This window comes from Indiicoccus explosivorum (assembly GCF_002167005.1).
Lineage (GTDB): Bacteria > Bacillota > Bacilli > Bacillales_A > Planococcaceae > Indiicoccus > Indiicoccus explosivorum.
This window is the reverse complement of record NZ_NHTN01000010.1, coordinates 1-56,467: the sequence shown is the minus strand read 5'-3', so window position 1 is coordinate 56,467 and position 56,467 is coordinate 1. Positions and strand designations below refer to the sequence as shown.

The following is a 56,467-nucleotide window of genomic DNA, read 5'->3' as shown; positions in this document are numbered from 1 at the left end:
TGATGCCGTTTTTCTGTGCCGCCGGAATGAAAGAGACCGGTGAAGCCCCCATGACGAGTATATCTGCATCGATCCCCGCACTCCGCAAGTGGAGCGCTTCATCCGGTGTCGCCACTGCGAGCATTTCCGCTCCGTTTTCAAGCGTCTTCTGTGCCACTTCCGCCGCTCCGTGTCCGTAACCGTTTGCCTTCACGACCGCAATGACCATCGGATCGCCTGCCGATCTCCTGATCATCCTAAGGTTCCGGGCGATGGCGTCGAGATCCACTTCTGCTTTTGTCGGTCTGTATATTTCTGCCATACTATTCCCAGCCTTCCGAAGACTGCAGCAGCACTTGTGCTGCCGCATAATCATGAGTATGCGTGATGGACAAAAGCGCTTCCCGCTGCTGTCTGAACAGAACATGCGGCCGCCCGTCCCTGTTTTTTTTGATTTCAATATCCTGAAATGAACATGCGCGGCCAATTCCGGTGCCAAGCGCTTTCGCGAATGCTTCTTTTGCCGCAAACCTTCCAGCGAGGAATTCCGCACGCCTGGCCGGCGGTTGAGTCTCATACTGCGCGAGTTCCGAAGGCGTCAGCACCCGCTGCCGCAGCCGGGCAGATCGCTTGTCCAGTTTCCGGATCCTTTCCAATTCCACAATGTCCAGCCCGATTCCTGTAATCAAAGCGTCTTCTCCTTTCAATTGCGGCTCATTCCAGTATAATACGAATTGGCAGCCTTTTAACGGATTTTTTTATCAGACCCGCCTTATCGTGAAGCGGACTTTCGACTATTCGAGGTGACAACATGTTCATTAGAAATGAAAGCTTCTCCCAGTATATCCGCATGTATCCGGTCATATCCGCGCTCATCGCGCTGAACGTCCTCATTTTCCTGCTCGGGTTCCTGCCGGTCATCGGCGACCGGATCATCCTGTTCGGCATCGGCTACAATGCGGCGATTGCCGACGGGGAGTATTGGCGGTTTATTACGCCGGTCTTTCTTCATGCGGGATTCATGCATCTGCTATTCAATATGTTTTCGCTGTTCCTGTTCGGTCCGGAATTGGAGCGGCTGACCGGCAAGGTCCGCTTTCTGACCATTTATCTGATCGCGGGCATCTTCGGATCATTCGCCACCTTTTTCCTGCACCCGCCGGCGTATACGCATGTCGGGGCAAGCGGCGCAATCTTCGGCATCTTCGGGGCTTTCGGAGCGCTTCTTTATTACGGCGGACGGGCACTTCCCCAGCTCAGGCAGATTCTTCTGCCGATCCTTGTCATCAGTGTCATCATGACCTTCCTCACACCAAATGTGAATGCCACTGCCCACATCGCGGGCCTGCTCGCCGGTTTCCTGCTGGGGCTCAGCTATTTCCATCCGAAGCGCATCGTCAGCTGGAAAAAGAAATCCGGAAACAGGAATATCAGACGGATCAAATAAGACCAGCCGGAAAGCCCGGCTGGTCTTATTTCTGTATCGGCGATTCTTCCTGCTCCTTGTCCGGCTGCGGCCGGAACCACTGCATGATCCGTTCCGTATCCTGTTTTTCCAAGTGCTCGACACGGACAGCCGCCCCAAGGATGCCGGATTTGACCGTCACTTGGATCGTCGCCACCTTTTTGCGGCTTTGGAACCAGCTTTGCCGGACCTCTGCCGACTGGATCCGTTTGCGCATCACATACATCGTCTGCTTGCTGATCGCTCTCGTCCGGAGCGTCAGCTGCCGTCTGCCGGCCGACCAGCCGGCCGTCCGGTGCTGCCAGATGCCGAGTGCCACACTGAGCGGAACAGCGAGGAACGCGAGCAGCCCGTACGGGAAAAAGAAGTAGCTGAGCGCCGCTGCGCCGGGCAGGATCCACAGAAAGTCCACTCGATAATAAAAGCGGACACTCCGCGGCGGTGCTTTGAAGAATTCGGGAGACCAGTCCGTCTCCGGGAACAGTCTTTCCAGCACAGGCAGCATATCCCGTCTTTTCACAAGCGGCAGCAGCCGGATTTTCTCTCCGCCCATTTCCGCCGCCGATCCTCCTGCACTTTCAACCGTGACAGCGGCGTAGCCGAACAGCTCCCTCAGCGGGTTCTCTGTCACGCGGATCGCCTGGATCCGCTTAAAAGGCAGCGTGATCCGTTTTTTCTCGAGCAGCCCGCGCGTGATGATGATGTTCTCATCGTTCGCCAAGATGGTGAACCGGTAATTCGAAAAAATGGTGAGTGCCAAAGATACCAGCCAGATGATCAACAGACTGATGAAAACGGTGAGCGCGACGATGAGTGCACCGAAACGCAGAAACACCATCACTTCGCTGTAGATCATCTCGTATGGAATCACTTCAGAGAACTGTGTGAGGAATACCGCTAGGCCCGACAGAACGACACCGATTCCGCCTGAGGTGGCAGCGAGGATCAGAAGTTCTTTTGAAGAGATGCGGTAAATTTCCCGTGCCGCTTCCCTCCGATTTTCCTCCGCAACCGCCGTTTCGCCGGCTGTTTCTTTGGAGACGCCATTACCAAGCACCCGGTTTTTCGCGTGTTCAATCACTTCTTCGATCCGCGCAGCATCGGCTCTCGGCACCGCCGTCAGTTCCGCTTCGGCCCCCTCCCCCTGACCGCCGGCAGTTTCCACTTTCACCCGCACAAGACCGAGCGGCCGATGGAATATCCCTTCGGTGTAATCCAGGCTCTGGATCCGTTCGAATGGAATGTAGCGCTTCTTTTTGACAAACAGTCCGTATTCGATCCTCAGTTCCCCTTCCTCGAACCAATAGACGAACCGCCGCCACTTGATGATGCCGGCTGCAAGGAGGAACAAGAGAACTGCAGCGCCGGCGCCATAGGTGATGAGCGATTCGAGGTCACGCCCCGGCAGCCCTTCTCCTTGCAGCAGATTGGCGCCGAACAAGATCAGGAATGGCAGCACCAGCTCCTTCAGCCCTTTGAGAAAATTGAGGAGCGCGGAAATAGGATGAAGCCGGTAACGCGTATCAGACATCATCTTCCGCCACCCTTGCCAGGACGGAAATCCGCTGCCGCAGCTCGTCCGCTTCACCGTTTACAAGCGCCGGCACGGTATGCACGGTGGCCGCTGTCGAAATGGATATCGCCGCAAGGCCATACTTCCTGAGAATCGGACCTTGCTGCGTATCGACATGCTGCACGCGCACCATCGGCACGAGCGTACGCTTGACGATGAACAGTCCATGCTGCAGCTCGATCTCCTGTTCCCGCACCTCGTACCGCCATCTTTCCCACCGGATCTTCGGAAATAAATAAATGGCAAAGAATCCATAAAGCAGCGGTACTGCTGCAAGGACAGCGTAAAGCCAAGATGGCCCATCCAAAAAGAAAACCGCTGTGCCTCCCCCCGCCGCCAGGAGCGTCAGTACGGCCGTCTGTATAACTCCGTACAGCCGCCATACGGTGAGGCCTTTACGGGAAATATGATTTTTCGGCTGATTTTCCATGTTATGTATCGCTCCATTTCATCATCCTGCCTTTTAATACGTCCAGACGGACAAAACGTTTCACCTCTTCTCCATTGTAACGGATTCCGACTTTCAAAGCTGATGCAATAAAGACAGGAACGCTTTTTATCATGATTCACTGCTTTTTAACACGGGTTTTACGGTTTTTTGTGATTGAACGTAAAAAAACCGCCCCCTGGAACAGGAGGCGGCATTAGGTGCCGATTAATATTCAGATCTGCGCGAGCGTCCTGGACGGCCGCTGCGGTCAGAAGAGCGTCCGCCTTTGTAATTGCCGCGTCCGCTGCTTTTACCGCCTTTGCCGCCTTTATAGCCGCCTTTGCTGCCGCCTTTGTACCCGCCGCGGCCTTTGCTGCCGCGTGAAGGAAGCGGACGCTCTTCGGTGATCGATACCGGCGTATCATCCGGCTCTCTCGTCATCGTTTTGAGCGCTGCTGCGATCAAGTCGACAGCATCGTTGTTTTCAAGCAGGTTTTCTGCGAATGCCCGGTAATCATCCAGGCTGTTTTTTGCGACCATCTCTTCCAGCTGCGTCACTGCAAGTTTCTGCTGGCCGAGAAGCGCTTCATCGGATGAAGGCGGACGAAGCGGCATCATGCGCTTTTTCGTCGTATCTTCCACAATGCGGAGATAGCCCATTTCACGCGGCGTCACGAAAGTGACTGCCACACCTTTTTTACCGGCACGGCCTGTTCGGCCGATCCGGTGGACATAACTTTCCGGGTCCTGCGGGATATCGAAGTTATAGACGTGTGTAACGCCCGAGATATCCAAGCCGCGAGCCGCGACGTCTGTCGCCACCAGGACATCGATTTTATTCGACTTGAATTGCTTCAGCACGGACAGGCGCTTCGCTTGGCTCAAGTCGCCGTGGATGCCTTCTGCAAGATAGCCGCGCAGGCTGAGCGCCTGGGACAGCTCATCGACACGGCGCTTCGTGCGTCCGAAGACGATCGCGAGTTCCGGCTGATGGATATTCAGGAGGCGTGACAGGACATCGAACTTTTCGCGTTCATGCGCCTTGACGAAGAACTGTTCGATGTTTTCGACTGTCATTTCCTTCGATTTGATCTTGACGACTTCCGGGTCTTTCATGAACTGTTCCGCAATGCGCCGGATTGCATCTGGCATTGTAGCGGAGAACAGGAGAGTCTGACGCTCGGACGGAACGCTTGTAAGGATCGCCTTGATATCATCGATGAAGCCCATGTTCAGCATTTCATCCGCTTCATCAAGCACGAGCGTATTGACGTTCTCGAGCTTCAGTGTCCGGCGGTTGATGTGATCCTGGATCCGTCCCGGTGTCCCGACAATGATATGCGGCCGGTTTTTCAGCGCACGGATCTGGCGCCCGATTTCCTGACCGCCATATACGGACAGGATGCGGACGTGGCGGTCACGCCCCAGCTTGTAAAGTTCTTCCGAAACTTGAATCGCGAGCTCCCGTGTCGGTGCGATGACCAGACCTTGGATATCGCCGTTCTTTGTATCGATTTTTTCAATCATCGGAATACCGAATGCAGCAGTTTTACCTGTCCCTGTCTGCGCCTGACCGATGATGTCGTTCCCTTCCAGCCCAAGACGGATGGTCCCTTCCTGGATCGGTGTCGCTTCTTCAAAGCCCATACGGCGGATGGATTTTAAAGTTGCCTCACTAATGTTTAACTCTGAAAATTTTACCAAATTTTTTCAATCTCCTTTGCCTTCATCTTTTTTCACAAATGGGTTACATTCTAGATGAAATAGCGGCAAGTTCGAGCCTTTAACGAGGAAATTTCACGTCGAAAATCATACTCCGCCCGAACGGCGGGCGGAGGGATGTGTGAATAGGAAAAGCCCGGTCATTGCCGAGCGGTTCAGCCTGCGAAGTCGACTGACCCGCCCGGCACAAACCGTTTTACTCAAAAAAAGACCCCTTCAATAAGGAAGAGTGGTCTCAAATGTATCCATTGCTCTAAACAGCTTAACACGCAGCCGGGGCCGGTGCAATGGTTTTGCTCAGTTGCCGCCGTCCGGGTTTATTCCCCCTCTTTGACAAAAGGCTCGATGACGCGTTCCAATTTCATACCGCGCGACCCCTTTACGAGGACAAGCGCATCTTCATTCAGCGATTTTCTGAGCGTTTCCGTAATCGGCTGGATGTCCTCCCCGCTCCAGATCAGCTGCCCGTCGAATGACCCATCGAGCCGCTCATACAGCCATTTCATTCTGGGGCCGTAGAGCAGCAGGCCGGTCAGGTTCTTCGGCAGCTGTTCCGCCACCGCTTCATGGTAAGTCCGTTCATCCTCTCCGAGTTCCAGCATATCGCCGAGAACCGCCCATTTTTCCGGTTTCATCCTGGCATCCTCCAAAAACTGAAGAGCCGCTTTCATGGATGTCGGCGCTGCATTGTACGCATCATTGATGAAGACGGCGCCCGCTTCGGCGCGCACCGGCTGCATCCGCATATCGGTCAGCTGCGCTTTTTTGAGGGCGCGCCGGATGTCTTCGGCTTCCAGACCCGCTTCAAGTGCCAGCAGGATTGCGGCAAGCGCATTTTTCGCCTGGTGCCGGCCGAGCACCGGAATGGTGAATGTTTCATCAATCAGCCCGTTGACCGTGAATTCACTTCCTTCTTCCGTAGCGCGGACGGACGTGACCGACAGTTCATTATCCGGGCCGAACCCGAACGAAACAGCCTGTGTCCAATTTTCGACGTATGGAACGAGGAGCGGCTCATCGCCATCGTAGAAAAGCTTCCCTTGTTTCGGCAGGCCGGCCGTGATTTCGAATTTCGCCCGGGCGATCCCTTCCCTTGAACCGAGATCCTGTATATGGGCTTCACCGATATTCGTAATGACGGCATAGTCGGGCCGGGCGAGTTTCGACAGAAATTCGATCTCGCCGAAATCGCTCATTCCCATTTCAAGAATGGCGTAATTCACGTTTTCTTCCAATGACAGAATCGTAATCGGAAGACCGAGCTGATTGTTCAGGTTGCCCTGTGTTTTCTGGACATTGAAGTAAGGGGAAAGAACGCTTGCAACGAGGTCTTTCGTCGATGTTTTACCGTTCGAACCGGTGATTCCGATGAACGTCGCTTTCAGTTCCGCCCGGTACGCGCGCGCCATCTGCTGAAGCGCTTCTTCGGCGTCGTCCACGATCAAGAGGGGGAGTCCCGGGGGGGGATCCGGCTCATCGCGCTGCCAAAGGGCCGCGCTCGCCCCCAGCTCGATCGCCTGGCGGACGAACCGGTGCCCATTGACATTCTCCCCCCGGAAGGGGATGAACAATTCGCCCGGTTTCAGCGTCCGTGTATTGATCGAGACACCTTTGATGCGGATGTCCCTCCATTCCGTGCTGATACCGAGCCAGTCCGCGACTTGCTGAATGGTTCTATCCATAACGTCCTCCTAAATCAGCCCCGTCTGGACTGGAGCTGCTGTTTTTCCCGGTGCCGTTCCAGCGCCAGGCTGATCAGCCGTTCGATGAGGTCAGGGTATGCCAGTCCCGACTCCTGCCACATCAGCGGGAACATGCTGTACGGTGTGAATCCCGGCATCGTGTTCACTTCGTTGATCATCACTTCATTCTCGGCGGTGACGAAGAAGTCGGCACGGACAAGTCCGGAACAGTCCAGGATCTTGAAAGCGCGCTTCGCATCCTCCGCCAGCCGGCTGTAAATTTCTTCATCCAATTCAGCCGGAACGATGAGCGCTGTATCCCCGTCTTTGTACTTCGCATCATAATCGTAAAATCCGCCCATCGGTTTGATTTCTCCGGCGACAGAAGTTTCCGGTTCATCGTTGCCGAGAACGGCGATTTCGATTTCCCGGCCGGCCACACCCTGTTCAACGATCACTTTCCGGTCGAACTTGAGTGCTTCCCGGACAGCGGCAGCCAGTTCAGTCCGATCCTCCGCCTTACTGATCCCGACACTCGATCCGAGATTCGCCGGTTTCACAAATACCGGCCACGCCAGTTCCCGTTCCACCCGGTCGAGCCATCCGTCCTGATCCGCCTGCCACTCGCTGCGGATAAAATAGACGTAAGGCGTCTGGTTAAGGCCTGCAACCGAAAATAATTGCTTCATGATGACTTTATCCATTCCGGCAGCTGAAGCCAGAACACCATTCCCCACATAAGGGATATTCAGGACTTCAAGCAGGCCCTGGACCGTCCCGTCTTCTCCGTTCGGTCCGTGGAGCAGCGGAATCACGACATCCAGCGCCTCCCCTGAGTCCGCTGGAAGGAACGCGGATATATCGTTCGGTTCACCGGTTCCGTCACCGTGCTGGAGCTGGGCGATATCGTCAGCCGGCCCTTCCAGCCGTGCGCCCCGCTGCCATTCCCCTTCTTCGGTTATGTAAATGGGATAAACTTCATAATCACTGAAATTCAGCGCTTTCGTGACAGCCAGCGCTGTCGCGAGCGAAACTTCATGTTCAGCGGACTTGCCGCCGTAGAGCAGTCCGATCCTTTTTTTCATCTGCCAACCCTCCAATTTGAGTACATCCAGTTTATCACGAACGGCAGACGCCGAAAAATCTTTTCCTGTCAGGCACCGAAAAAACGGAGACCCGCGACGCCGGCAATAACACAGCTCAAAAAGAACAGTTTCCGGACACTCCGGCTTTCATCGAACCAAAGCATGCCCGCCGCCACACTTCCGGCCGCTCCGATGCCGGTCCATACTGCATATCCGACACTGACGGGAATCGCCATGAGCGCCAATGAGAGCAGGTAGAAACTTGCAGCGCCTGCTGCCACCGTAAGGATAGTGTAGACCGTCGATGTAAACCCATCCGACAGTTTCATCGTCAGCACGAATGCCACTTCAAATAATCCCGCAACAATCAAGATCAGCCACGCCACAATTCCTCGTCCCCTTCCTCATCCGGCGGATCTTCCGATAATTTCAAACCGATGATCCCGACGACAAGCAATATAAAAAAACCGACCTTCGCCGGTCCGGCCTCTTCCCCGAACAAGACAATCCCCGCCACAGCGGTGCCGGCCGCCCCGATCCCCGTGAAGACAGCATAGGCGGTGCCGATCGGGAAGTGCCGGATGGCGCGCGCGAACAGGAAGAAGCTGATCGTGATGAAGAGGATGGTCACTGCGGACGCAGCCGGGTCAGTGAACCCATCCGCTTCCTTCAGGCCGATCGCCCATACAATTTCGGTCACGCCGGCCAGCAGCAAATAGACCCAAGCCACGTCATCCCTTCTTTCCTAAATAAGTAAAATGCTTCGAAATTCTACTTCCACTGTTTCGTCCGGCGGTCGAACACCGCCCGCTTAAGCGGCGGCTGGCTGATGATCTCACTGATTTCCGAATTGAACTCATCAAGGAATGAAATCTCTTCTGCCTGCCTCACCTGCAGCTCAATGATATTTTTCGTTTTCTCAGGATCAGTCAGCGATAAGAGCACCCCCTGCCGATATTCTTTCCCTGCTTCAGTCAGAAAATCGGCTGGAACTTCCGGGATAAGGTCTTTGGGTCTTCTTCTGAAGAAGCTCTGGCCATTTTCCGCTTTACGGATCTGCTGAGTGAACAATGCACCGATCAATTCGTTGATCCGGGACAAAGTCCGGAAGTAGATTTTCACGGTCTGTCCGTCTTCCGAACCCAAATAGACGAACTCGTTTTGCAGCACGGCGTAAAACGGCGGCCGGATGGCTTCTTTTTTATGGCCAAGATACAAAAGTTCCGCCTGCTCGCCAGGGGACAGCTGTCTGACCCCTCTTTCCGAAGCGAAATCAATCCAGCACAGTTCACTTTTTCCTGCTGCCGCTGATTTCTGAAGTCTTCCGACGTCCTCTTTCGGTACGTACTCGAGCCGTGTGTGCATATTGAAGGATGCATCATCGAACGTATGCTTCAGCAATAGCAAGTTCTCCGGCATCCGGACCGCCGAAGCGAATTGCTGGAACGTGAGGCCGCTGAACAGCGCAAATCGCTCGCTTTCATTCACGTATACATAAAGATGCTGTAGATAATCTTCCGCACGAAGCGGTCTTTTCGCCATTCCGGCCCCTCCCGTTTCTGAATTTATTGGTAAAAAGATCGGAACTGGTCCGCCTCTTTTTCGTCTATGACTTATGTCAGAAGCATGTCCTTCCATTATCCGTTATAATGGACGATGGTTCAAAAATCCAGATTAAAGATCAGGTGACATTATGCAATCCAATAAAAATTTCGCCGAGCGGGTGGATTGGCCCCTCGCTTTCCTGCTTTTCCTATTCATGGCCGTCAGCCTCATCGCGATCGCATCCGCCCAGACGACCGAGCAGTATGTCCGGAACTTTGTGCCGTACCAGGCCGCCTGGTATGTAATCGGTGCAGGCATCATCACAGGTGTCATGATGATCAATTCCTCTCTTTACAAGCGGGCCGCCTATCTTCTTTACGGCGCAGGCATCCTGCTGCTTGTCGCCCTTATGCTGGCACCGAACGGGCCCGGACAGATCGCCGAACCCGTCAATGGCGCCCAGGCCTGGTTCCGCACGCCCATAGCCAACCTTCAGCCGGCGGAACTGATGAAGACCGTATATATCCTGGGGCTGGCCCGGATGATCACCGGGCACCATGGGACTCACTTGATCCCTTCCATCCGCAGCGATGCGGCTCTGCTTGGAAAGATTCTGGCGATGATGGCTTTGCCGCTCTTCCTCATCCTGCAGCAGCCGGATCTCGGAACGGCGCTCGTGTTCATCGCCATCACAGCTGGAATCATCGTCGTTTCCGGAATATCCTGGCGGCTGATCCTCCCGATCTTCGGAGGGATTGCGGCTTTCGGCGCCCTGCTGCTATGGATGGCCATCCATATGCAGGATTTCCTGTCGGATCGCCTCGGCCTCAAACCGTACATGTTCGCTAGGGTCTACACTTGGCTGAATCCATACGCCTATGCTGAAAATGAAGGATATAACCTGGTGGCGGCGATGAAAGCGATCGGCTCAGGGGAACTGTTCGGCAAAGGGTTCATGGACCGGGAAGTTTATGTGCCCGAGAACCACACAGATTTCATTTTCACGGTCATCGCCGAAGAATTCGGATTCATAGGAGCCAGCCTTGTCATCATCCTGTTCTTCATGCTTATTTACCGGCTGACCCGGATTGCCATTGAAATGAAAGACTTATTCAGCATGTACGTCTGCACCGGTATCATTGCAATGATTACGTTCCACGTTTTCCAGAACATCGGGATGACCATCCAGCTTGTGCCGATTACGGGTATCCCGCTGCCATTCATCAGTTACGGCGGAAGTTCACTCATGGGCAACATGCTGGCGATCGGCATCGTATTCGGCTTACGTTTCCATCAGAAGAGGCGCACAGGTCTCACATCGGATTTTTCTTCCTGACGTATGTAAAGCCAGACACCCAAAAAGCTCCGGCCGGAATATCCGGTCCGGAGCTTTTCAGCTGCTGTCAGGAATGCGCAGAAGGAACCTGCACTGGCGGCACGAGAGCTTTCAATATTTCCACACGCGACTTCGTCAATTTGACCGGTATTCCCAGTTTCGCCAAATTGGCTGCGACATTGCGGACTTCCTTCTCTTTTGCCAAGTTCTCTTCACCTCATTTTCCAGCGGGGATGTAATTTGATCATCATTTTTTGCAAAAAATCTGACTCGTTTCCGTAAGAACATTATACCACTTTGAAAGGGCCGATAAACGTTTCATTTCTGTGACATTTCCGTAAATCCGTGACCTCTGAAGGATTGACTTTAATGCAGGAAGCGGCAAGCCAGGATTTCGGAGCAAAGATGGCGAAATTCCGACTAAAAACAGAAAGGCAGGAATGCGCATCCAGAATGCGTTTCCTGCCTTTCGTTGTTTCCGCTTTCCAGTTTTGCCGATTTTGTCATTCCTTGCTTCCCGACTGGAGGTTCATCCCTTGGATGAAGTACTTCTGGAAAACGAAGAACAGGACGATGACCGGCAGGAGAACGAGCAGAGAGCCCGCCATCAGGTAATTCCATTGAGTGCTGACCTGCCCTTTAAACACTTGAAGACCGATCTGCAAGGTATACAGATCCGAATCGTTCAAGTAAAGGAGCGGCCCGAGGAAATCGTTCCACGCCCCGTTAAATGAGAAAATCGCCACTGTAGCCAATGCCGGTTTCGTCAGCGGGATCCCGATTTTCCGCCAAATATAGAAATGGCTCGCGCCTTCCATTTTTGCCGCCTCGATCAATTCATTCGGAATGGTCATATAAAATTGCCGCAGCAGGAAAATGAAGAACGCACTCCCGAAAAAGGCCGGAATGATCAGCGGGTAGTAAGAATTGAGCCAGCCGAGCTTCGCATACAGGATGTACTGTGGAACAAGTGTAACAAACCCCGGAATCATCATGGTTGATAAAACGACCGCAAACAGGAACCCCTTCCCTTTAAACCGGATTTTCGCAAACCCGTAAGCGATGAATGAATTCGCCAGCACGTTGCCGGCGACCACGATGATGGTGATGACGATCGTATTCGCCGCATAGCGGGCGAATGGCGCCGCTTCGAGCGTCCTTGCATAGTTGCTCCATAACCAGTCTTGCGGGAACACCGTTGTCGGAGGGGTCATGATTTCGACCATGGATTTAAGGGATGTGGAGATCATCCACCAAAGCGGTGACAGAAACAACAAGCTTCCCGCGGCCAGCAGGATGAAATTGAACCATCTCAGCAGCTGTTTCCGGTTGTTCACGTTATCCATATAACGTTCCCTTGTCCGCTCTTTTGCGGCGACGCGCTGATCGATCATTTATCATCCCCTCCTTCATAATGCACCCAGCGGGGAGCGAGCTTCAAATTGAAAATGGTGATGACGAATACAATGACGAACAGCACCCACGACATCGCCATGGCATAACCCATGTCGAATGCTTCGAAAGCCTTGTTCCACAAGTACAGATTATAGAACAGCAGCGAGTTGGCAGGACCACCTTCACCGTTGGACGTCATGACATAAGCTTCCTGGAAAATCTGGAAGGCTCCGATGGTGCTTGTGACAAGATCGAAGAAAATGATCGGCGTCACCATCGGCACCGTGATGAATATGAATTTTTTCCATCCGCTTGCGCCGTCGATTTCCGCTGCTTCGTAAAGGGATTTCGAGATTCCTTGCATACTCGCCAAATACAGGAGCATGGAACCGCCGACACTCCACATCTTCATCAGGATGAGGGAAGGTTTTGTCCAGTCCGGATCGAACAGCCAGTTGGGACCGTCGATCCCGAACCACCCAAGGGCAATGTTTATAAGGCCCGTCGTCGGGTCGAGGAGCTGCATCCACAACAGATAGACACCGACCCCTGAAAGGACTGCCGGCAAGTAATAGATGGTACGGAACACCCGCATTCCCGGCACATCCTGATTCAGCAAGGCGGCAAGGAATAACGCGCCAAGCGTGGTCAGGGGTACAGAAAACAGAACGAAATACACAGTATTCCACAGTGCCGTCATAAAAATCTGATCCGCCGTGAACAGCTGCGCGTAGTTTTCTATGCCAATAAATTCCATATCACTCGCCACGTTATAATTCGTGAAGCTCGCAATGAACGAAAATACCAGCGGCCCTCCTGTCAAAGCGATAAATCCGACGATGAATGGCATGACAAAAATGTAGCCGGCTAAGCCTTCTTTTTGTTTGTGTGTGAGAAATCTTTTGTTCATAGGCTTACCTCCGCTCCCGCAATCGAAAGAAAAGGGGCCCGAAAGCCCCTCACTCCCTTTTCCTGTCCTTATTGATTTTGCTCGACCAGAGCTTCGACTGCTTCCTGTGCGTTTTGCAAGGCTTCTTCCGCTGTCTGCTCACCCAAGAGGAATTCATCCACTTCAGGATTTACAAGCGTGTAGAAATCAGGCGCTACCGTCGGAACCGGAGTCAGGATTGTGTGCTCCATGTTTTCCGTACCGGCTTCATAGACCATTCTTCCATCTTCAGAGAATTCTTCTGATTGAGCCGCAAGCTCTGCCGCTTCCCGATTCGCTACAATATCGAAGTTCTGGACAGCCCAATATGTCTGCGCTTCCACATCGGTCAGATATTTCATGAATTCGAGTGCCGCTTCCGGGCTGTCGGAACCTTTCGGGATTTCCGCGACAAAACCACCGCCCCAGCTCGTAAAGCCATTGCCCGGTTCGTATTCAGGAATCGGCGCCACACCGAAATTCAAATCCGGCGCATAGTCACGGATCTGCGTATAGAAGTTCATGTTTGCAATCATCATGCCGAGTTCTCCGGAGAGGAATGGATGGCCTTGGTTGCTTTCGAATTTCGCCTTGAACGAATCGACCGTGTCGGCTCCGAGGCGGTCCCGCCAGGATTTAAGCCAGTTCAGGACTTCGGCATTCTCTTCTGTCGCGAGACTCACGTTCCCTTCCTGGTCGATATAGTTCTCCCCGTTCAAGTTTGTCAGCCAAACATCATATCCGACGCCCCATAGCGGATAGAAACCGATCCGCTCGTACTCTTCGCCCGCTTTCTCATCGAGCATCAAAGCGAACTCCTCGAGTTCCGCCCATGTCGCAGGCGGCGCTTCCGGATCCAGTCCCACTTCTTCGAACGCGTCTTTGTTATAGAAAAGCATCCGGGTATCCGTGTTGAACGGAAGTCCGTAAGATTCCCCTTCGTACAGTGTCGCTTCCCAAAGCTCTGGATAGAACCGTTCAGAGATATCGTTGTTTCCCATGATGGCCGTCAGACTTTCCGCCTGGCCTTCCATTCCGCGCAATGCAGTGGCGTTGATGTCATTGATTACGACATCCGGCGGATCTCCAGCGCCGATGGCAGCCAATTCTTTCGTCCAAATATCGCCCCATGGATAGTAGGAGTGGACAACTTCGATTTCATCCTGCGACTCATTGAAATCGGCGACAATTTTGTCGATGATCGGCCGGCGTGTCTCAGATCCCCAGAATGTCCAGAAATCGACGATTTCAACGCCTTCTTCTTCAAGAGCCGTTTCTTCTTCCGTCTCGTCACCGGTCGTAAAGCCGGCACAGCCAGACAGCATCAGAAGCGCACCGCCTAATGCAACACCCGTCTTTTTCCAAGAAACCATAAAGCAACCCTCTCCCCTTTTGCTTTTTTTAATTTTCAGTATTGCGAAACCTACTTCTCCTTTATAACCCTTTTTTCCTTCCTTTTTAACCCATAACATCAAAAATGAGCACTTATACCCTTTTTCCTAGCTTCTTCTCCTCCCGCTTCTCGTTCCAAGGTCCTTGGCACTACCTTCTTTTCGGGATAAACTTGTTGGATCACTGACGGTCTCATTAAAAAGCCTGTCAGGGCAATGAGACAGGCGGCGCTGCCGATTACTACCCACTCCGCCGGCACCGCGTCGAACAGCAGGCCGAACACAAGCATCCCAAGGGGCATCATCGCCATGGCCATCGATTCCAGCAGGCCAAAGATCCGGCCGCGATACGCTTCCTCCACATCTTTCTGGAGCATCACGCCGATCGGTGTATTGATACAGACCGTCGCAGCACCGAAACAAAGCATCAGGACAAGGTAATAAACAATCGCTGCCGTACCGCCGAAGGATAAAACCAGCGGAATGCCGATTCCGGCAAGCAGGACGGACATGACGAGAATTCCGCGTTTGGAATAGATGAGCGGGAATTCGACTTCTTTTCTCACAGAGAAATAAACAGAAGCCAGCAGCATGCCGGCAAAGATCATCGCTTCGATGAGCCCGTAATTCGTCGAGGAAATCCCCAGTTCTTCGACCACGATGAAAGCCAATCCGACTTGCGTGGCAGAAAAGAAAAAGTTTATCCCAACCGCCGCTGTCACGATGACACTGATTGTCCGGTTCCGCCGCATATATGCCCAGCCCTTTTGAAGGGATTGCAGCATGCGTTCTTGCTCTTCAGCAATTTTCTCCTGCCGTGCTGTGTAGAGCCGGAAATCCATCGTCGATTCCAGCAGAACGGCCGTCAAATAAGCGCCGGCCTGAATCAGCAGAAAAATCTCCATCGATACGAACCCGAACAGAACACCGCCGATGACCGGACCGCCGATCGATGCCAGCGAGACGGCCGACTGGTTGAAGGCAGTTGCCCGCTGGATCCGGTCCGGATCGATCAAGTTGGCGATCGAGGAGGAGAAGGTCACACTGGCGAACATGGAGCCGATTGAAACGAAAACAGTGGTGATATAGACAGCCTGCAGGGACAATCCGTTCGTTAAGCTGTAAAGAAGGAGACCCGTGACCGCTGTCATACTGCCAGCCTGTCCGAGTATCACCAGCATTTTTTTCGAATAGCGGTCGGCCGCGAATCCCGCGACCGGTGCCAGAACTGTCCGCGGAAGAATGCTGCAGATCAAGTTGATGGCGAAGCTCGCTGCAGACCCTGTCAGCGACAGGATAAACAGGCTGAGACCGAAAGCGTAGACGCTGCTCCCGAAGCTGGAAATCAGTTTGCTGAGCGTGAACGTGCAGAGATGATAAGTGGCGCGCTTCCGTCTTGCCGATTCTGTCATAAAAAACCCTCCGTCCGTTTTGTTTAATTTAATTAAACAAAAGATATCACTTAAGAGGTAGAAATACAAGTAAAAGTTTAATATAATTTAACAAACAGGCACTTTTTTCTTTTTGGCCTGTTATTGGAACTCCTCCCCTAAAAAGGCGGACTCTTTTAGACGGAGGGCAGTTCAGCGAATGGAAAGAGCGGGTGAATGAATGAATACTTTAGGAGAACGGATACGGAACCTGAGAAAACAAAATGGACTGACGCTGCAGGCGCTCGCTGGCGAAGGACTGTCCAAAGGCATGTTGAGTCTGATCGAGAACGGAAAGGCCAAACCATCGATGGAGAGTCTGGCTTATATCGCCGGAAAATTGGGTGTCGAAATCAATGAGCTGCTCGAAGAAATCCCTTCCGCCCAGCTGCGCGATGTCCTCTCGGAAGCGGAAAAACTCCACAGCACCCGAATGGAGGACGCAGAGACGGTCAAAGAGCGGGCGGCTGAGACCATCAGGCTGATCACCCCCTATCTCGAGTCACTGCCGGTCCGCTACGAGTCGGCCCGGCTGCTGGAACTTTACAGCCGAGCCGCTTACTATTCTGGAAAGAGTGAATGGCCGGAAACGCTCCGCAAGGCCGAGTCGATGTACGGAACACTCCATCTAGAGAATCAGGTGGCCGATGTCCAGCTGTTCCGGGTGATGAGTGTATTCCACAAGCGCGAATACAAGGAAGCCCTCACCATGATCGAATCCGCCCGTTCTTCTCTGGAACAGCGGAACGCCGTATTGGACCCTTTGAAAAAGCTCGATTTCGCCTATTTCGAATCCATCCTCCAGTTTGCTGTGGGGGATTTCAGACACGCGGTAGAAAAAATGAATGAAGCGATCGCCTTCTCGAAAGAGCGCCGGATCTTCTACCGGATCGAAGACCTGTACCGGCTGGCGGCTATGGACGCCATTTTAAGAGGCAGCAAAGAAGAAAAGGACTTTTATCTGACCAAGCTCCGGCAGTATGCAATCTTTTCCGATCATCGGGAAACTGCGGAAATGACGGATATAATTGAAATCCACTACTTGAATTCATTCGCCCGCGACTATGCACACGCCGATCAGATGATCGACCGCTGCCTGGCAGATGCCGGCGAGCTTGACATCTCCTTCCTCGCACTTGAGAAAGGGAAAGCCCAATTCGGGCTCGGTCACTTGGATGAGGCGCTGAAATGGTTTCATCAGCATGAAATATATGAGCATCTGCACCATCCGTTCGATTTGGGTATCCACTATGAAAAAGATGCGTATCTCGCCTTGATCCACTTGCAGAAAAATGACCGGCACGCTGCTTTGGCGCATGCAGAAAAGGCGCGGCAACTGATGGCACCGCTGCCTGATTCGCCTTACAAGCAATTCGCGGAGGAAGTTTACGAAAAGGTCCGGCGTTCCGCCTGAACAGAAACTCCGGAACAGGTCTGTGCGGCCTGTTCTTTTTTTGTTTCCGCGGAACAGCTTCAGCTTAATCAAAGCGGTTAGAAATAATGGAATCGGGTATTTTATATATACAATCGCCAAAACACTGAACAGCGGAAGAGGAGGAGAATAAATTGAGTGAAGAACGAAAAAATAACGGTTTGGATAGAGAAGAAAACGCAAAAGTGGAGCGGGCATACATGCAGGAAGATGGAACGGTAAGACGCGAGACTGTCGAAGTCGAAGGAAACGAAAACCCGCGGTCTGAAAGCGGCCCGACCGGCACTTATGGAGAAGGAGACCGCACGGATCGGGACGGCTGGCTGTCGGCAGGAATGGCAGACGACGAACAGTCGCGGAATCCGGAAGGCTTTTTCAAGGACAAAGACCGCAGCGATCAGAAGGACCTGGCGCGCGACGACGACAAATAACAGCAAAATCGGCGGACTAGAAAAAAGGCGGCAGATTCAATCTGCCGCCTTTTTCATTTCCCGCCTCAATTCCGTTGTGCAGTCCGTCAGGAATCCCGTCTGATGAACCGGTCGAGCGCATAATCTGGAATCGCGATGTCGGTCTCTTCGCCAATCATCAGTTTCGCAAGCTGCATCCCCGCGTAAGGACCAGCGGTGAGGCCGGAAGAACCGAGACCATTCGCCGCGTACAGCCCTTTCACTCCCGGCACTTCCCCGATGGCCGTGACACTGTCCTGCAGGAGCGGCCGGAAACCGACCCGGGCCTCCACAAATTCCGCTGCCGCCAAACCGGGCGAAACAGCGAACGCTTTGTCGAGAATATCATGCATCCCGCCGGCCGTCTTTCTGAGATCATAGCCGGCGTCGTTTTCGTGGGTAGCGCCGACTGCGATCCTTCCATCGTCGAACGGCACCGTGTACTGGCCGTACAGCCCCATAACAACCGGCAGTTGCTTCGCGGCCGCCGCAGTTTTCAAGTGGATGATCTGGGCTTTCTGCGGTTTTACACTAAATTCCAGACCGATTGCCCGGAACAGTTCCGCTCCCCACGCCCCTGCCGCAGCGGCCACACAATCGGCGGAATGCTGTTCCCCGCCGACGGTCACGCCAGCTGCCCGTCCATTCTTCAGAATCAATTCAGCATTCCCTTTGATAAACCGTGCGCCATGCTTTGCCGCTGAACGGATCAGCGCATCCCGCAGTTCTCTGCCATCGACCCGGGCGGCACCCTCGACGTAAAGCGATTCGAACGCCTCACCGGCGAACGGATACATCGCCTGCGTCTCGTCTGCCGTCTGGCGGCGGATTTCTCCGATTTCCGGAGCCGTTTCCCGACGGAAAAGCGCGCGTTCTTCTACTTGCGCCAGTTTCCGGTCATCATTCATGACAAGAAGCCCGGTCTTTTTGTAGCCGGTTTCCGTTTCTCCATCCGACTCTAACCGGCGGATAAGCTGCGGGTAATAGGCGGCGCCGTTTTTCACCAATTCATACCAGGCTTTATTGCGCCGCTGGGAGAGCCACGGACAGACAATTCCGGCCGCTGCACCCGTTGCCTGTCCCGGTTCCCCGCGGTCTATGACCGTCACTTCCGCCCCTGATTTTGCTGCATGGTAAGCAGCGGAAGCACCAAGGATCCCGCTGCCGATAATGATCAGCGATTTCATGCAATACCACCCTTTTTCTGTCACAGTACCTTACTGATTGTACAAGAGGAACCTGTTCTGCTCAAATGGGGCCGATGGATACATACCCGCTGAAAGAAAACGGGTTCAATTCGGCTAGGCCGGGTAAACAGTATAATGTACAGCACATACAGGCAGACTGATACTACCGATCATCAGCTAAGGAGGAAACGAAATGGCTAAAGATTCGACAGAAAAACATCCGCCGGTGGCAGTCGGAGATGCCGGAACTTCTCCGGAACAACGTTCATCCATGAGGAGAAGTTCTTCAACCGATAGGTTCCAGCCGGTGACTTCCGTAAAAAGCGGAGATGGCATTGAGATCACACCGGACGTCTACGGCTTTACAAATCAGATTGTAAACGTCTACATGATCGGCAATCCGGCTAAGAGTAAGGATTGGGTGCTGGTCGATACCGGCATGCCGCTCAGGGCAGACGCCATCTTAGCGGAAGCTGACGAGCGCTTCGGTGAAGGTCATCGGCTGCGGGCGATTTTGCTCACCCATGCACATTTCGACCACATCGGCGGACTCGTCGATATTTTAGAAAAGTATCCGGTGCCCGTCTATGCGCACCCCGACGAACTTCCGTACATCACAGGAGAAAAAGATTATCCGGCGGCAGACCCGACAGTCCAAGGCGGCGCACTCGCAAAAATGTCCATTGAATTCCCAGTGGAGGGCATCGATGTTTCCCAGCATGCCAATCCGCTGCCGGCTGATGGCTCCATACCCGGGCTGCCAGGCTGGAAATGGTATCATACCCCCGGACATTCCGATGGCCACGTCTCCTATTTCAGGGAGCAGGACCGCTTTTTGATAGTCGGTGATGCATTCCTGACCGTGAAACAGGATTCTTTGCTCGCCGTCACGTTCCAGAAGAAAAAAATCTGTGGTCCTCCGGTCTACTTGACGACCGACTGGACAGCTGCGAAAAATTCGGTGCAGAAACTTACTGCACTCCAGCCCTCGATAGCCGCTCCCGGACATGGAAAGCCGGTCATCGGTTCAGAGCTGGCAGAAGGCCTGACTAAGCTTGCTGCTCGATTCGACGAAGTGGCAAAACCGGATCACGGCAGATACATCAAAGGAAAATGAAATGAACGGATACAAAAAACGGCTCCCCATAAAGGAGCCGTTTTTGTACTGTCTGGTTATTGCTGACTGATATTCAACTGCACTCCGCCTGTCATGCCGACCGCCCACTCAGAACGGATATTCGCGGGAAGTGTTCTGGACGGAGATCCACTGGAATGTCGTGAATTCGTCGAGCGACCAGTCTCCGCCGAATCGGCCGATGCCCGAGCTCTTTTCGCCGCCGAAAGCGACAAGCGGTTCATCATTGACGCTCTGGTCATTGATGTGCACCATGCCGGTCTCCATCTTCTTAGCGAATGCCATCGCTTTGCTGTCAGTGCCTGCATGGACGGCACCGCTCAACCCGTATTCCGTATCATTCGCCACACGCAATGCCTCTTCTTCGCTGTCGACAGGAATGATGGTCACCACGGGACCGAACATCTCATGCTTCGCCGTGGATACTTCGTTCGTCCCTTTCAAAACGAATGGCGTCATGACATTGCCATCGACTTTTCCTTCCAGCAGCACTTCCGCTCCTTCTTCTTTCGCTTTTTCCACTTCACCCAGAATCCGCTGGACAGAATCCTGATTGATGAGCGGCCCGATCAGCGTATCTTCTTTTTCGGGATCGCCTGACTTGAGACCTTTCGCCAGTTCAATGAACCCTTTCGTGAATTCGTCATAGACATCCTTATGGACAATGATCCGATTGACCGCCATACAGATTTGTCCGCTATGCATGAATTTGCCGAACGCTGCTCCTTGTATAGCCAGCGGGATATCAGCGTCATCCAGCACGACGAGCGGATTATTTCCGCCGAGTTCCAAAACTGTTTTTTTAATCATCCGTCCGGTGATTTCACCGATATGGCGGCCGACTCCCGTTGAGCCGGTAAACGAAATCATGCGCGGTACCGGGTGCTCCACGAAACCGTCGCCCACTTCGCTGATTTTCGGAACCACCACGTTCATGATACCTGCCGGCACACCTGCTTCTTCGAATATTTTACCAAGCAGTGTCCCGCCCGACAGAGGCGTCTGGGAATCCGGCTTAAGCACGACGGCATTTCCGGTTGCAATCGCCGGCGCGACTGACCGCATCGCCAAGTACATCGGGAAGTTGAACGGACCGATGACACCCACCACGCCGAGCGGTTTCCGGTATACGTGATTCTCTTTGCCCGGAATGATCGACGGCGGCATCGTCCCTTCCATCCGCATCGGGAATGAAGCGGAATGGCGGGTGATGGCCAGCGTGAAATCCACTTCCACATTCGCTTTGATCCGGGTGGATCCGGCGTCTTCGATAAGGACTTGGATCAGTTCCTCCCGCCGCTCTTCCATAATGCGCACCGCTTTTTCCATGATCCTTGATTTTTCGAATGCATTCACTTCCGCCCATTCTTTCTGTGCAGCCTTCGCCGTTTCATACGCTTCATCGATATCTTTTTGGCTGGCAGCCTGGATGGACGTCACCTTCTGCTGTGTGTACGGGTTCAGGACTTCAATCCCTGACTCTCCTGTCCCTGTCCGCCACTGACCGCCGACAAACTGCTTGTTCAAATCCGTATACTTATTTATCCGTGTTTCGCCTTTCAAGACCATGTTGCAGTCTCTCCTTTCGAAATGGCTTTCACTTTCTTTATTCCCGGCAGATGAGCGAAGAAAACAGCAGATGTCTGCATATTCGAGGTTTAAATTTTGGAAAATAGGGAAAAATAAAATCGCTGTCTACCTTCTTTGAGCTGGAATATTTATACAGAAAATGAGGAGATGAGAATATGAACCGCAACGTGCTGTTTATTTCAGATCATGGGGATCCACTGGCAGAGCTCGGCGGCAAGCAGGCGGGCGGGCAAAACAATTACGTAAAGCAACTGGCCCTGGCGCTTGACCGGATCGGCTGGCAAGTGGATGTCGCCACGCACTGGTGCAATGAAATGGCGCCGCGGAGCGAAGGATTTGGGGAAAACTGCCGTGTCATCCGAATAGCGGCGGGTCATAAAGGCTTTGTCTCAAAAGATGAAATGGCTGAAATCCTTCCTGAATTTTATAAAGAACTTAAAGAAACTCTGGATTTATCCTCTTACGATGTCATTCACACCCACTACTACTTATCCGGCTTGATCGGCATCCGCCTGAAAGAAGATTTCGGAATCCCGTTTGCCCATACTTCCCATTCCCTCGGATGGGCCAAGGCGGCAGCAACCGGAATCCATGATCAGAGGCGGGAAAAAGCGGAAACCGCGATCCTCCAAAAAGCGGACCGCATTCTGGCTACAACGAAAAGCGAAAAAATCCTGATCCAACAAAATGTCCCGGCAGCGGCTCCTGTGCGGGTCATACCGATCGGCGTCGACGGAACGTTCAAGCCGCCCCTGAACCGGCAGCAGTCGAGAAAAGCACTCGGCCATGCATCTCCGCTGTTCGTCTTTGCAGGCCGCCTAGAGGAGACGAAAGGCATCCATACATTGCTCCAGGCGTTCCGGATGCTTATTGATCGGAGTGCCGGCGATTCGAAGCCCACGCTTGTCGTTGCCGGCGGCGAACCGGACGCAATCGATCCCGGAACAGGGCTGCCGCGGGATGAAAAATTGCGAAGCGCATGCAGCAGCATTTCGAGCCATGTCACTTTCCTTGGCCCGCAGACGCAGGAAGAGCTGGCACGCCTGTTCGGAGCCGCCACTGCAACAATCGTGCCAAGTTATTACGAATCATTCGGCATGGTGGCCGCAGAAGCACAGGCATGCGGCAGTCCGGTGATCGCTTCAAGTGTCGGCGGTCTAAAAAATGTTGTCCGCGATGGGGTCACAGGGCTGCTCGCCGAACCGAAAAATGCCCATGATCTGGCTATCGCGATGGAAGTTCTGGCAGTCAACACCGTCCTGACAGAACGGATGAGCCGGCACGCGGCAAGGATCGCCGCTGAAGAGTTCCAGTGGGATTCCATCTCCAAACAAGTCAGTTCCATGTATGGGGTGATCGGACATGCACAGAGCGACGCATATTTTGGCGACCGACTTGGACGGCACACTGGTGGGTGACGCAGAAGCGCTCCAGGAGCTCTTGTCCTTTTACTCGGAGCAGGCGTACGACGTGGCACTCGTCTACGTGACGGGGCGCCATCTGCGGTCTGCTCTTTCTCTTGCAGAACGGGAAAATCTGCCGGTTCCCGACGTGCTCATTACGGATGTCGGCGCAGAAATCCATATCGGCAGCGATCTTGAGAAAGACCTGCGCTGGGATGAAATGATGACTGAGGGCTGGCAGCCGGAAGCCGTCAGCCGGCTGGCAGAAGCCGCTGAAGGGCTTACCCTTCAAGAAATACCGACCCGCTGCCGGCTTTCCTATCATGCGGACGGACCGGAAACTGCCGGCCGGTTTGAACAGTCGTTAAAGGATTCCGGGATTCCGCACACATTCGTATTCTCCAGCGGCCGCGATGTCGATGTTCTGCCGGCAGCGGCCGGCAAAGGGCGCGCACTTTCCTATGTATTCGATAAGTTCGGTGTCCGGGACGCCCGAATTCTGATCGCCGGCGATTCCGGAAATGACCGGGACATGCTTGAACTGGGCCACCCCGCTGTCATTGTCGGGAATGCACATCCCGAACTGCGCCGGACAGAGGCGCTGCCGCACGTCTTCCGTGCTTCCCGCCGCTGCGCAGGCGGAATCCGGGAAGCTTGGGAGCACTTCTTTTCGTGATCGGCGCACCTGGATCCGTTTTCTGTTAAGATAAAGGATGAATCCAACCCGATTGCGGAATGAAACAGGGGGAAATGACATGAGCCAACACGCCAGACTTACGAAAGAAGCGACAGCTGTGCTGAAAGAGACAAGCCGGACGTTTTTTATTCCCATCAGTTTTCTCAACGGTCCGCTGAAGAACACTGTCGGTTCCGCTTATCTCTGCATGCGCGCCATCGATGAAATCGAGGACCATCCCGATCTGCCGCTGGACGTCAAGCAGCATCTTCTGTCGGAAGCCGCACGTCAGTTGTCGGAACCGGTTTTTGACGGAGCTGCCTACTCGGCACTGATCGGTCCCTACCGCGGGCAGCTTCCGGAAGTTGCCATCCGGCTCGATGACTGGGTCAGCCTCTGTCCGGCAGGGATTGTGGCCGAGGTGAAGCGGTCGACCGCCGAAATGGCGCGCGGAATGGCGAAGTGGGCCGGAAAGAATTGGCAGATTCGATCGAAAGAAGATCTTGATGATTATACGTACTATGTCGCCGGACTCGTCGGCACGATGCTTTCAGACATTTGGCGCTGGCATGACGGCACAGAGACCGACCGGAAACTCGCCATCGGTTTCGGCCGTGGGCTTCAGGCCGTCAATATTCTCCGCAACATCGGGGAAGACGCGGAGCGCGGAGTCAGCTTTGTACCGGACGGCTGGACGAAAGCGGACTTGTTCGATTATGCGCGAGGCAATCTTGGGCTTGCGGATGCGTACATCAAATCGATCAGAAATAAGCGGATCTTGCTGTTCTGTAAAGTTCCGCTGAAGCTGGCGCACAGCACGCTGAAATCACTCGAATCCGGCAAAGAGAAAATGACACGGCCGGAAGTTGAAGCGGCTGTGCGGGAAGTGCAGGAAGAAACTTGATTCTGCCATGCATCCGTACTCGACGGATGCATTTTTCATACATGTGCCTGTGCGATATACTTTATTTATGCGACTAACGACCAAAGGAGCAGTCTAATGGAATGGACACTGGCCCTCACGACCATCCTGGCGACAGGGACGTTCATCATCAATATCATACTGGCGCTGACGCTTGTGTTTCTCGAACGGCGGGATGCCTCTTCCACGTGGGCCTGGATTCTTGTCCTCTTTTTTCTGCCGATCCTGGGCTTCTTCATTTATTTGCTGCTCGGCCGGAAACTTCGGCAGAAAACCTTGTTCCGGTGGGAAGGCCGCAAGAAGATCGGGATTGAAAGCCTGCTCCGTTATCAGATGGAAAGCTTGGAAGAGGGATCTTTCCGGTTCAAAAATCATGATGCGGAAGAGTACCGGGAACTGATCTACCTCCACCTTCGGAACAACGGAGCGGTGCTCACCCAGGACAATGATATCCGGATCTTCAATGACGGGCGGGCGAAATTCGATGCGCTGATCGAAGACATCCGCAGTGCCAGGCACCACATTCATGTCCAGTACTACATCCTCCGTCTCGATGGACTGGGAAACGAAATTTTGGATGAGCTGATCAAGAAAGCGCGGGAAGGGGTCAAAGTCCGTGTCCTTTATGATGACATGGGTTCCAGGAGACTCCACAGACGCCACTTCAAAGCGATGGTGGCAGAAGGCGGTGAAGTGGAGACTTTCTTTCCGGCCTTCCTTCCGCTGATCAATCCCCGGATGAATTACCGGAACCACCGGAAAATCGTCGTCATCGACGGCCGGATCGGCTATGTCGGCGGATTCAATATCGGAGACGAGTACCTTGGCCTCAATCCCCGGTTCGGCTATTGGCGGGACACCCATCTGCGGATCGAAGGGAGTGCGGTCCATCCGCTCCAGACCCGTTTCATTCTCGATTGGAACCAGGCATCCGCCCGCCAGGACATCGAGTACGATGAGACTTACTTTCCTGCCATCCCCGAAAAGGGCTCGACTGCGGTCCAGATCGTTTCGAGCGGGCCGGACTCGGAGTGGGAGCAGATCAAGGACGGCTACTTGAAGATGATCAGCGACGCGGACGAGTACGTCTACATCCAGACGCCTTACTTCATACCGGATCCCAGCTTCTATGATGCGATCCGGATCGCGGCCATGTCAGGCATCGATGTACGGATCATGATTCCGAATAAACCTGATCATCCGCTCGTGTACTGGGCGACGTATTCATACGCCGGGCAGCTTGCCCGGGCGGGAGCGAAAGTCTACATATACGAAAACGGCTTCCTGCATACGAAAATGATCGTCGCGGACCATAGAGTAGCGACAGTCGGCACGGCCAATATCGATGTCCGGAGCTTCAAACTCAATTTCGAGGTGAATGCGTTCATTTATGATGCGGCAGTGGCAAAATCGCTGACCGATCAGTTCCTGAAGGACATCGAACTCAGCACTGAACTCACTTATGAGATTTACAGGAGCCGGACGCGGCTGGTCAAGACAAAGGAATCGCTCGCGCTTTTGCTGTCACCGATCCTGTGATTTCGTAAACCGGCAGTCCCAATGAAAAAGGGCTGTCCGCAGCCGCCATGTTCCATGACCGGTTCGGACAGCCCTTATTTTATTTCGAGCCGACTCCTAAATATTCCTCAAGAGTCACGCCCTGCTCATGGATCGCTTCTGCGGCTTCTTTTCCGACATAGCGGAAGTGCCAAGCCTCGTACATGTATCCCGTCGTCTTTTCCTCACCTGCCGGATAGCGGAGAATGAAGCCGAAGCGGTGGGCATTTTCAGCAAGCCACTTCCCGCCCGGTGTATCGGCGAAAGTGGCCGATGCCCAGTGCTGTTCCTGCCCCGCTTCACCGATATCGAATGCGAGGCCTGTCTGGTGTTCAGAATGGCCCGGCCGCGCACTGTAGCGGTCCGCTGCCGCTTGGCCGTCCTTTGCAGCATACCCTTCATACAGTTCCTGCTGCCTCTCGAATGTCCGGAATGTGCTGAATGCGACAAGCTGGATCCCTTCCTCCGCTGCCGCCGCCGCCATTTTTTCAAATGCCGCACGGGCTTCAGCGCTTTCTCCCGGCGCATAGTCCGCCGGCAATGGGTGCTGCTTGTTCGCCAGAAGGATTCCGTTGATCACTGTCGGTTCATCCGGCAGAATAATTTCAGCCGGATACGCCCGCCGGTCCACCGGCTGTTCCGGTTCTTCGGCAGGAGCCGGTTCATCAGTTCCGGCAGGTTCCTGTACCGGCGGTTCTGGCACGGCCGGTTCTTCCGGTTCCGGCTCAGCCGGCTCTTCTTTTTCCAGTACCGGCTCCGGCTCCTGTCCGTCCTCTTCCGGGACAGCAGGCGCCTCATGTTCCAAAGGTGATGTCTCATCCTCTTCAGGCTCTGTGACAGCCCGGCCTGTCAAGACGGCCTGCTCCTGTGCTGTGTACACTCCCAGCCAAATCCCTGCACCTCCGGCTGCCGCAATCAATACCACAACAACAGTACTCCATATATAAACCGATCTCTTTTTCGGTGCTTTCTTTTGATAGCGCTGCGCCATGCTTTCCCTTCTTCCACTATTCGTTCTGTTCATTTTACCATTCTCTGTTCTTTTTTTCCCTATTTTCCGCGAACTTTGGTATCCTCGAATGAGACTTGCAGAAAGTGTGGTTCTGTGCCATGTCGAACCAGAAATGGCTATCGATGAATTTTTTCGCGTTTTTCTTTACATGGGGTATTTTCCTGCCCTACTGGACCGGCTGGCTGACAGACGGAAAAGGACTTTCTGTCCTGGAGGCCAGTATCATCATGGGCGCAGGGACAATGGCACGAGCAGTTTCGACGCTGTTCCTTTTTCCGCTCGCTTCCCGGCATTTGCCGCTTGCTGGAGTGCTTCGCTGGCTGCTCGCCCTATCGTTCGCGTCTGCCATCTTTTATCTCTTTTTCGATACATATTCGGCGCTATTCGCCATCACCATCATCTTCAACCTGTTTTACCCTAATCTCCTGCCGGCCGCAGAAAGCGGCGCAACAGTACTCATGCAAGAGAGGGGAATCGACTACGGCAAAAGCCGGTCCTTTGGATCGCTCGGCTATACGGTCGCCCTTCTTGCCGTCGGTGCCGCCACTGCCATCTGGCAGCCGGACGTGATCCTCTGGCTCATGCTGGCCGGACTGGCGCTTATGGGTGCTGTCCTGCTTCTCAGTGCCCCCGCCCCCCTCCTTGCGGCCCCGGAACCGCCGCGAGCCGGACAATCCGCCATGAAAGCGCTGGCGAAGTCACCGGTATTCATGGTGGTGCTGACCGTGTCTGTCCTGCTGCAGGGAGCGCATGCTTCCTACTACAACTATGGATTCATTTTTCTTCGGGACTTGGGGGTCGGCGGAGTGGCCATCGGCATCATTCTCAATATCGCAGTCTTGATTGAAATCCTGTTTTTTGCAAAAGCCGATAAACTTTTCGCCCGGTGGAGTATTTCTTCGATGTTCCTCCTTGCCGGGGTCGGGTCGACCGTCCGCTGGGTCCTCATTTTCCTGTTTCCGTCGGTCTGGGTTTTCGTTTTATCCCAGACATTGCATGCCATTTCATTCGGAGTCGCTCATTACGCGTTCATCCGGTTTATCTTCCGGGAAGTCCAGGCAAAACACATCCCAGCGGCGCAAGGGCTTTACGCGGCATTTGCCATGAGCTTCAGCATCGCCCTGTTAACCTTCCTCGGCGGTTATCTGTATGAGATCTCGCCTCAGCTCGCCTTTTTGGGGATGGCCGCTGTCTCTCTGCCCGCTGTACTCATCATCCTGCCGGCCCGCCGCCGGGTGGATGCGGCGGGTGAACATAAAAGCAGCACCGCGTAATCTGCGCGGTGCTGCTTTTCAGGGTCATCGGCAGGCAGCCGGTCCGCCCCTGCTTCCGATCGGTTTCAGAAGATCACTGTGGCCAGGACGATCACGAACAGGACAGCGAACAGAATGGCCATGCCACGCATCCAATTCGCTTCACGCACAAGCCCTTCCCGCTTCATCTGCACATACCTGAAAGAATTCGTACAGACAAACAGGAGTGTCATGAACAGGACAGCTATTTCCATATTGCCTCTCACTAAAAATGCAAGGGAGGCCACGCTGAGCCCGACAATCAATAAAGCCTGCAGCCATTTTTGGTTCATCCGGTCTTCCTCCTTCATTTTCGGGTCCGCCGCAAACGGCTTCCCGGCCGACCGGCGCTTAAATCAAAATACAGCGTAAACAAAAAGCCGGCTGTCTGCCGGCTTTGCCACTCAGCTTGCGTCTTCCACCGCTTTTTCGGGGTGCTGCTGATAAAACTTGCGTCCGATATACGTCTGGGCGATCAAAATCAGTCCGCCGACCGCCCAATACAGCGGAAGGGCAGCCATGGCTGTAAACGAAATGATCAGAATCATGACCGGGGACAGATAGATGAAAGCCGCCATCTGTTTTTTCTGCTGTTCCGGCATGGTCCACATGGATACACGCGCCTGGAAAAAGTAGACAACGCCTGCGATAAGTGCCATGATGATATCCGCTTCCCCGAGATTGAACCAAAGGAATTCGTGGCTCTGGACATCCGGTGAATATAGGATGGCAAAGTAGAGTCCCATGACGATCGGCATCTGGATGACGACCGGAAGACAGCCCATGTTAAGCGGATTCACGTCGTGCTTTTTGTAAAGGCCCATCATTTCCTGCTGGATCTTCATTTGTTCTTCCCGGTCTTTTGTCGCTTTCAGCCGCTTCTGAATGTCTTCCATTTCCGGCCGCATGGCGTCCATTTTCACTTTCATCGCCTGTTGCCGCTTGTACGTATTGAGCATGAACGGCATCAGGATCAGCCGGATGATGACCGTAATGGCGATAATGGCGAGTCCATAGCTGCCGCCGAACAGGTCGCCGAGGTAGTTCAGCGCCAGGTCGAACGGACGGACGAAAATACTGTAGAAGAACCCTTCCTGATTTTCAACACTTGAACAGCCGCTGAGTGCCAATGCAGCAAGCACGAGCATGAACAGCAGCCAAGTTTTTTTATTCAATCGATTCACCTTCAACCTTCTCAAACTACTAAGAAGTATACAGTTGTGCCACCCAAAATTCAAACGCCTTGAGCGATCGCCTTCAGATTGACACAAAAAAAGGAGGGAATCCCTCCTTTACTTGCCGCTCGGCAGTGTGAACCGGAAGTACGGAATCTGTTGGCTGTCCCGGAACTGCTTCGGTGTCACACCGGAATATTTTTTGAAGATCCGGGTGAAATAGCTTTGGTTGCAAAAATGGAACTGACTGGAAATCGCCGAAATGCTTTTATTGGAATGGCGCAAGTAGTACTGCGATTCCTCCACCCGCCGGACATTCAAGTACTCGACCAGCGTAATGCCCGCATGCTCCCGGAAAATCCGGGACAAGTGGCTCGTGCTGATATGGAAATGTTTCGCTATGTCTTCGACGGAAAGATCGCGCTCGACTTCATCGTTTATGTACAGAACGACTTTGTTGACGGTCTGGTGCGTGAAGGATGGCTGCTGCCGTTCCGACAGAATGGATACGAAGAACTCGATCAATTCATCGGCTACAAGCAGGAATTCGGAGTCATTCATCCGGTTCTCCACGATTTCGATACAGGCTGCATTGAATGCGAAAGCCTTTTTCGGCGGCACTTGCGTTTCATACAATTTGCGCGCCATGATGGATGACAGGACTATGTAGTAGTTGCGGACTGCATGAATCATTTTTTTGCCCGACCGGGTTGCGATAAGGTCGATCAGCCGTCTCAAGCTTTTTTTCGCCCGGTCTTTCTCTAAATGATGAATTTCATAAATGAGCTGGGTTTCGATTTCGAAAAAATTTTCGAATCCTTCGTGCCGGCTCAGCGCTTCGTTCTCGATCATGAACAGTTTGGAAATAGTGTCTTGAATGGTCGGTGCTGTTGGCGTATTCATCTGATCCTCCTTACATACTGAAATACAGGCAAATATACTCAGTACCCTAACTATATAACGAAATCGGGAATAAGAGAATAGATTTACTTGCACTTCAGAAAAAAAATTAGGCAATTGGCACGCTTCCTAATATTATACGCTATATTGTACGTTCTGGTCGTCAAAAGGTTCCATGCGGAGGAAAAATCGGGCACGAAGCGGCGGAACGGCAAAGAACCGCTGCTTCATCAGCGGTTCTCCTGTTCCGCGTCTTCCGGAGGAACCAGCACTTGAAGATGACGCGGCAGTACCTCAATGGCGAATGGCGTTTCAAAGCCGGCTTCCCCATCGATATTGCATGACAGCGGCTCCTGTGTCCGGACCGTGGCTTTGCTTGTATGGATGACATCAACTGAAGGGTCATGCTCGAGCCGGCCCACGAGCAATTCACCCGCCATCCGGATGAACGCCGGGATCGCCGCGTTCTTTACTACGTATAAGTGCATCATCCCGTCGTCCGGCTTTGCATCCGGTGCCAGTTTCTCAAAACCGCCGACGGAATTTGTCAGTGCGGCGAGCACAAGCTTCGCTTCTCCCTTCCAGCTGCCATGGTCATGTTCGATTTCAAAGTAGACTTCTTCATCGCCTGTCAATGCCTTCAGTCCTTCCAGCAGATAAGCGAAAGCCCCAAGCTTCGTTTTTTGTTCAGGGGTCACCTGGTAAGTCGCTTCAGCCAGGCTGCCCAGCGCTAAAATGTTCATGAAGTAACGGCCGCCGGCTTTCGCGATATCCACTTCCTTCGGCACGCCGGCCTCCAGTGCCGCAATCGCTTCTTCGGGCTTCAGCGAAATCCCGAGCGCCCGCGCAAAGTCATTCACTGTCCCGAGCGGAATGAAGGAGAATAAAGGCTGATTATCCTGTTCAGCCAATCCGGCGACCGTCTCATTGATCGTTCCGTCCCCTCCCATCGCCATCACCAAATCGAATGCCCGTTTGCAGGCTTCCCCGGCAAACGCCGTTGCATCCCCTGCCGCCGCTGTCTCCCGGATTTCGGTCTCATATCCCATTTTTTTCAGTTCTTCAAGCACCAATTCACGGTAAGTGCCGGCTTCCTCTTTACCGGAAGATGGGTTTATAATGAACATGGCTCTTTTCATTCAGACGCCTCCATCACTGTAACTGACCTGTTGCACTATTCCCGAATTCCGTTACAATTAATCCGCGTGCCGACGGAATTGCCGGCCGCAGAAAGAGTGGACAGCCGTGAGATTTTTCACCTACTTTCTCATTTTCCTCGCCTTTTTTGATTTATTCGCCCAGCTTCCTGTCATCAGTCCGCTGGCGGCGTCCTTCGGCGCTTCCACATTCGTGACAGGCTTCGCTGTCGGCATTTATTCCCTGGCCAATATCGGCGGCAATATGATCTCCGGTATTCTGGCAGACCGGAAAGGCCCGTACCGGGTTCTCCTCATCGGACTTCTGCTTACCGCAGGCTCCCTTTTCCTTTATCAGCTCATTATCGGTCCCTACAGTCTGCTGGCTGTCCGTTTTCTTCATGGATTAAGCGCGGGGCTGATCATCCCGGCAGCTTTCACATATGCCGCAAACCGGACGGGAACGGAAGCGCGCGGCCGTAATGGCGCGGTCGCCGGCGCATTCATCGGACTCGCCGCGATTGCCGGCCCGGCATTCAGTGCGGTGACCGCCGCCAGGACAAGTGTCCCGTTTGTCATGTCCATCACCGGTTTTGCGCTCCTTGCCGCAGGCGCGGCCGCTTTTTTCGTCCTGAAACGGGGAACTGCGCACCGGAAACCGCCTTCGGAAGAAGCGGCCGCGGAATTGGCAGCTGCCATCTCACCGGGCTTACTCTTATCGTATGCCGGCGCCTTTTTCCTTATGTTTTCCCAAGGCGTCATCGCGTATATGCTGCCGCTTAGAGCGATCGGGCTCGGATTCGGCACAGAGACAGGCGGTTTGCTTCTCAGCGTTTTCGGATTAGCGGCCATTGCTGTATTCGCACTGCCGGTCAACCGGATTTTCGATATCGCGCCGCCCGTCTATACGATGGCCGGCGGTCTCGTCATCATGGCCAGCTCGCTGTTCGCCCTGAGCACCGCTGAATCACTGGCCGCCTTGTACAGTACGATGGCAGCTTACGGCATCGGATTCGCGTTTCTGTTTCCATCCATCAATTCCTTGTTGATCGACGCCACGTCCGCTTCAGCCAGGGGCAAGTCATACGGCCTGTTCTACGCGTGTTTTTCAATCGGAGTCGTCGCGGGATCCAGCATAACCGGGGCCCTTGGGCTTTCTGCAGACAGCAGTTTTGTTCTGTGCGGAATCCTGCTGCTCATGCTGGCGCTGTCCGGCCTGCTGATGAACACCCGCCGCTTATTGCCGCACAAAAAAGGATGACCGGGCCGGTCATCCTTTTTTCTATAGATTTTCCGTGTTGACGCGTTTGATCGGTGCGACAGATTCGGTGTCTTCTTCCTTTTCATCTCCGAGATCATTCGGTGACAATTTCTGTTTGCCGTCATCCAATCCTTCATCCGGTGCTTTCCGGTCTTTCTGGCTGTCTTTTCCGGCAAGTTTACCGGTCCGGGAATCCGTCACATGCTCTTCTTTCGGATCGTTGCTGTTGTCGAGATTTTGTGATTCCATGTATGAATTCACCTTCGCTTTCGCATTGTTAAAAGCAGCAGTGGCCTTCTCGCGATTTTCGGGTTTCTTTAAATAGGCATAGGTCCCTGCGGCCAGTCCCGCAAGAAGCAGTCCTCTCTTCCTTGCCATGGCATCGCCCTCCCGTTCTGTTTAATTATCTTTTACCCGCTATCACCAACTTTAATCGGTCAGTGGCTGACCAATTCCATATCAATGTGCGGAATCCCGTCTTCGTCATAAACTTCCGAAACCTGACGGAATCCGAATGACTCATAAAATGACTTTAAATGAGCTTGGCCCTGGAGAAAAATCCGGTCTTCCTTCCATTCTTCCAGAATAAAGTCGACACAGCGCCGCACAAGCTCACGGCCCAGTCCTGTCCCTCTCGTCCCTGGAGTTACGATCACCCGGCCGATTGCCGGCAGATTGTTTTTCATACCGCCGGGGACGAGCCTGGCATACGCCCGGACCTTTCCGTCCTCAATCGCAGTGATATGCACGCAATCGGGATCCAAGCCGTCGATTTCCGGGTATGGACAATTCTGCTCCACCACAAAAACATCCACCCGAAGTTTAAGGATTTCATACAGCAGCGGAGCGGATAGCTCACTGAACCGGTATGTATTCCATTCCATCCTATCATCTCCTCCTGTTCTGGCTGATACTCTCCTACCATACTAAATTATTGCACAAATGTGGATTATAAGAAGGAATTTTGATATGATGACGAAAACGACAGCTGAGGTGGTAACATGATTCGTCCAGGGACGGAACAGGATATTGAGGCAATTCAGGCGATTGCCCGGGCGAGCTGGCGCAATACCTACACTGATATTTATCCTGTCCGGATCCAGCAGGCTTTTTTGGATAAATCCTATTCGGATGCCATGCTCCAAAAACGCATTGAACGGACCATCCTGCTCATGGCCGAACATGAAGGGGAACCGGTGGGGTTCGCCAATTTCACAAAAGCGGACGAAGACGGGGATGCGGAACTGATCGCCCTGCATATCAGACCGGAATACCTCCGGAGCGGTTATGGCAGCCAGCTTATGCAGTACGGGATCCGGATGCTGGCAGGCGGACGCCAGCTGTCCGTCTATGTGGATGCGGATAACGGGAAAGCCCGGCGTTTCTATGAGGCGAACGGATTCACGTTTGTCCAGGAATTCGAAGAGGTGTTCGAAGGCCTGCCGCTTTATACAGCTGAATACATCCGGAAGCTCGACGAAAGAAAAGCACCTGCCCTATGAGGAGCAGGTGCTTTTGCGCTTTAAAGCGGGCGGTAAGGTGAATCTTCTTCCCGCTGCAGGTCTGGCTGCTGCGGGTCTTCGGCAAGCACGGGCTCTTCGGCAAGTGGCGGACGGCGGACGAAGCACATGATCGCCGCGACGTAGAAGATAAGGGCTGTCAGCGACAGCAAGCCGGACAGGATTCCGGCGATTACGAATAAAATACCGGCCAGTTTCGGCTTTTTATTGTCGTTCAAGTTGATGATCGCAACAACTGCAAGAGCGCTCGCCAGCGCCAGAACAGCGACGATCACCCAGCCGAAAACACCGAAGATGTCAGTGAAGCCGCTCACCAGGGCGACGGTCGCTTCCGCTTCTTCCGGGGTCAGCGTCGGATCGTTCAGGATATCTTCCTGAAGCTGGGCTTCGAACACACTGCCTTCGAATCCCCCGATGTTGATGATTGCAATTATGGTCAAAATGATCACGGTGACATTCAGCACAATCCCGATAATGCCGAGCGCTTTTTCCCATGTCCTTGAAAATGGTTTTCCGTACATCTGCTTCACCTCGCTTTTTCATTCTTTACTGAATACGTACAGTCCTGCAAAACGTTCCTTATTTTTCTTTTCCCATCAGAAATTTGACAAAACATGTTTAAAAATACGGCACCAGCGGGTACAAATGAAACATCAGACTAAGCAAAAAGATACTAACAACGAGGTGAACCATCATGGAAAATAAATTGATTTTCAATCAGGCAGATTTTATGTATGGAATAGGCGGCGCCTCGGTGCTGACCGCCATCGTCTTTATCGTGACTTCACTGTAACCGTCCATGATCCGGAAGTATATAAAACAGATCCGCTGGCTGCGGATCTGTTTTTCATTCTGCTTTTATATCGTCATAGTCGCTCGACCGTTCAAATGCCGTTACAACGTAAGAGCAGACCGGCTCGATTTTATAGTCGTTTTGCCTCGCGTAAGCAGCCGTCTGATCGAGCAGCTGTTTCGCAACGCCCTGTCCCCTGAGGGATGGATCTACGAACGTATGCTCAACCACCATGACATCCGCCATTTGAGTCCAGGTGATTTCTGCAGCAGTATTGCCATTCTCTTCTTTTCGGAACGCGAAGTGGTCATGGCCAAGTTCTGTCAGTTTAAATTCCATGCAAATCCTCTCCTTTTCATGTGCGGCTGATGGTCAGCGGACGCAGCGATGCTTCGATCGCTTCACGGCGCGGTTCAAGAAATGGCGGCAATGCCAGCGTTTCACCGAGCGAATCCAGCGGTTCGTCCGTATCGAATCCGGGCTCATCTGTCGAAAGTTCAAACAGGATGCCGTTCGGCTCACGGAAGTAAATCGCCTTGAAATAGTACCGGTCCACTTCCCCTGAAGTCCGGAATCCGTTTTGCCGTAGATACGCGTCCCATTTACTGTATTCTTCAAACGTCTCCACACGGAACGCCACATGGTGGACACTCCCGCGGCCTGGCCGTTCAGGCGGCATTCCTGGCCGGGTCTCCAAGTGCACTTCGCCTCCCGGCCCGCCTTCTCCGGTCGAAAATACCCGGATATCCGGCATTCCCTCCGCAAACGCGTCATATGTGCCGATTTCCCGGAAACCCATAATTTCCGTCAGCACACGGGCTGTCGGCCCGGCGTTCCGGACAGTGAGCGTTACCGGCCCAAGACCGGCAATTGCGTATTCTTCCGGAATCCCCGCCTGATTCCATGGTACACCGAACGGGATTCCATTTCCATTATCTGCTGTCAATAAAAGACGGGAACCTTCAAAATCTTCAAACGGCAAGACCGGCCGCCCGAACCGTTCGCCGATTTCCCCATGCGGCACCTTGAATTCTTCGAATCTGCTGCGCCAATAGTCCAGCGACTCCCGGCTCCGGACCCGGAACGACGTGCTGCTGATACTGGAACTGCCGGAGTAAGTGCGGCCGGCCATCGGAATGTCGAAGTATGTCATATCCGTCCCGGGAGTCCCGACGGCATCCGCATAAAACAAGTGATAAGAAGATGTATTGTCCTGATTGACACTTTTTTTCACAAGCCGCATTCCCAGGATCCTCGTGAAGAAGTCATGGTTTTTTTCCGCATTCGCGGTAATGGCTGAGACATGATGAATTCCTGCAAGTTCCATGGATGATCCGCCCCTTTATCTTGAAATCGAGATATAAATCGAGTTTATCATATCCATCCGGCACGGCAAAGGGTTCACCCTCGCCGTGCCGCCTGCTGGATGGGATCCCATGTGCCGTTGAACGGAGGCGCATAAGCCAGATCGAGATCCTCGAGGTCATGGAGCCTCATGCCATTGTACAGCGCGGTTGCCAGAACATCGATCCGCTTATCCGCTCCGTTTTTCCCGATGACCTGTCCGCCCAGCAGCAAATCATCTTCCGCTCCGTAAACCAGTTTGACATGCAGCGGGTTTGGATCCGGATAGTAGCCCGCGATATCTTTCGCCTTCACCCGTACGGTCTTAACCGGAATTCCGATTGCCTGCGCTTCTTTTTCTGAGAGTCCGGTCCGGGCAAGCGCCAAGTCCATGAATTTCAGAATCGAAGTACCTACGACTCCGTTGAACGTTTTTGGCATGCCGATCATGTTCAAGCCCGCGATGCGGCCTTGTTTATTCGCCGTTGTGCCAAGCGGAATGTAGTCGTCCTTCTTTTTGATCCGGTGATATTGCACAGCGCAGTCCCCCGCCGCAAATATGTCCGGCACATTCGTTTTCATGTAGCGGTCGACCTGGATGGCTCCCCGCACACTCGTGACGATGCCGGTGTCGGCGATGAAATGGGTGTTCGGGTAAGCGCCGACCGATAACAGGACGAGGTCTGCCGGATATGTCCCTTTATCCGTGCGGATCCGTTCCGCTTTTCTGTCACCTGAAATCTCTTCGACACTCTCCCTGGTGTGGACTTGGATTCCATGCCTGTCCGCTTCCGCATGGATCAGCTCCGCCATGTCGGCATCGAAGATTTTCGCGAGATGTCCGCCGCGTTCAATGATGCGCACTTCTTTTCCAAGCCCGCGGAAAACTTCCGCCATCTCCAGACCGATGGCCCCTCCGCCCACAATAGCGATATGCTTCACTTCACCATCAAGATCTTCCATAATGCGGTGAGCGTCCGGAATGGTTTTCAGCACATGGACGCCCGGTTTATCGCTGCCTTTAATATCCGGCATGACCGGGCTGGCGCCGGTCGCGATGAGCAATTTATCGTACCCGTACTCGAAAGGCTCCCCCGTTGCCGTCTTTATCCCCGAAACCTTCTTTTCAATCGGGTCGATCCGTTTAGCTGTATGTCCGGTCTTTGCATCGATTCCATACTTTTCCCGGAACGTTTCCGGTGTACGCGCGATCAGCCGGTCCGTGGAGGGAATCTGTCCGCTGATCGTATAGGGGAGACCGCACTGGCCATAAGAATAGGTCTCTCCTTTTTCGAGCGTCAGCACCTCCGCATTCTCCCCTTTTCGCACAATTTGCATGGCAGCGCTCATGCCTGCCGCATCCCCTCCGATAATTACAACTTTCATCCTCATCCTCCTCTGTCTTCAGCTTCCGCTTTTCTGGCAGATTTCCCTTCTCGCTTCCCGGTTAAACGCGCTGACGGAGAGCTTCCCAGGATTCATAGCTTCAAAAAAACGCCCGTATAGTGTTCGGACACTTTACGGACGGATCTTCGTCTTCTTTAATTGAAAAGCGAACGGATGGAATCGGCCAGGCCGCGGAAAAAGTTCCGGACGCTGTCCCAAAACCCTTCGTCGTTCACTGTATCGTTGATCGTACCCAGTGTCTCCTCGATCGTTTTGCTCAGATCATCGAGCTGGTCCGACCATTGGGAGAAGTCGATATCAAGCTGCCGGATCCGATCCATCAGGTCGATCAGAAGCTGACGGTCTTCCGGGCTGAGCTCGATCTGCAGCCGGGTGAGCTGCTCTTCGACAATCTGCTCCACTTCTTCACGGGAAGCCGGACTTTGTTCTGCAATCTGCTTTTTGATTTCTGTCAGCAGTTCGCTCACTTTTTCATCTTCCACTCCGTTGCCGACGATTTCTGTCGCCACTTCAAGTTCATCGTTCGCTACATCTGTCCGCTCCGGATCGAGCTGTTCACCGTTGACTTCATAGGCTTTGTAAATTCCAACGAGTGCCGAATGACCTGTAACGGGTTTCGGTGCCGCCACTTCCACGATTGCATTTTCGATTCCCGCCGTAAGGATGGCATTTGCGTACATGTCCGCCGTCACTTGAGTGATGTTTTCCGGCGTGACGATTTCAATGACAAGTCCTTCGCCCTCTTCCTGCCGCGTGATTTTAGCAGATGAATACATATTGGCGCGCGGGTCCCCGTCTTCAATATACTGAACCAGATCCTCACCGGTCACTTCAATTTCTTCCAATTCCGGTTCTTCCGCCACTTCCAGACTCTCCTGGACGCTTTCGCGTTCAGCTTCCGACAGGTCCCCTCCGTACACGACAATCGGCGGACCGAATTTTTCGTTGATGCCCGTATTTGCCAGCACTTGCACGGGAGCAGCTGCAATCAGCAGCAGGACAGCCAGTGAAATCAGTTTTTTCATAAGCGCATTCTTTCCCCTTTCTTCTCTGAGATTAGTACGTATGGTGCCGGGAAAGGTTGCATCAGCGGATCAGTTTTGTCCAGCCGTCCTCCTGCACGATCTGCCCGTTTTTCATCAGAGTGCCGAGGGCCCGTTTGAATGCGGCTTTACTCATATCGAACATTTCCCGGATTTCGTCCGGTGTCGATTTGTCCGTAAACGGCATTTCTCCGCCGGCCTGTTCCAAGTAACGTCTGATGGCTTCCGCATCCGCACCCAGCCGCTCCTGTTTTCTCGGCAGCAGGGAGCCATTGAGCGTTCCGTCTTCCTTCACTTCGATGATCCGGACGTCCACTTCCTCTCCAAGACGCGGTTCTTTCTCCCGCTCGGATTCATGGACGAATACCCGGTAACCTTCAGGGATCGTGACCAGGAACGTCCCCACCGGCAGCAGCCGGTACGGACGGGCTTTCAAGTTTTTGTTGAACACTTCTTCCGGCGCTTCACTGATCACTTCCAGCACCCGTTCCTCCGTCGCCAGACGGCCGAACAAATCACCGCTTTTATCGGTCCGCAGCGTCATGAACAGCTCGTCGCCCGGCTGCGGCCATAACTCCTCAAAACGAGGCAGATCTTCAGGCAGCACATATACTTCCCGGGTGGTGCCGATATCCATGACTGCGCCGTCCCGCTTCGAAGTTTTCAGCACTTTCGCCCATCCGAACCGCCCTTTCGTGATGTGCGGGATCATCGGCGTCGCCGACAGGCCGCCCTGCCGGTTCCTGTATAAGAACACTTCGATTTCATCCGCTGCCGCGTCCGCTCCTTCCAGCTCCGATTCGTTCATCATGACCTTCTCCATCCCATCCGTTAAGACCCATTGCGATGAAGAACGGTCTTCGATCCGCAGGACAGCCGTTGTTCCTGGTTCTAATGCCATTATTCCTGAATCCTCCTTCACTCTTCGTTTTCCTGTTCCGCCTTCAGTTCCTGCAGCCGGTCCAGTACATCCGGACTTTTTTCGAGCACATGGACAAGATCCGTGATCCGGTCGATCGCATCCCAGCTGAGATGGTGCTCGATCCCTTCTACATCCTCGTAAATCCGCCCTTCTTCCACACCGATCAGCCGCAGGAACTGCTCAAGCAGATCGTGGCGGCGGACTAGGCGCTTGCCGAGTTTCTCCCCTTTCGGCGTCAGGACGAGCCCTCTGTACCGTTCATATATCAGGTAGCCGTCCTTATCGAGCTTCTGCACCATTTTCGTCACGGAAGACGGCAGAACAGAAAGCGCTTCTGCGATATCCGAGACCCGGGCATATCCCTTCTGCTCGATCAGGGACGTAATGATTTCAATGTGATCTTCCATACTTGGAGTCGGCATGGTAACCCTCCCATCAACACTATGTTCAAGTTTACTATACCGCGCCACACCGGACAACTGAGCAAGGAATAAGACAGGTTTTACCGTCCACTTTTCCGGGTACTTCTTTACTAGCTTCAATTGTTCATTAGGAGAAAAGAGGTGAGAGGGATGGCCCGGATTCTTTGGATTATTTTAATTGTTATTTTAGCGATCTGGCTGGTCGGCTTCTTGCTGGATTTCGCCGGCGGACTGATTCACCTGCTGCTGATCGTAGCGGTCGTGATTCTGCTGATCAATCTGTTCACTGGAAGAAAAGGCGTGTAGAAAAAGGGATGGGCGGCAAGACCGCTCATCCCTTTACTTTTGCGTATATGCACGTATCCCGCAGCCCTTCTCCCGTTATGGAAAGGCTGTCTTTCCGAAGAATCCCTTCCAAGTCGAAACCGAGGCGTTCCGCCACTGCCCGGCTGCGGACGTTTTCGGTATCACAGCGGATTTCCACCCGGTTCGCTCCGAGGTCTTCGAACGCGAACTGCGCGATGCGGCCGACCGCTTCGGAGACATATCCTTTCCCTTCATACCGGCTGTCCACCCAATAGCCGACTTCGAATTTCCGGACGGTCCAATCAAACCGGTGGAGGCCGGATGAACCAACAAACTCACCGGTGTCTTTCAGGAAAAAATGCAGACGCAAGTCCTTGCGGAGCTGGAAATCCGCAGCCGCCTGGACGAGATTCGCTTCCACTTGACCGGCATCCGGTTTGTTTTGGGCGAACGGCATCCAGTTCCGGAGCGCCTCATGAGAATGCAGGATGGCCTCGAACACTTGCGGAGCATCTTCCCGCCGAGGCGCACGGATGACAAGCCGTTCCGATTCGAAAGCTTCCGGAAAATCGAACAGGACGGGATTGAACGGCGCTTTCCTGTCCGCTTCCTTGTCTTCCCAGCGGACCGGTGTCGTTGTGCCTGCTTCCCAGTCCTCGCGCGTGATGCCATAGGTCACCGCATCATAATACTTATTTTCGTTCGGCGAAAACCAGCCTTTCCGGATATGGGCTTCTTTGACGAAACCCGCCCGTTCGAATGCTTTGCGCATCGCGAAATTATCATGCCGCGTATTGCCTTCGAGCCGGATTTTTCTGTCCGGCAGGGAAAATACATAATCCGTCATGAGCCGGAGGGCTTTCGGGCCATACCCTTTCCCGCGATAAGGGCCGGCGATCCGGAGATCGAACAGCGGGATTTCGTCCTGGAGATCATAGATTTTCACCAGGCCGACCTGTTCCCCTTTTTCATTCTCCAGCCAGAACGTCTGGACCTGATCCGATTTATACCCTCCTTCACCGATCGTCTTTTCAATCAGCTCCCGCACCGGATGTTCGTATCCATGATAGGGCCAGGAGTTGCCGGTCATGAATTCGATCAGCTGCTCCTGTTCCTCCATCGTCCACTCTGTCAATTTTAGTGCCATTCCGTATTCTCCCCTGTTTCCGGGAAAAACGCCCGGAATGAATTTTCTTTTATTATACGCGAAAATTTCCGGCCGCGTCGAATGCTACAATGGAGAAAAAGGAGCGGATGCGGATGAATAAAGGACAGCGCAACACCATCACTGATGTCTCAGGCGTCAAAGTCGGGCATGTGACGCTGTATGAAAAAATATCGGAAACGGATACCATCTGTACAGGGGTGACAGCGATCCTGCCGCACAGCGGGAATCTGTTCAAAGAAAAAGTCCGGGCGGCGAGTTTCGTACTGAACGGTTTCGGCAAGACAGCGGGGCTTGTGCAGGTGGACGAGCTCGGTGTCATCGAGTCCCCGATCATGCTGACGAACACGTTCAGCGTGGCCGCTGTGCTGCAGGGGACGATGGACTGGATGCTGAGAGAAAATCCGGAAATCGGCGACGCCACCAGTTCCCTGAACCTCGTCGTCGGTGAATGCAATGACAGCTACTTGAATTCAATGCGGCTCATGGCGGTTGAACCGGGGCATGCCGAAGAAGCGATCCGGGCAGCGGACCGCGAATTCGCACAGGGAGCGGCCGGCGCCGGGAAAGGCATGGTCTGCTACGGGGTCAAAGGAGGGATCGGTTCCGCTTCAAGAATCGCCGAACATGGAAACCTTTCCTACACGGTCGGAGCATTGCTCCTGACGAACTTCGGCCGAAAAGAAGACTTCCGTCCGGCCCGGCTGCACGGTCCGGACCCCGGGAAACCGGACGGGTCGGTCATGATGATCATCGCGACAGATGCTCCGCTGGAAAGCCGGCAGCTGAAACGGCTCGCCAAGCGAGCAGCGATCGGACTGGGGCGCACCGGAACAAGCGTCGCAAACGGGAGCGGCGATATCGCGATCGCTTTCACCACCGCTTCGAACATAGCGCATGACTCGGAATCCGCTTTTGAACAAACCGCGCTGCTGCGTGACAGCCATCCGGTCATGAATGAATTGTTCGGAGCCGCCGCTGATGCGACGGAGGAAGCGGTTTATCAGTCCATTTTCCATGCCGAGACCACAATCGGCCGGCTTGGCCGGGTAGTGGAAAAAGGCGAGATATGATAAAAATCGCGGGTGCCAGGCACCCGCGATTTTTATCAGACCATCACAAAACCAATAGTAAAAAGACACAACCCACTGAAAATGGTGGCAAACAGGTAACCGGCCGCCGAATACACTTTCCCTTCCGCCAATCCTTCTGCAACGTCCAGCGCGAATGTCGAAAAAGTGGTGAAAGCGCCAAGAAACCCGGTCACCCACAACGGACTTTCCGAGAGCACCAGCCCGAGAAGAAAGGAGCCTGAACTATTGACGAGGAATGTCGCCCATCGTCCATGCCGGTTCCGCTGTTCGAACCGCGCGTATACAAGATATCTGGAAATGGCGCCAAGAAAGCCGCCGACTGCCACTTCGATCATCACTATTCCCGCCCCCTTCCTTTCCCGGTTTTCAGCCCCGCTAACGCTGCGAGGACGGCTCCCCCGGTCATCGATATTCCATAGAGCAAACCAAGCGGAAGTGAGTCTTCAAGAAGATGGAGCCATTGTGCAGAAAAGGCGGAAAAAGTGGTGAAGGATCCAAGCAGACCGGTGGTGATGAAAAGCATCACGCTCTTCGATCGCCTGCCGGTGAAGCGAACTGAGAGAAATCCAAGCAAAAAACTGCCGGTCAGGTTGACAAACAAAAGAATGACCGCTTCAGGCGCCGCCGCATATACACTTGCCCGGAGCAGCGCGCCTGCCGTTCCGCCCGTTCCGACCGCCAGTATGTTTTTCATCCATTCCCCTCCTTTGCCGCCTATTATAACTTTTAATTCGGTCATGTATCGTCCTTTTCAGCAATGGGCGACAAAAAAGAGCCGCACCCGGTGCGGCCCTCTCTGTTTCCTATTCCGGTTGCAGAATCAGCACGCTGCCTTCCGCATCGCCATCAATCGGTGTTGCGTGATAATCGCCTTCCACCCAGTCCGCGACCTGGTTGTCGTAGAACGGCGACTTTACATGCCCGCTCTGACCAGGTCCGACGATGTGATAGGTTTCCGACAGATCAGCGAGGTCCGCGACGAACCGCCACGATGCCCCGTGGTCGACGATTCCATCCGGATCGGAAGCGGCGGCCATGACGGTGACATTCGATCCGCCTACCGGTAAGATTTCCGGATTCATGAATTCAGCCAAGATCGGCGATGCCCCGCTGACCGGATGGGAAAAGAGCAGTTCATGGTATTTGCCCCAGTCCCAGTCACCGGCATCTTCTCCGAATTCTTCTGAAATCACCGCTTCAGCCGCCGTCAATGAATCCGATAGCCACTTCTCTACGCCGCCATATTCCTCGACCCATGCACCCGGTTCACCAGCGAACGCCTCCCGCATCAGCTGATCAGTGATATGGTTTTTGCCCGGCATCAGCTCATAGACATCCTCCGGCATCTTTTCTTCCCATAATGTGTCCGGCAATTCCCGGATCCACGTCCGGAAAATAAGCGGCGCCGCCTGATCCGCCTCATCCACTCTATTCCAGTCTTCCAATATGGCGAGCAGTTCGTCGTGTTCATCCGTCTCTGCCCGCACCGCTTCGATCATGGATGGCAGGAATTCTTCCGCGTACAGATTTTTCGTATCCATCTGCAGCTCCATCATATCTTCCGCCGTCAAATTCTCTCCGGCGCTCAGCACTTCCGCAATCCGCATATACCGGTACGGCTGTGCCCAGAAGTCCGTAATATGGTATTCATAGTTTTCGTCCACCACTTCATTGTTCGCTGTCGCAATAAACCCTTCTTCAGGGTTCACGACGACTGGCAGCTCATCATAAGGGACGTATCCTTCCCAGCCGTAGTCGGCGGAATCACCCGGTACAGGCAGCTGCCCGTCACCGGTTTTCCGGATCGGAATGCGGCCGTTCGCCTTATAAGCGATCGTCCCGTCTTCGGAAGCGAACACGAAATTCTGTGCCGGTGCCTGGAAATCTTCCAGCGCGTTTTCGAATTCGTCCCAGTCCGAAGCTTTATTCATTTTAAGGACCGCTTGCAGTTCCAATGTCGGTTCGAGTGCGGTCCACTGCATCGAGAACACAGCCCCCGGATCTTCTTCTTCATAGATGACATCTGAAATGACAGGACCGTGCCGGGTGACAAGCACCTGATAGTCGATCGGTTCACCGTCTTTCACCAAAATCCGCTCTTCCCGCACTTCCGCCTGTTCCCACTCCCCTTCATACAGGAATTGTGTCGGATCTTCCGGATTCGGTGTTTCAATATAAAGATCCTGGACATCGGGCCCGACGTTCGTTACACCCCAGGCGATTTCCTCGTTATGGCCGAGGATGATTCCCGGAATGCCCGCGAAAATGACACCGCTGACGTTCTGTTCCGGGCTTTCGAGGTGCATCTGATACCAAATGGACGGGGTGGACAGGCCGAGATGCGGATCATCCGCCAGCAGCGGTTTGCCGCTGGCTGTCTTCTCGCCCGAGACCACCCAGTTGTTGCTGCCGTTGAATTCCGGCGGCACGAGGTCTGCGTTGAACTCGCCCGCCACTTTCACTTCCATTTCCTTATTCGCTTCAATGATGGACGGCGCGTTGTCCGGATAAGTGATGAACAATTCCCGCGCTTTCTTTTCCGTAAATTCATTGAGTGCCCAGTGGCGGAACGCGAGCGCCGACCAGTGCCCGCCGAGGTCATAGGCCATGTATTTTCCGATTGTCAGTGAATCGAGCGGTTCCCACGGTTCCGGTTCATAACCGAGCAGCGTGAACTCGAACGGCAGCGTCCCTTCCGCCTTCGCATCTTCCATATAAGCGTTGACGCCTTCCGCATACCACTCCAGCACTTGCTCCGCTTCATCACTGTAGGCATCCAGTGATTTTCCAGCGGCATCCCGGAGACTGAATGTACGGAACAGCTTATCCGTTTCGACGGCCGCTTCACCGATCACTTCCGCCAGCTCCCCGCTCGCCTGACGTCTCGAGAGGTCCATCTGGAACATGCGGTCCTGCGCCTGCACGTACCCCTGCGCCCGGTACAGGTCCGCATCGGACTGAGCAGTGATGTGCGGTACTCCCATATCATCGCGCGTCACGGTCACTTCTTCTTCGAGCGCGGCCAGGGTAAGTTCCCCCTCAATGACCGGCTTTGATTTATTGATGAAAACGTTTACAAAAATAAGTGCGGCCGCCGCCAGCACCACCAAGGCCCCCACAGCGATCAGCAGCACCTTCAGCCATCTTCTGTTCTTCATTTTCCCCCGCCTTTTACCATTTTTCTCTTTAGTATACAGGAAAAATGACAGCAATAAACAAAAAATTCACACAAGAAAAGTGGAGGCGATCCGACAGGCCCGACAGGCATAAGGCTGCGTGCGCAGGAAGTCCTGATTTCCGCAGCGCGAAGGCTTATGACCCCGAGGGCCTGATCGCCGGAACTGGACAATAAGAAAAGTGGGGTCGATCCGATAGTCCCAATAGGCATAAGGCGGTGGGCGCAGGAAAACCTGGCGTCAGCGCAACAAAAAAAGATCCGCTATGCGCGGATCAATTGATAAAATCTTCTTCACCGAACACCATTCTGACATTCGGCACCTGTTTCTTCTCTGTCAGCACGTACAGCACATCCCCTGCTTTCAGCTTGGTCGGACCGGCCGGCATCACGAGGCGGCCGGAACGGATGATGGCTGAAATGAGTGTCTGGTCCGGAAGCCCGATCGCCTGCACTTGCTGGCCTGCGAAAGGCGACGACTCCGCGATGGCGATCTCCATCATTTCCGCATTCGCGCTTCCCATCGAAATGAGTTCGAGCGTATGGATCCGCTGCGGCATTTCAGGGCCGACAAGCTCCAGTTTCCTCGCCGCATATGGGATGGTCGATCCTTGGAAAAGCGCGGACGTCAGCACAATAAAGAAAACGATATTAAAGAAAAGGAATCCGTTTTCCAGTCCCGCAAGCATCGGAAAAGTCGCCAGGACGATCGGGACTGCGCCCCGCAGTCCTGCCCATGAAACAAAAAGGCGTTCCTTCAGTGAATAATCAAAGAATAGCATGGATACGAACACGGCAATCGGCCGGGCGATGAAAAGCAGGACGAACGACAGCACAAGGCCTTTCCAAATCAGCTCCCAGTTCGCAAGCTCACTCGGAAACACGAGCAATCCGAGGATGACGAACATGATGATCTGCATCAGCCAGGCCAGCCCCTCGTGGAAACTGATGATTGAATGGCTGTGTGTCAGGTCCCTTGTGCCGATCACCAGAGCGGCCAAATACACTGCAAGCAGCCCGCTGCCTCCGAGGACGGCAGTCACACTGTAGATGAACACCGCAAACCCTGCAGCGAGCACGGCATAGAGACCGGAAGCGTCCAGCCGGATTTTATTGATCGTATAAGATGCAAACCATCCGAGAACCACACCGACCAGGATGCCGACGCCCATCTGGACAAAAAATGCGCCGATGAGATTCAGAAAGGACGCATCGGGAATTTGGATCAGCTGGATAAACGCAATGGTCAAGAACATGGCCATGGGGTCATTCGTCCCTGATTCCGCTTCCAATGTCGCAGAAAGCCTTGAGCTGATGTTCTGACCGGTGAGCACGGAAAAAACAGCCGCCGCATCTGTCGAACCGACAATAGAACCCAGCAGAAAGGCTTCCAGCCAGGAAATGTCGAGGACGTAAAAAGAGGCGATTGCCACAATCGCTGTCGTGAGGATGACACCGAGCGTGGCGAGGACAAGCGAGGTTCCCATTACGGGCCGTATGATCCGCCATTTTGACTGGAGGCCGCCCTCGAACAGGATGACCACGAGAGCAAAAATCCCGACGAGCTGAGCAGCTTCCGCATCCGTAAAGTAAATCAGCCCCGAAATATCACTGCCGAGCACCATGCCGACGATTAAGAAGAGGACGAGGGAAGGCACTCCGAAACGGGCGGAAACAGTTGTCATGAACACGCCGATCAGCAGGAAGAGCCCGCCGAACAGCAAAATACCATTTATCGTGAATTCGCTCATTATCCCCCTCCTTTCCTTGACCGTATCCCTTCAACCATATCATAAATCTGCGGTCCCGTCCGGCTTGGCCTTCCAGCCTGCCATGCTCCCGGAACCGCGGCATAACAAAAACGCCGCATCACCTGATGCAGCGCTTTCCTTATGATCTGTCTTCTCCGACGATTTTCACTTCAAGTTCGAGATCGACACCGAATTTTTCACGCACCGTGGTCTTGACCAGTTCGATTGTCCGGATATAATCCCCGGCGGTGGCGTTGCTTTTATTGACAATAAATCCGGCATGCTTCGTCGAGACTTCCGCGCCGCCGAACCCCTTGCCCTGCAGTCCGCTGTCCTGGATGAGCTTCCCGGCAAAATTGCCCGGCGGCCGTTTGAAGACACTTCCGGCAGAAGGGAACTCCAGCGGCTGTTTCGACTCCCGCTGGTATGTCAAATCCGCCACTTTCGCATCGATCTCCTTCTGGTCCCCAACTTCAAGACTGAAATCCGCCGACAGGACATAGTAGCCGTTTTTGGCGATAATGCTCTTCCGGTAACCGAGCTCCAGTTCTTCCTTCGACAGGACGAGCCGTTCCCCTTCCCGTGTCAGGACAGTGGCCTGGCGGATGATATCCTTAATCTCCCCGCCATACGCCCCGGCATTCATCGCCATCGCCCCTCCGACAGAACCCGGGATGCCGCAGGCGAACTCAAATCCGGTAAGCGATGCATCCGCCGCTGCCCGGGAAACATCTCGGATGTTCGCCCCTCCCTGCGCGTGCACTTGTGTCCCTTCGATCCGGATGTCTGTCAAAGACTCCATTGACAGGACGATGCCCCGCACGCCGCCGTCACGGACAACCATGTTCGAACCGTTGCCCAGCATCAGCAGGGGAATTCCATTCACTGCCGCATACGTTACCGTCTTTTCAATATCTTCTTCAGCAGCAGGAGCCACGAAAATATCCGCGGGCCCGCCCATTTTTGTTACAGTATGCAAACAAAGCGGCTCATCTTCCTTTACACGCTCTTTAGGCAGAAGCTGCCGCAGGTCTTGCAGCCATTGTTCTTTCGTCATATCACGCAAACCCTTTCCACACGTTTCAATACAACAAGTATGCGGTTTCGGGCCGTTTTTGACAAGTGAAAGCGGAACAGAAAACTGCAATACAGCGAATAATTTTACTTAGAAACCGAGATATTTAAATTAAAGAATATTGACTTAAATGTAATGACACCTTATAGTTAAGTCGTACACTACATATTTCAGGAGGAATGACAAATGAAAAAGTTGAATGTAGATCCTTCCCATTCAAGCATCGGTTTTACGGTCAAGCACATGATGATTTCAAAAGTGCGCGGTTCATTCGAAAGCTATGAAGCGGAAGTCGAAACACCCGAAGACAGCCTGAAGGATGGCAAAATCGATTTTAAAATCGATGTGGCAAGCATCAGCACAGGAAGCGAAGACCGCGATAACCACCTGCGCTCCGCAGACTTCTTCGATGCCGAAAACCATCCGCACATCACTTTCCGCTCGACTGAAATCCGGGACAATGGCGGAGATGAATATGAACTCACCGGGGATTTGACCATCAAAGGCGTCACCCGGCCGGTCACATTCAAAACCGAATACGAGGGCAAAGGCACAAACCCATGGGGTCAGGAAGTCGTCGGTTATTCCGCTGACGGAAAGATCAACCGGAAAGATTTCGGCTTGACATGGAACCAGCCGCTGGAGACCGGCGGCGTGCTTGTGGGCGAGGATATTAAGATTTCTGTTGAAATCCAGGCATCAGCCGCCCAGTAAATGTATCGCATCCGGAAATTTTCCGGATGCTTTTTATTTTTTCCTCTCAGGTCCGCTTCCCTGCCAGTCGACAAATGCGCCGTTTTTCAGCACAATGAAGTTATTACCGCATTCGAGGAGTCCTTAACATGAACAGTAAAACAACCGACTGGAGGCAGTTCCTGCAGCTGGTCCGCTCGCTGGACTGGCCGGCAGCTGTCACGGCCGCCGCTCTTCTGCTGGCGCTCATCAGCACGGCAATCGGCCTGGCAATCCCGCTTGTGACCCAGCGACTGGTCGATACGCTATCCGCAGCGGACTTGGACTGGCGGCTGTTCGGCGTGCTGCTCGCTGTCTTTCTGCTACAGGCAGTGGCAGGCGGTGTTTCTTACTATATGCTGACTTACATCGGCGAATCTATCGTAGCGGACTTGCGGGAACGGCTTTGGCAGCATGTGCTGCGTCTGCCGGTCCCTTACTTCGACAGTCATGAGACCGGCCAGACCATGAGCCGGATCACCCAGGATACGTCAACACTGAAACAGCTGGTGACCGACCATGCCGTCACCTTTCTAACAGGCATACTGTCAGTCGTCGGCGCCGTCATCATCCTGCTGTTCATCGATTGGAAAATGACCCTCATCATGCTGGTGAGTGTGCCGGTCGCGATGGCGATCATGATTCCGCTTGGCCGGATGATGCATAAGGTGGCTCGTGCAACACAAGATGAAATGGCGGCATTTTCGGGATTGCTGGGCCGCGTGCTCGCTGAAATCCGCCTCGTGAAAGCTTATCGGGCCGAGGAACCGGAGCGGGAGAACGGCAAAGCGGCGATCCGGCGCCTGTTCGGTTTCGGGCTGAAAGAAGCGAAAATCCAGGCGGTCGTTTCCCCCTCGATGACATTCATCATGATGGGGATTCTTGTCGTCATCCTCGGGTACGGCGGCGTCCAGGTCGCTAACGGCAGTCTGACAGCCGGTGAACTTGTCGCAATCCTGTTTTATCTGTTCCAGATCATTGTTCCGTTCGCCCAAATGGCGGCATTCTTCACGGCCTTCCAGAAAGCGGTCGGCGCGACCGACCGCATTCAGCGCATCCTCCAGTCTCCGACAGAAGAAAGTGCCGGTATCGCCAGGTCAAAAGGGTCCGATATTACATTCAGTCATGTCAGTTTCGCTTACGAGCCCGGGAAACCGATCCTCCGGGACGTCACGTTCACTGCCGCCGAAAGCAAAGTCACTGCGTTTGTTGGACCGTCAGGCGGAGGCAAGACGACGATTTTTTCATTGATCGAACGCTTCTATCAGCCGGATACCGGGACGGTTTCTTCCGGAGGGACGCCCATCACCAGTTTTCCGCTGCGGGAATGGCGCAGGAAAATCGGTTATGTATCGCAGGAAAGTCCGCTCATGAGCGGATCGATCCGGGATAATATTTGCTACGGCCTGCAGGAAGAAGTGCCGGATGATCGGGTGACAGCGGCTGCAGAAGCAGCAAATGCCATTGAATTCATCGACCGGCTGGAAGACGGCTTCGATACGCTCGTCGGTGAACGGGGCATGAAGCTGTCAGGCGGGCAGCGGCAGCGCATCGCGATCGCAAGAGCGATCCTCCATGACCCGGAAATCCTGCTGCTTGATGAAGCGACATCCAACTTGGACAGCAGTTCCGAAATTCTTGTCCAGGAAGCACTGCAGCGGCTGATGAGCGGCCGGACGACGCTTGTCATCGCTCACCGGCTGTCGACCGTGGTCCGTGCAGACCAGCTGATTTTCCTCGAACAAGGGCAAGTGACAGGAACCGGCACACACGAGGAACTGCTGGCGACACATGAACTTTACCGGACGTTCGCGGCCGGTCAGGGATTGGAGTAACGCTTTTAAGTGCCTGGCACCGATTTTCACAATTGCATAGTCGATTGCGAAAAATGGTGCCAGGCACTCCTTCCAATGAAAAAAGCTGCCCTGCGGCAGCTTTTTTCATTGATCCATAATTTTATTGAGCGGTTTTACAGCCGGCCCGTTCAGTACTTCACCTGTATACTTGAACCGGGATCCGTGACAAGGGCAGTCCCACGACTTCTCGGCTTCATTCCAGTGTGTTTCGCATCCCATATGCGTACACGTCGTATCGACCAGATGGACTTGGCCGTATTCATCTTTGTAAGCGCCGGCCCGTTTGCCATTGGAGGACACGACACCGCCCTCTCCCTTTTCGAGGTCTTTTGCCGTTTTCGCCGGCCGTTCCAGTTTGCCGCCGACCAATTCTTTTGCCACTGTCGCATTGTCTTTCAGGAACTTCTTTGCATCTGTCCCTTTCATTTTCGAGCGTGTCGGATTGAACACGTGGGCATACCGGTTTTCACGCCCCAGAATCTGGTCGGTCAGGAGAAGCCCGGCTAAAGCTCCGGCTGTCATGCCCCACTTATGGAATCCGGTCGCCACGAGCAGGTTATCATAGCCGGATGTCATTGTGCCGATATAAGGCACTTCATCCAGTGTCGTCATATCCTGTGCGCTCCAGCGGTACGGGATTTCATCGATCCCGAAGTACTTATCGCCGAATTCGGCCAAATTCTCATAGTGCTGCATCGTGTCTTCTTTGCTCATGCCGACCCGGTGGCCGTCTCCGCCAAGCAGCAGGATTTTCTCGCCGTCCGTATCGAGTGCATAGCGGATGGAGCGTTTCGGCTGATCGGCACTGATATACATTCCATCGGGAATGACGGTCGCCGTCGTCTTTGCCCCGATGACATACGACCGGCTGATATTCATCCGTGCAAAATACATCCCATCTCCGGCATTGAATGGATAATGCGTCGCAACCACCACTTTATCGGAGGAAATATGCGACATGTTCTCCGTTCGGATCACCGGATCTTTATGATTCACCACTTTGATCGCCCGTGTTTTCTCATAAATCTTGCCGCCGTTGTCCTCAATCTCCTTAATGAGCGGCGCAAGGAATTTAACCGGATGGAATTGCGCCTGGTTCCGCATGACGATGGCCTGTTTCACGTCGATCGGGAATGAGGCCTCGACTTCCGCAATCCCGCCGTCGATACCAAGCGTTTTATATGCTTCTGCTTCTTCCTCCAATTTCATCTTCGTCTTCTCGGATTCGGCGTAAATGTAAGCATCCTGCCCAGCAAAATCGCATTCGATCCCGAGCTCATCCATTGTGTAACGGAAGAAATTCAGCGCATCCATATTCGCCTCATAATACAATTTTGCCGTCTGCTCACCAAAAGTCTTGATCAGTTTGTGATAAATCGGTCCGTGCTGCGCTGTCACTTTTGCCGTCGTATGTCCGGTGACACCTTCCAGCAGTTTCCTCGCTTCGATAAGCGTCACCTGTTTGCCGGCTTTTGTCAGCAAATACGCTGTTATGATTCCGGCGATCCCGCCGCCGATGACGGTGACTTCAGTTGAAACGTTTTCCTGAAGAGCCGGATAATCCGCAATCCCCCGGTCCTGCTGCCATAATGAATTATGTTCCGGAATTTGAAGTTCAGCCATGGTTTTCCTCCTTATTCCCTTTTTCTATCCTCTACCCTAATCATTTGCAGATTAAGCGAGCGAATAAAAAAAGACCTGCCGGCTTTGTGGGCCGGCAGGCCGTCAGTTGGCATCACGCAAACACTTTCGTCAGGCTGCGCGCCGTTTCTGCTGTTTTATCCAGTCCCTCGGCGATGATCTCATCCGCCTGCTCCGGATACTGATTGTGCCCTTCAATGATGACTTCTTCCATATTCGAGTCCTGGATGCCGAAGAAGTTCATGATCTGCTTCACGTAATTGACACTCATTTCGAACGGCGCCATTTCCGGTGTCGAATAGACACCGCCGCGCGCGTTCAGGATGACGACTTTCTTATCCGGCACAAGACCTTCCGGGCCTTCTTCCGTGTACTTGAAAGTCACGCCGGCGCGGTAAATATAGTCGATGAACGTCTGAAGCGGTGCTGGAATGGTTTTATTCCACAGCGGGAATGCGAAGACGACGACATCCGCTTCCATGAACAGGTCGAGCGCTTTGCTGGATGCTGTCAGTATGCGCTGTTCAATTTCCGTCAGTTCTTCCGCCTGCGCAGATTTTTGCATGGCACTGAAGAAATCCTGCCCGAAATACGGCATATCTTCTTTATAGACATCGAATGTTGTCACGTTCACATCCGAAGTGACATTCTGCATGAATGTTTCATACATCCGGCTTGAGATCCCTTCGGACGCGGGACGGTTATTGGCTTTGACGACGAGTACGTTCATTAATGAAAAACTCCTTTATTTGATAAATATTTATCTTGAATCGAAGACGTTTACCATCATAAATAAAAGCAGAGCGGAAGTCAACCGCTCTGCTTGGTATTGCATGCCCCGTCCGGTTCTGATTCGACGATCGGTTCCAGAACAGGCGTCAGCCCTTCTTCCTCCGCCACCTTACGGAGGGCTTCTTCAAATACTTCGACAGGCTGTGCCCCTGAAATGGAGTATTTTCCATTAATGACGTAATAGGGGACACTGTTAATCCCCAGCTGCTTGGCCTGTCTGATATCCTCCAGTACCTCTTCCTTAAACTGATCGGATCTCAGCACTTTTTCAGCTTCGTACTTCGGAAGTCCGATTTCGTCAGCCATCGAGACGAGAACTTCTTCCACACCGATCTTCCGGCCTTCTGTGAAATAGGATTTGAAAACATATTCATCGAATTCTTTCCGTTTCCTGCGGATGGCCGCCCACTTCGAGAGGCGGTGCGCATCGAACGTATTGACTGTCACCATAGCGTCGTAGTCGAAATGGAGGTCTGTCGATTTAGCCAGATCCGTTGTGTTATCGGTCATTTTCCGCACTTCTTCTTCCGACATGCCATACTTCTTGGCAAGGCCTTCCCGCACGGTCTCCCCGGAAACAGCCGGCGCATCCGGGTCAAGCTGGAACGCTTTGAAGTCCAAATCCGTCGTTTTTTCGAAGCCGGTCCTTTTGATCGCTTCCTCGATCCGCCGCTTGCCGATATAGCAAAAAGGGCAGACGTAATCCGACCAGATATCGATTTTCATGTTCTTCACCTCTCTCTGCAGATCCGGTATGCAAGGAATCAGCTTTTGAACGCTTCTGTAATCACCGGGACAATCTGCTTTTTTCGGGAAACGACACCTGGCAGCGCCAGGCGGTTGTTTTCTTTCTTTGTCTCAAAAGCGTCTTCCATCGCTGCCGCCTCGTCTCCGAGTACGAGCGCGACCGAATCACTGTTCAAAATATCCGTGACGACGAACATGAACAGATCCAGTCCTTTATCGGAAATCTTGCTGCTGATGAGCTTTTCCAGTTCCTCCTGCCGCTCGAGCGCTTCTTCGACATCCACGGCGTTCACTTGTGCCACTTCAAACTGCTTGCCGCCCGCTTCGAATTCCTTCGAGTCCAACGAGATCAGTTCTTCGAGTGATTTACTGCTGAGATCAGCCCCTGCTTTCAGCATTGCAAGCCCATATTCCTCAGCATCTGTTCCTGCGATGGCAGCCAGTTCTTTTGCAGCCTGGATGTCCTCTTCCGTACAAGTCGGTGATTTGAACAGCAGCGAATCCGAAATGATGGCGGACAGCAGGAGTCCCGCCACGTTTTCAGGAATCTCCACCTCTTGTTCTTTGAATAGCTTCAAGAGAATCGTAGCGGTGCATCCTACAGGTTCCGCACGGAAATAGAGCGGATCCGCCGTCTGGAAGTTCGAAATGCGGTGGTGATCCACCACTTCGATGATTTTCACGTCGCCGATGTCGTCTGCGCTTTGCTGGCGTTCGTTATGATCGACAAGGATGACTTGGTCCGCTTCGTCTGAAACCCGCTGCACAAGACGCGGTGCTTCCGTATTGAACCGGTCAAGTGCATAGGCGGTTTCGCCGTTCACTTCGCCGAGGCGGACCGCTTCTGTATCCATTCCCATTTTTTCCTTCAAATATGCATAGGCGATTGCAGATGCAATGGAATCTGTATCCGGATTCTTGTGTCCAAACACTAATACTTTTGACATTTCAGTTCCTCCTGTTTCCTGTCATTTCCGTCCTTTATTTTATCACAGCCGCCTTTCAAAACAAAAACGGATCACTCCCGGTATCAGGAACGTCTCTTTTGGAAATTTTAAAAGAACGTATGTACAAAGTACTAAACGGGGTAGTATAATACTCATAATATCGGTAATTATCTTTTACTGAAAAGGAGGGGCGCCATGGACAAAAATCCGGAGAAAAAGTACCTTTCACTGGCCGACTACTTCCGCAGCGCATCGAGCAGCAGGATCGTGCTCTCTTTCCAGGAAATCGAGCAAATAATCGGCCACCAGCTTCCAAATGCCGCTTACTTGAATAAAAGCTGGTGGAAAAAGACGAAACCGCCCGCCCGGCATTTCTATGCCTGGACGAATGCGGGATATGCCGTTGAAAATGTCGATTCTGCCGGAAATGTGACTTTCATCAGGACGGATGGTGCGTTCCATGCGGCTGAAACGGATGAATCCGCTGACAGGATACTGCTTGTGCGGCCGGCTGAACCGGATGATGCGCGTTCTTTTCTCGAAATGCAGCGTACCGTGGAGGCCGAATCCCCTTTCATGCTGTATGGCCGCGACGAACGGAACATATCTACACAGCAAATGCGCAAAGAGATGACTGCGTGGAAAAA

The 56,467-nt window shown here is 53.4% G+C and carries 58 protein-coding genes (1 of these 58 cut by a window edge); 17 read left to right on the top strand and 41 right to left on the bottom strand.

Translation table 11 applies throughout. The annotated features are described in order from the left end of the window. Together alr and acpS are read right to left on the bottom strand one after the other, a co-directional pair. Positions 1–301, bottom strand: the 5' end (the start) of a protein-coding gene (gene alr, locus CCE92_RS03645; protein WP_088006166.1) for an alanine racemase. The gene continues 788 nt to the left of window position 1, outside the view; the window shows 301 of its 1,089 coding nt (coding positions 1–301); its start codon is at positions 299–301; its stop codon lies off the left edge, out of view. Between the two features lies 1 nt (position 302). Further along, entirely contained in the window at positions 303–668 is a 366-nt protein-coding gene (acpS, locus tag CCE92_RS03640) for a holo-ACP synthase (RefSeq protein WP_088006165.1), read from the bottom strand. Positions 669–790: 122 nt separating this feature from the next. Here acpS and CCE92_RS03635 point away from each other — a divergent pair, with 122 nt between their 5' ends. Further along, a complete protein-coding gene (locus CCE92_RS03635; protein WP_088006164.1) occupies positions 791–1,426 on the top strand; it encodes a rhomboid family intramembrane serine protease in 636 nt (211 codons plus the stop codon). 25 nt (positions 1,427–1,451) lie between these two features. Here the strand turns inward: CCE92_RS03635 and CCE92_RS03630 are convergent, their stop codons facing one another. The 8 genes from CCE92_RS03630 to CCE92_RS03595 all read right to left on the bottom strand — a co-directional run bounded on the left by CCE92_RS03630 (position 1,452) and on the right by CCE92_RS03595 (position 9,478). Further along, positions 1,452–2,978: a PH domain-containing protein gene (locus CCE92_RS03630; RefSeq protein WP_241535861.1), complete on the bottom strand. Its 1,527-nt coding sequence runs from the start codon at positions 2,976–2,978 to the stop codon at positions 1,452–1,454. Next, positions 2,968–3,447: a PH domain-containing protein gene (locus CCE92_RS03625; protein ID WP_088006163.1), complete on the bottom strand. Its 480-nt coding sequence runs from the start codon at positions 3,445–3,447 to the stop codon at positions 2,968–2,970. The genes CCE92_RS03630 and CCE92_RS03625 overlap by 11 nt, the downstream gene beginning before the upstream one ends. A gap of 225 nt (positions 3,448–3,672) precedes the next feature. Then, complete coding sequence (cshA, locus tag CCE92_RS03620; protein WP_088006162.1) at positions 3,673–5,151, bottom strand: degradosome RNA helicase CshA; 1,479 nt, start codon at positions 5,149–5,151, stop codon at positions 3,673–3,675. Between the two features lie 335 nt (positions 5,152–5,486). Beyond that, positions 5,487–6,851, bottom strand: coding sequence for a UDP-N-acetylmuramoyl-tripeptide--D-alanyl-D-alanine ligase (locus CCE92_RS03615; protein ID WP_088006161.1), 1,365 nt, complete (start codon positions 6,849–6,851; stop codon positions 5,487–5,489). A 14-nt stretch (positions 6,852–6,865) separates the two neighbouring features. After that, positions 6,866–7,936: a D-alanine--D-alanine ligase gene (locus tag CCE92_RS03610; protein WP_088006160.1), complete on the bottom strand. Its 1,071-nt coding sequence runs from the start codon at positions 7,934–7,936 to the stop codon at positions 6,866–6,868. A gap of 68 nt (positions 7,937–8,004) precedes the next feature. Beyond that, a complete protein-coding gene (locus CCE92_RS03605) occupies positions 8,005–8,265 on the bottom strand; it encodes a DMT family transporter (protein WP_420913225.1) in 261 nt (86 codons plus the stop codon). 44 nt (positions 8,266–8,309) lie between these two features. Continuing rightward, entirely contained in the window at positions 8,310–8,666 is a 357-nt protein-coding gene (locus CCE92_RS03600) for a DMT family transporter (protein WP_088006158.1), read from the bottom strand. A 41-nt stretch (positions 8,667–8,707) separates the two neighbouring features. Beyond that, positions 8,708–9,478, bottom strand: a complete 771-nt coding sequence (locus CCE92_RS03595) for a hypothetical protein (RefSeq protein ID WP_088006157.1) — start codon at positions 9,476–9,478, stop codon at positions 8,708–8,710. Between the two features lie 151 nt (positions 9,479–9,629). Between CCE92_RS03595 and CCE92_RS03590 the strand changes: the two genes are divergently transcribed. Continuing rightward, positions 9,630–10,817, top strand: a complete 1,188-nt coding sequence (locus tag CCE92_RS03590; protein WP_088006156.1) for an FtsW/RodA/SpoVE family cell cycle protein — start codon at positions 9,630–9,632, stop codon at positions 10,815–10,817. Between the two features lie 67 nt (positions 10,818–10,884). On the opposite strand, the gene CCE92_RS16025 is transcribed toward CCE92_RS03590, so the two are convergent. From CCE92_RS16025 to CCE92_RS03570, 5 genes are all read right to left on the bottom strand, one after another. Then, positions 10,885–11,022, bottom strand: coding sequence for an Lmo0850 family protein (locus tag CCE92_RS16025; RefSeq protein WP_164474938.1), 138 nt, complete (start codon positions 11,020–11,022; stop codon positions 10,885–10,887). A 298-nt stretch (positions 11,023–11,320) separates the two neighbouring features. Then, positions 11,321–12,211 (bottom strand): carbohydrate ABC transporter permease, encoded by an 891-nt coding sequence (locus CCE92_RS03585; protein ID WP_088006155.1) that lies wholly within the window; start codon positions 12,209–12,211, stop codon positions 11,321–11,323. Further along, positions 12,208–13,122 carry a carbohydrate ABC transporter permease gene (locus tag CCE92_RS03580; protein ID WP_088006154.1) on the bottom strand — a complete coding sequence of 305 codons (915 nt, stop codon included), beginning with the start codon at positions 13,120–13,122 and terminating at the stop codon, positions 12,208–12,210. The genes CCE92_RS03585 and CCE92_RS03580 overlap by 4 nt, the downstream gene beginning before the upstream one ends. Positions 13,123–13,190: 68 nt before the next feature. Continuing rightward, positions 13,191–14,513, bottom strand: a complete 1,323-nt coding sequence (locus CCE92_RS03575; RefSeq protein WP_088006182.1) for an ABC transporter substrate-binding protein — start codon at positions 14,511–14,513, stop codon at positions 13,191–13,193. Positions 14,514–14,611: 98 nt separating this feature from the next. After that, positions 14,612–15,943, bottom strand: a complete 1,332-nt coding sequence (locus tag CCE92_RS03570; protein ID WP_088006153.1) for an MFS transporter — start codon at positions 15,941–15,943, stop codon at positions 14,612–14,614. 199 nt (positions 15,944–16,142) lie between these two features. On the opposite strand from CCE92_RS03570, the gene CCE92_RS03565 reads away from it, so the two are divergent. After that, entirely contained in the window at positions 16,143–17,375 is a 1,233-nt protein-coding gene (locus CCE92_RS03565; protein WP_088006152.1) for a helix-turn-helix domain-containing protein, read from the top strand. A gap of 152 nt (positions 17,376–17,527) precedes the next feature. Then, positions 17,528–17,824: a hypothetical protein gene (locus CCE92_RS03560; RefSeq protein ID WP_088006151.1), complete on the top strand. Its 297-nt coding sequence runs from the start codon at positions 17,528–17,530 to the stop codon at positions 17,822–17,824. Positions 17,825–17,910: 86 nt separating this feature from the next. On the opposite strand, the gene CCE92_RS03555 is transcribed toward CCE92_RS03560, so the two are convergent. Then, positions 17,911–19,029: an NAD(P)/FAD-dependent oxidoreductase gene (locus CCE92_RS03555; protein ID WP_088006150.1), complete on the bottom strand. Its 1,119-nt coding sequence runs from the start codon at positions 19,027–19,029 to the stop codon at positions 17,911–17,913. 271 nt (positions 19,030–19,300) lie between these two features. On the opposite strand from CCE92_RS03555, the gene CCE92_RS03550 reads away from it, so the two are divergent. Continuing rightward, positions 19,301–20,146 carry an MBL fold metallo-hydrolase gene (locus tag CCE92_RS03550; RefSeq protein ID WP_088006181.1) on the top strand — a complete coding sequence of 282 codons (846 nt, stop codon included), beginning with the start codon at positions 19,301–19,303 and terminating at the stop codon, positions 20,144–20,146. A gap of 108 nt (positions 20,147–20,254) precedes the next feature. Here CCE92_RS03550 and CCE92_RS03545 read toward each other — a convergent pair whose 3' ends face one another. Next, positions 20,255–21,733: an aldehyde dehydrogenase family protein gene (locus CCE92_RS03545; protein WP_164474937.1), complete on the bottom strand. Its 1,479-nt coding sequence runs from the start codon at positions 21,731–21,733 to the stop codon at positions 20,255–20,257. 176 nt (positions 21,734–21,909) lie between these two features. Between CCE92_RS03545 and CCE92_RS03540 the strand changes: the two genes are divergently transcribed. From CCE92_RS03540 to cls, 4 genes are all read left to right on the top strand, one after another. Continuing rightward, positions 21,910–23,172, top strand: coding sequence for a glycosyltransferase (locus CCE92_RS03540; protein ID WP_088006149.1), 1,263 nt, complete (start codon positions 21,910–21,912; stop codon positions 23,170–23,172). After that, positions 23,117–23,833 carry an HAD-IIB family hydrolase gene (locus tag CCE92_RS03535; protein WP_088006148.1) on the top strand — a complete coding sequence of 239 codons (717 nt, stop codon included), beginning with the start codon at positions 23,117–23,119 and terminating at the stop codon, positions 23,831–23,833. The genes CCE92_RS03540 and CCE92_RS03535 overlap by 56 nt, the downstream gene beginning before the upstream one ends. 79 nt (positions 23,834–23,912) lie before the next feature. Then, on the top strand, positions 23,913–24,737 hold the full coding sequence (locus CCE92_RS03530) for a squalene/phytoene synthase family protein (RefSeq protein ID WP_088006147.1): 825 nt from the start codon (positions 23,913–23,915) through the stop codon (positions 24,735–24,737). Positions 24,738–24,833: 96 nt separating this feature from the next. After that, positions 24,834–26,294 (top strand): cardiolipin synthase, encoded by a 1,461-nt coding sequence (gene cls / locus CCE92_RS03525; RefSeq protein WP_088006146.1) that lies wholly within the window; start codon positions 24,834–24,836, stop codon positions 26,292–26,294. A 79-nt stretch (positions 26,295–26,373) separates the two neighbouring features. Here the strand turns inward: cls and CCE92_RS03520 are convergent, their stop codons facing one another. Continuing rightward, positions 26,374–27,303, bottom strand: coding sequence for a M15 family metallopeptidase (locus CCE92_RS03520; protein WP_088006145.1), 930 nt, complete (start codon positions 27,301–27,303; stop codon positions 26,374–26,376). A gap of 119 nt (positions 27,304–27,422) precedes the next feature. Between CCE92_RS03520 and CCE92_RS03515 the strand changes: the two genes are divergently transcribed. Further along, complete coding sequence (locus CCE92_RS03515) at positions 27,423–28,598, top strand: 3-phenylpropionate MFS transporter (protein ID WP_088006144.1); 1,176 nt, start codon at positions 27,423–27,425, stop codon at positions 28,596–28,598. A 65-nt stretch (positions 28,599–28,663) separates the two neighbouring features. Here CCE92_RS03515 and CCE92_RS03510 read toward each other — a convergent pair whose 3' ends face one another. The 4 genes from CCE92_RS03510 to CCE92_RS03495 form a co-directional block, all read right to left on the bottom strand. After that, the gene (locus CCE92_RS03510; protein ID WP_088006143.1) at positions 28,664–28,909 is read right to left on the bottom strand and encodes a hypothetical protein; all 246 of its coding nucleotides are present in this window, start codon (positions 28,907–28,909) and stop codon (positions 28,664–28,666) included. Between the two features lie 111 nt (positions 28,910–29,020). Then, positions 29,021–29,791 carry a membrane protein insertase YidC gene (gene yidC / locus CCE92_RS03505; RefSeq protein WP_088006142.1) on the bottom strand — a complete coding sequence of 257 codons (771 nt, stop codon included), beginning with the start codon at positions 29,789–29,791 and terminating at the stop codon, positions 29,021–29,023. 117 nt (positions 29,792–29,908) lie between these two features. Further along, positions 29,909–30,694, bottom strand: coding sequence for an AraC family transcriptional regulator (locus tag CCE92_RS03500; protein ID WP_088006141.1), 786 nt, complete (start codon positions 30,692–30,694; stop codon positions 29,909–29,911). Between the two features lie 227 nt (positions 30,695–30,921). Continuing rightward, positions 30,922–31,830, bottom strand: coding sequence for a diacylglycerol/lipid kinase family protein (locus tag CCE92_RS03495; RefSeq protein ID WP_088006140.1), 909 nt, complete (start codon positions 31,828–31,830; stop codon positions 30,922–30,924). 106 nt (positions 31,831–31,936) lie between these two features. On the opposite strand from CCE92_RS03495, the gene CCE92_RS03490 reads away from it, so the two are divergent. Then, positions 31,937–33,088, top strand: coding sequence for an MFS transporter (locus tag CCE92_RS03490; protein WP_088006139.1), 1,152 nt, complete (start codon positions 31,937–31,939; stop codon positions 33,086–33,088). Positions 33,089–33,109: 21 nt separating this feature from the next. On the opposite strand, the gene CCE92_RS03485 is transcribed toward CCE92_RS03490, so the two are convergent. After that, positions 33,110–33,466 carry a hypothetical protein gene (locus CCE92_RS03485; protein ID WP_088006138.1) on the bottom strand — a complete coding sequence of 119 codons (357 nt, stop codon included), beginning with the start codon at positions 33,464–33,466 and terminating at the stop codon, positions 33,110–33,112. A gap of 59 nt (positions 33,467–33,525) precedes the next feature. Continuing rightward, on the bottom strand, positions 33,526–33,972 hold the full coding sequence (locus tag CCE92_RS03480; protein ID WP_088006137.1) for a GNAT family N-acetyltransferase: 447 nt from the start codon (positions 33,970–33,972) through the stop codon (positions 33,526–33,528). A 117-nt stretch (positions 33,973–34,089) separates the two neighbouring features. On the opposite strand from CCE92_RS03480, the gene CCE92_RS03475 reads away from it, so the two are divergent. Next, positions 34,090–34,590, top strand: a complete 501-nt coding sequence (locus CCE92_RS03475; RefSeq protein ID WP_088006136.1) for a GNAT family N-acetyltransferase — start codon at positions 34,090–34,092, stop codon at positions 34,588–34,590. Between the two features lie 20 nt (positions 34,591–34,610). Here the strand turns inward: CCE92_RS03475 and CCE92_RS03470 are convergent, their stop codons facing one another. The 7 genes from CCE92_RS03470 to mntR all read right to left on the bottom strand — a co-directional run bounded on the left by CCE92_RS03470 (position 34,611) and on the right by mntR (position 40,539). Then, the gene (locus tag CCE92_RS03470) at positions 34,611–35,129 is read right to left on the bottom strand and encodes a DUF4064 domain-containing protein (protein ID WP_088006135.1); all 519 of its coding nucleotides are present in this window, start codon (positions 35,127–35,129) and stop codon (positions 34,611–34,613) included. 326 nt (positions 35,130–35,455) lie between these two features. Continuing rightward, entirely contained in the window at positions 35,456–35,740 is a 285-nt protein-coding gene (locus tag CCE92_RS03465) for a GNAT family N-acetyltransferase (RefSeq protein WP_088006134.1), read from the bottom strand. 16 nt (positions 35,741–35,756) lie between these two features. After that, the gene (locus CCE92_RS03460; RefSeq protein WP_088006133.1) at positions 35,757–36,728 is read right to left on the bottom strand and encodes a ring-cleaving dioxygenase; all 972 of its coding nucleotides are present in this window, start codon (positions 36,726–36,728) and stop codon (positions 35,757–35,759) included. Between the two features lie 74 nt (positions 36,729–36,802). Continuing rightward, positions 36,803–38,131 (bottom strand): FAD-dependent oxidoreductase, encoded by a 1,329-nt coding sequence (locus tag CCE92_RS03455; protein WP_088006132.1) that lies wholly within the window; start codon positions 38,129–38,131, stop codon positions 36,803–36,805. A 155-nt stretch (positions 38,132–38,286) separates the two neighbouring features. Continuing rightward, complete coding sequence (locus tag CCE92_RS03450) at positions 38,287–39,177, bottom strand: DUF1002 domain-containing protein (RefSeq protein WP_088006131.1); 891 nt, start codon at positions 39,175–39,177, stop codon at positions 38,287–38,289. 61 nt (positions 39,178–39,238) lie between these two features. Continuing rightward, the gene (locus tag CCE92_RS03445) at positions 39,239–40,096 is read right to left on the bottom strand and encodes a CvfB family protein (RefSeq protein ID WP_088006130.1); all 858 of its coding nucleotides are present in this window, start codon (positions 40,094–40,096) and stop codon (positions 39,239–39,241) included. 17 nt (positions 40,097–40,113) lie between these two features. After that, positions 40,114–40,539, bottom strand: a complete 426-nt coding sequence (gene mntR / locus CCE92_RS03440) for a transcriptional regulator MntR (RefSeq protein ID WP_088006129.1) — start codon at positions 40,537–40,539, stop codon at positions 40,114–40,116. A 150-nt stretch (positions 40,540–40,689) separates the two neighbouring features. On the opposite strand from mntR, the gene CCE92_RS15690 reads away from it, so the two are divergent. After that, complete coding sequence (locus tag CCE92_RS15690; protein ID WP_144390969.1) at positions 40,690–40,845, top strand: lmo0937 family membrane protein; 156 nt, start codon at positions 40,690–40,692, stop codon at positions 40,843–40,845. A 25-nt stretch (positions 40,846–40,870) separates the two neighbouring features. Here the strand turns inward: CCE92_RS15690 and CCE92_RS03435 are convergent, their stop codons facing one another. Then, the gene (locus tag CCE92_RS03435) at positions 40,871–41,992 is read right to left on the bottom strand and encodes a GNAT family N-acetyltransferase (RefSeq protein WP_088006128.1); all 1,122 of its coding nucleotides are present in this window, start codon (positions 41,990–41,992) and stop codon (positions 40,871–40,873) included. Positions 41,993–42,105: 113 nt separating this feature from the next. On the opposite strand from CCE92_RS03435, the gene CCE92_RS03430 reads away from it, so the two are divergent. Beyond that, positions 42,106–43,083: a DmpA family aminopeptidase gene (locus tag CCE92_RS03430; RefSeq protein WP_088006127.1), complete on the top strand. Its 978-nt coding sequence runs from the start codon at positions 42,106–42,108 to the stop codon at positions 43,081–43,083. A 35-nt stretch (positions 43,084–43,118) separates the two neighbouring features. Here CCE92_RS03430 and CCE92_RS03425 read toward each other — a convergent pair whose 3' ends face one another. From CCE92_RS03425 to murB, 5 genes are all read right to left on the bottom strand, one after another. Continuing rightward, a complete protein-coding gene (locus CCE92_RS03425; protein ID WP_088006179.1) occupies positions 43,119–43,439 on the bottom strand; it encodes a fluoride efflux transporter FluC in 321 nt (106 codons plus the stop codon). 2 nt (positions 43,440–43,441) lie between these two features. Continuing rightward, positions 43,442–43,798, bottom strand: a complete 357-nt coding sequence (locus CCE92_RS03420) for a fluoride efflux transporter FluC (RefSeq protein WP_088006126.1) — start codon at positions 43,796–43,798, stop codon at positions 43,442–43,444. A gap of 109 nt (positions 43,799–43,907) precedes the next feature. Then, positions 43,908–46,262 (bottom strand): penicillin acylase family protein, encoded by a 2,355-nt coding sequence (locus tag CCE92_RS03415; RefSeq protein ID WP_088006125.1) that lies wholly within the window; start codon positions 46,260–46,262, stop codon positions 43,908–43,910. 292 nt (positions 46,263–46,554) lie between these two features. Next, positions 46,555–48,030, bottom strand: a complete 1,476-nt coding sequence (locus CCE92_RS03410) for a potassium/proton antiporter (RefSeq protein ID WP_088006124.1) — start codon at positions 48,028–48,030, stop codon at positions 46,555–46,557. A 139-nt stretch (positions 48,031–48,169) separates the two neighbouring features. Next, positions 48,170–49,087: a UDP-N-acetylmuramate dehydrogenase gene (murB, locus tag CCE92_RS03405; protein ID WP_088006123.1), complete on the bottom strand. Its 918-nt coding sequence runs from the start codon at positions 49,085–49,087 to the stop codon at positions 48,170–48,172. Positions 49,088–49,291: 204 nt separating this feature from the next. Here murB and CCE92_RS03400 point away from each other — a divergent pair, with 204 nt between their 5' ends. Together CCE92_RS03400 and CCE92_RS03395 are read left to right on the top strand one after the other, a co-directional pair. Further along, entirely contained in the window at positions 49,292–49,819 is a 528-nt protein-coding gene (locus CCE92_RS03400; protein ID WP_088006122.1) for a YceI family protein, read from the top strand. A 128-nt stretch (positions 49,820–49,947) separates the two neighbouring features. After that, the gene (locus CCE92_RS03395) at positions 49,948–51,672 is read left to right on the top strand and encodes an ABC transporter ATP-binding protein (protein ID WP_088006121.1); all 1,725 of its coding nucleotides are present in this window, start codon (positions 49,948–49,950) and stop codon (positions 51,670–51,672) included. A 105-nt stretch (positions 51,673–51,777) separates the two neighbouring features. Here the strand turns inward: CCE92_RS03395 and CCE92_RS03390 are convergent, their stop codons facing one another. The 4 genes from CCE92_RS03390 to CCE92_RS03375 form a co-directional block, all read right to left on the bottom strand. Further along, a complete protein-coding gene (locus tag CCE92_RS03390) occupies positions 51,778–53,316 on the bottom strand; it encodes an FAD-dependent oxidoreductase (RefSeq protein ID WP_088006120.1) in 1,539 nt (512 codons plus the stop codon). Positions 53,317–53,428: 112 nt separating this feature from the next. After that, entirely contained in the window at positions 53,429–54,064 is a 636-nt protein-coding gene (locus CCE92_RS03385; protein WP_088006119.1) for an FMN-dependent NADH-azoreductase, read from the bottom strand. Between the two features lie 80 nt (positions 54,065–54,144). Then, complete coding sequence (locus CCE92_RS03380) at positions 54,145–54,852, bottom strand: DsbA family oxidoreductase (protein WP_088006118.1); 708 nt, start codon at positions 54,850–54,852, stop codon at positions 54,145–54,147. 38 nt (positions 54,853–54,890) lie between these two features. Beyond that, positions 54,891–55,820 (bottom strand): manganese-dependent inorganic pyrophosphatase, encoded by a 930-nt coding sequence (locus CCE92_RS03375; protein WP_088006117.1) that lies wholly within the window; start codon positions 55,818–55,820, stop codon positions 54,891–54,893. A 195-nt stretch (positions 55,821–56,015) separates the two neighbouring features. On the opposite strand from CCE92_RS03375, the gene CCE92_RS03370 reads away from it, so the two are divergent. Further along, on the top strand, positions 56,016–56,467 hold a 452-nt coding region (locus CCE92_RS03370), incomplete at its 3' end, for a DUF7662 domain-containing protein (RefSeq protein ID WP_420913224.1).

What these genes read in the sequence shown, in the direction of transcription:
- CCE92_RS03635 (WP_088006164.1), top strand. Translation starts at nt 791, where the DNA reads ATGTTCATTAGAAATGAAAGCTTCTCCCAGTATATCCGCATGTATCCG.
- CCE92_RS03630 (WP_241535861.1), bottom strand. Translation starts at nt 2,978, where the DNA reads ATGATGTCTGATACGCGTTACCGGCTTCATCCTATTTCCGCGCTCCTC.
- CCE92_RS03625 (WP_088006163.1), bottom strand. Translation starts at nt 3,447, where the DNA reads ATGGAAAATCAGCCGAAAAATCATATTTCCCGTAAAGGCCTCACCGTA.
- CCE92_RS03615 (WP_088006161.1), bottom strand. Translation starts at nt 6,851, where the DNA reads ATGGATAGAACCATTCAGCAAGTCGCGGACTGGCTCGGTATCAGCACG.
- CCE92_RS03610 (WP_088006160.1), bottom strand. Translation starts at nt 7,936, where the DNA reads ATGAAAAAAAGGATCGGACTGCTCTACGGCGGCAAGTCCGCTGAACAT.
- CCE92_RS03605 (WP_420913225.1), bottom strand. Translation starts at nt 8,265, where the DNA reads ATGAAACTGTCGGATGGGTTTACATCGACGGTCTACACTATCCTTACG.
- CCE92_RS03595 (WP_088006157.1), bottom strand. Translation starts at nt 9,478, where the DNA reads ATGGCGAAAAGACCGCTTCGTGCGGAAGATTATCTACAGCATCTTTAT.
- CCE92_RS03590 (WP_088006156.1), top strand. Translation starts at nt 9,630, where the DNA reads ATGCAATCCAATAAAAATTTCGCCGAGCGGGTGGATTGGCCCCTCGCT.
- CCE92_RS03585 (WP_088006155.1), bottom strand. Translation starts at nt 12,211, where the DNA reads ATGATCGATCAGCGCGTCGCCGCAAAAGAGCGGACAAGGGAACGTTAT.
- CCE92_RS03580 (WP_088006154.1), bottom strand. Translation starts at nt 13,122, where the DNA reads ATGAACAAAAGATTTCTCACACACAAACAAAAAGAAGGCTTAGCCGGC.
- CCE92_RS03575 (WP_088006182.1), bottom strand. Translation starts at nt 14,513, where the DNA reads ATGGTTTCTTGGAAAAAGACGGGTGTTGCATTAGGCGGTGCGCTTCTG.
- CCE92_RS03570 (WP_088006153.1), bottom strand. Translation starts at nt 15,943, where the DNA reads ATGACAGAATCGGCAAGACGGAAGCGCGCCACTTATCATCTCTGCACG.
- CCE92_RS03565 (WP_088006152.1), top strand. Translation starts at nt 16,143, where the DNA reads ATGAATACTTTAGGAGAACGGATACGGAACCTGAGAAAACAAAATGGA.
- CCE92_RS03555 (WP_088006150.1), bottom strand. Translation starts at nt 19,029, where the DNA reads ATGAAATCGCTGATCATTATCGGCAGCGGGATCCTTGGTGCTTCCGCT.
- CCE92_RS03550 (WP_088006181.1), top strand. Translation starts at nt 19,301, where the DNA reads ATGAGGAGAAGTTCTTCAACCGATAGGTTCCAGCCGGTGACTTCCGTA.
- CCE92_RS03545 (WP_164474937.1), bottom strand. Translation starts at nt 21,733, where the DNA reads ATGGTCTTGAAAGGCGAAACACGGATAAATAAGTATACGGATTTGAAC.
- CCE92_RS03540 (WP_088006149.1), top strand. Translation starts at nt 21,910, where the DNA reads ATGAACCGCAACGTGCTGTTTATTTCAGATCATGGGGATCCACTGGCA.
- CCE92_RS03535 (WP_088006148.1), top strand. Translation starts at nt 23,117, where the DNA reads ATGCACAGAGCGACGCATATTTTGGCGACCGACTTGGACGGCACACTG.
- CCE92_RS03530 (WP_088006147.1), top strand. Translation starts at nt 23,913, where the DNA reads ATGAGCCAACACGCCAGACTTACGAAAGAAGCGACAGCTGTGCTGAAA.
- cls (WP_088006146.1), top strand. Translation starts at nt 24,834, where the DNA reads ATGGAATGGACACTGGCCCTCACGACCATCCTGGCGACAGGGACGTTC.
- CCE92_RS03520 (WP_088006145.1), bottom strand. Translation starts at nt 27,303, where the DNA reads ATGGCGCAGCGCTATCAAAAGAAAGCACCGAAAAAGAGATCGGTTTAT.
- CCE92_RS03515 (WP_088006144.1), top strand. Translation starts at nt 27,423, where the DNA reads ATGTCGAACCAGAAATGGCTATCGATGAATTTTTTCGCGTTTTTCTTT.
- CCE92_RS03510 (WP_088006143.1), bottom strand. Translation starts at nt 28,909, where the DNA reads ATGAACCAAAAATGGCTGCAGGCTTTATTGATTGTCGGGCTCAGCGTG.
- CCE92_RS03500 (WP_088006141.1), bottom strand. Translation starts at nt 30,694, where the DNA reads ATGAATACGCCAACAGCACCGACCATTCAAGACACTATTTCCAAACTG.
- CCE92_RS03495 (WP_088006140.1), bottom strand. Translation starts at nt 31,830, where the DNA reads ATGAAAAGAGCCATGTTCATTATAAACCCATCTTCCGGTAAAGAGGAA.
- CCE92_RS03485 (WP_088006138.1), bottom strand. Translation starts at nt 33,466, where the DNA reads ATGGCAAGGAAGAGAGGACTGCTTCTTGCGGGACTGGCCGCAGGGACC.
- CCE92_RS03480 (WP_088006137.1), bottom strand. Translation starts at nt 33,972, where the DNA reads ATGGAATGGAATACATACCGGTTCAGTGAGCTATCCGCTCCGCTGCTG.
- CCE92_RS03475 (WP_088006136.1), top strand. Translation starts at nt 34,090, where the DNA reads ATGATTCGTCCAGGGACGGAACAGGATATTGAGGCAATTCAGGCGATT.
- CCE92_RS03470 (WP_088006135.1), bottom strand. Translation starts at nt 35,129, where the DNA reads ATGTACGGAAAACCATTTTCAAGGACATGGGAAAAAGCGCTCGGCATT.
- CCE92_RS03465 (WP_088006134.1), bottom strand. Translation starts at nt 35,740, where the DNA reads ATGGAATTTAAACTGACAGAACTTGGCCATGACCACTTCGCGTTCCGA.
- CCE92_RS03460 (WP_088006133.1), bottom strand. Translation starts at nt 36,728, where the DNA reads ATGGAACTTGCAGGAATTCATCATGTCTCAGCCATTACCGCGAATGCG.
- CCE92_RS03455 (WP_088006132.1), bottom strand. Translation starts at nt 38,131, where the DNA reads ATGAAAGTTGTAATTATCGGAGGGGATGCGGCAGGCATGAGCGCTGCC.
- CCE92_RS03450 (WP_088006131.1), bottom strand. Translation starts at nt 39,177, where the DNA reads ATGAAAAAACTGATTTCACTGGCTGTCCTGCTGCTGATTGCAGCTGCT.
- CCE92_RS03445 (WP_088006130.1), bottom strand. Translation starts at nt 40,096, where the DNA reads ATGGCATTAGAACCAGGAACAACGGCTGTCCTGCGGATCGAAGACCGT.
- mntR (WP_088006129.1), bottom strand. Translation starts at nt 40,539, where the DNA reads ATGCCGACTCCAAGTATGGAAGATCACATTGAAATCATTACGTCCCTG.
- CCE92_RS15690 (WP_144390969.1), top strand. Translation starts at nt 40,690, where the DNA reads ATGGCCCGGATTCTTTGGATTATTTTAATTGTTATTTTAGCGATCTGG.
- CCE92_RS03435 (WP_088006128.1), bottom strand. Translation starts at nt 41,992, where the DNA reads ATGGCACTAAAATTGACAGAGTGGACGATGGAGGAACAGGAGCAGCTG.
- CCE92_RS03430 (WP_088006127.1), top strand. Translation starts at nt 42,106, where the DNA reads ATGAATAAAGGACAGCGCAACACCATCACTGATGTCTCAGGCGTCAAA.
- CCE92_RS03425 (WP_088006179.1), bottom strand. Translation starts at nt 43,439, where the DNA reads ATGATCGAAGTGGCAGTCGGCGGCTTTCTTGGCGCCATTTCCAGATAT.
- CCE92_RS03420 (WP_088006126.1), bottom strand. Translation starts at nt 43,798, where the DNA reads ATGAAAAACATACTGGCGGTCGGAACGGGCGGAACGGCAGGCGCGCTG.
- CCE92_RS03415 (WP_088006125.1), bottom strand. Translation starts at nt 46,262, where the DNA reads ATGAAGAACAGAAGATGGCTGAAGGTGCTGCTGATCGCTGTGGGGGCC.
- CCE92_RS03410 (WP_088006124.1), bottom strand. Translation starts at nt 48,030, where the DNA reads ATGAGCGAATTCACGATAAATGGTATTTTGCTGTTCGGCGGGCTCTTC.
- murB (WP_088006123.1), bottom strand. Translation starts at nt 49,087, where the DNA reads ATGACGAAAGAACAATGGCTGCAAGACCTGCGGCAGCTTCTGCCTAAA.
- CCE92_RS03400 (WP_088006122.1), top strand. Translation starts at nt 49,292, where the DNA reads ATGAAAAAGTTGAATGTAGATCCTTCCCATTCAAGCATCGGTTTTACG.
- CCE92_RS03395 (WP_088006121.1), top strand. Translation starts at nt 49,948, where the DNA reads ATGAACAGTAAAACAACCGACTGGAGGCAGTTCCTGCAGCTGGTCCGC.
- CCE92_RS03390 (WP_088006120.1), bottom strand. Translation starts at nt 53,316, where the DNA reads ATGGCTGAACTTCAAATTCCGGAACATAATTCATTATGGCAGCAGGAC.
- CCE92_RS03385 (WP_088006119.1), bottom strand. Translation starts at nt 54,064, where the DNA reads ATGAACGTACTCGTCGTCAAAGCCAATAACCGTCCCGCGTCCGAAGGG.
- CCE92_RS03380 (WP_088006118.1), bottom strand. Translation starts at nt 54,852, where the DNA reads ATGAAAATCGATATCTGGTCGGATTACGTCTGCCCTTTTTGCTATATC.
- CCE92_RS03375 (WP_088006117.1), bottom strand. Translation starts at nt 55,820, where the DNA reads ATGTCAAAAGTATTAGTGTTTGGACACAAGAATCCGGATACAGATTCC.